Genomic DNA, 57671 nt, shown 5'->3' with positions numbered 1-57671 from the left:
TTAGGCGCCGTTTTCTGCAATAAAGAGGCCTTAACCTATGGCCACCAGCAAGGCACCGATGGCGATCATGCCCACGCCCACGCCGGCCACGAGGCTGAGGGTTTCACCAAACAGCACAAAGGCCAAAATGACTGAAAACACCACGCTGAGTTTGTCGATGGGAGCTACCTGAGACACCTGACCATTTTTAAGCGCCATGAAGTAAAACAGCCATGACAGGGCGCCAGCAATGCCGCTCATGACAATGAAGCTCAGCGCTTTTTTATCGGCCAGCACTTCCGACACCATATTGAACTTCCCTTGGGCGATGACGACGCCGACTAAGAACAACGCCATGATGACTGAGCGCACGGCGGTGGCGGTGTTGGCGTCTAAATTTTGAAGGCCAATTTTGCCAAAAATAGCCACCAATGAGGCGGTAAAGGCAGACAGTAGGGCGTAGACTAACCAGGAGCTCATACGATTGATTCTCATTAGGTAAAAGAACATGATAACCCTTATTAATCATTTTGACTAACGGTGGCGTCATGTGGCTGCATTGTGGCTTACAAAAAACAGGCCTAAAGGCCTGTTGTGTCTGAGTTTAGGCGCCTAAGGCCTGGGCGAAGGCCTGTTTGAAATCGTCGATCAAGTCGTCTGCATCTTCAACCCCAATGCTGACGCGCACTAAACCCTCGGTGACGCCGGAGGCTAAGCGATCGGCTTCACTCATGATGGCGTGGGTGGTGCTGGCTGGGTGGCAGATCAAGCTTTCTAGGTCGCCTAGGCTTACGGCCTGGGTGAAGAGCTTAAGCTGATCCAACAGCTTGGCTACGGCCACAAAGCCACCCTCTAGCTCGAAGCTGATCATGGCGCCATAGTGGCCGACGGTGTCGCTGACCACGGCATGGCCTGGGTGATCGCTTAGGCCAGGAAAATAGACTGTCTTAATGCCAGCTTGCTGGCTTAAATAGTCGGCGACCTTGGCGGCGCCTGCGATGTGGGCATCCATTCGTAGCGGCAGCGTTTTTAGGCCGCGCAGCAGTAAATAAGCATCGCTAGGGCTGATGGTGGAGCCAATGTGTTTGGCCGCCACCGTGCGGATTTTTTGCATTAAGGTCTCACCACCGGCGATGACCCCAGCGATCACGTCACCGTGGCCGCATAGATACTTGGTTGCACTGTGCACCACCACGTCTACGCCTAAAGCCAATGGGCGGAAAAGGTAGGGGGTATAAAAGGTGTTGTCGCAAACGGTGAGGGCACCGACTTTCTTGGCCGCGGCCACGACTTTGCGCGTGTCCACCACTTTGAGAGTGGGATTCGTCAACGGTTCGAACAGAATGACTTTGGTATTGGGCTTGATGTTGGCCAATAAGTCATCGTCGCTGGCGTAGCTGGTGAGGGTGACGCCGGCGCGGGTCAGGGTTTGCTGTAAAAAAGCATCGGTGCCGCCGTATAGCGGTGCCACAAAAGCGACCTCATCACCGTGGTTGGTGAGGGCGTATAGCGTGCTGCTGGTGGCGGCCATGCCGCTGGAAACGGCCATGGCGCTGTCGGCGCCCTCTAGGGCGGCCAGCTTCACTTCAAGGTCGGTCACGGTGGGATTGCCCATGCGGCTGTAAAAATAGCCAGGCTCTTGACCAGAGAAGCGGGCTTTGCCGGCTTCAGTGCTGGGATAGCTAAAAGTGCTGCTTAAATACAAGGGCGTGTTTAACGGCGTGTTGGTCGTGTCGGCCACGCGCCCCGCGTGGATGACCATGGTTCTGAATTTCATTGGGAAGCTTTCTGTCGGGTTTGGTGTTGTTTTATTTTTACTTAAATCTCTTTGAATCTATCACATCGACAAGACGTGTGCATAATGTTTTTGCGCGACGTCGGGATGAGAGCGTAGGCGGCCTTTTAAGGTGTTTTGGCCAACTTGGTAGAACAGCGGATTATTGGGGTCGCTGCTGGGGCCCGTGGCGGCTGCGGCTAAATGCTGTGGCAGCTTCAATAGCGGCACGGTAGCGTCAAGACGGGCGCTCATAAAATAGGCTGAGGAAAAGCGATTGCGGCCCGGTTCGGGGCTGACCACGCGGTGCATGGTGGCCTTTAAGTAACCATTCGAGGCTAATTCTAATAGTTCACCAATGTTGACGACGAAGGTGTTAGGAATGGGTTTGGCCAACACCCACTCATCGCCCATCAAGACTTCTAGGCCGGCTTGATCGTATTGCTGCACAAAGGTCAGATAGCCTGCGTCTTTGTGGGCGCCTACGCCTTGTTCGCTATTGGCCATACCCGGATAGTGAATGATTTTAGAATGCACAAAAGGCTGTGGCGCCACGGTGTCTTGAAACACGTCTTTGGGCTGGGCTAAAGCCAGTGCAAACGCTTGCAGCAATTCTAAAGACAGCTCGGTTTGGCGGCGTTGCCAAGTCAGTAAGATATCGGCCATGTCGGGCAACTGGCTAGGCCACTGGTTTGGCCCCTGTAGCTGTAGCCACGGGGTTTGGGGCGACAGCGTGTTGAGGGCAATGTCTTCAGACATGATGTCAAATTGTTCGCGACTGTCAGGTTTACCGCGGGTCAGCTCGCCTTGCAGATTAGTGTAGCCGCGAAAGTGAGGCGAGTACACCATACGCACGGCCAAGCGGTCAGCTAAAGGCAGGTTGAAAAAGGCTTGGGTCATGTCGTAGACTTGCTGCACCAGCTGTGGTGCTATGCCGTGGCCGCTGAGGTAAAAAAAGCCTACTTCGTGGGCGGCGGTGCGTAAGTCGGTTAAAAAGCGTTCGCGTTCGCTGCCGCCGGCGCGGTATTGGCTGAAATCTAATAGGGGGAGGGTGGCTAAGCTCATGATGGGTCCTTATTGACTAAAAAATTCACAGATGTGCTGAATGGTTTAGCGCGGGCAACAGACGTGATGGGTGTGGGTCACCATGGATTGGTTTCCTTATGTTTTATGGGATCATTGATGGGGATGACTCTAAGGGATAAGCGCTTGGTTTGTAAAAGATTGATTAGGCTTATCTACAGGCCTTTTAGTTATATACGCCAAAGTTTTGGTTATTATGGACGTAAAGACGTCTATAATTAAGGCGTGTTGAGGCTTGTATCTAAGGATGGTTTATTGACCGTCGCGTAGGGTGGGTAAAGCGTAGCGTGTCCACCGTTTTGAATCATTTGTTTCATAATGCTTCGGCTATTTCGCTATTGATTAGTCGTTTTGTTTCGCCCCTTGGGCGACGTCATTTCTTTTGGATGTCCAAAAGAAACGAAGCAAAGAAAAAACACCCCACTTTATCCGCCCGCTACGCGGGTGCCCTCGTTGGCCCGCGCATTGCCGGCGGCAAGAACTCATATTTGAGCCTTCGGCCAAATACTCAAACATGCTTGCCTTAACCGCCCCGGCCCTGCACGAACCGCCTCGGCGGCTAAAAAGGGGACGGTACTTCACTTAAAAGGATACGCGGTGAGCTTAGAGTTAGGTGAGTGATGTTTCAGCTTTCACAAAGAAAAAGATAAAAAATGTCATGTTTAATTATCTAAAAATAACCCTTTAGGTTTGAGTTTAAAGTGTGTGGATTTACTAATATTAATTTCATCTCACCACCTCAGCCCCTCAGTGAAGTACCCGTCCCCTTTTAGTCGCCGAGACGGGTTCTATTGGACCAGATGAAGCGGGCAAGACGCTTGTGGCGGCCGACCGCGCTTTTATAGGAGGGCGCCACTTTTGCACGCGCTGGGCCAATAGGTTCCGCCGAGGGAACCCCCTTCAAAGAAGGGGGCGAATAAGCAGGGGTGGCCTTTTCTTTGCGTACTTTCTTTTGGCCACGCAAAAGAAAGTATGTCGCCTACAGGCGAAAGGCAACCTTTAATCAATAGCGATATAACCGAAGCATTAGCGTCGTTCCAACATTGGAAGGAATACCTTATTGGCCAATAAACCATGATTTATTGTGCCGTTGTTCAACCTATTTTACGGCTACCGTGTTGGCCCTTAGGCGTAGGGTGGGTCGCGACTCACGCGGGATTGGGTTTTAGCGGACGATCACGTTGACGGCGGTGGGCACGCTGCGCTTTGGCCACCCTACACGATGGCGATAAACCATGCGAAAAAGTGAAAAGCCCCTAGTCATCCAAAATGACTAGGGGCTTAAACATTGCTTTATTGAGGTTATTTGAGCCAGCGGTCGCTGGTTTCTTTTAAGGTGCCTTGGCTGTCTAACAGCGACCAAATGAAGGTCATGGTGCGTACAAAATCAGCATCGTCTTTTTGCAGCATAAAGCCCAGCGTGTTGACCTTGGTAAGGGGCTGGTCGACGAAGGCGGCGTATAGGCGCGGCTCTTTCTTGGCGTACAGCAGCGCTTCATAGGTTTCGGTAATCATCACGTCGCCCACGCCAGTGGCGATTAGGTTGGGGATTTCGGCGTTTAAGGCGTGGGTGCTGATGCGTGCTTTGTCCAAATGAGCCAAGACAAACTGTTCGTTGGTGCCGCCTGGGTTTTTAATCACGCGCACATCGGGCTGGTTGAGGCGTTCGACGCTGGTGTATTTGGCCTTGTCGGCGGCGCGAATCAGCGCCACTTTGCCAAAGGGGGCATAGCCTGGTAAAAACGCACTTTTGGTGACGCGGTGGACGTTGCGGCTGATGCCGCCGACGGCAACGTCAAATTGATCGGCCTCAAAATCGGCCATCAGCTTAGGCCAGCTGGTCGGCACAAATTCAACCTTAACGCCAAGTTCGGCCGCCATGAGCTGAATTAAATCAATGTCTAGGCCGCTGTATTGGCCGTCTTGCAGTATGGCAAAAGGCCGGTAGTCGCCAGGCGTGCCCACGCGTAGGGTTTTTTGCGCCAAGATGGTGTCTAGGCGGGCGCCGGCATACGCCGTGCTGGAGAGGCCGCTCAGCAGCAGAATCAGCAGGCATAGCCAGGTGCGCAGGATGGAGTAAGGAGTCATGTGGTTGCCTTTAGAGTGTTCAGTAAACCACTATGGTAAAGCTTTTAGGCCGGTATGCCGCATGGGGGTGGATGCAGAAAACGGCTGAAGACAAAAACTTCTACTGTGGGCTTTGCCGTTTTGGCCCAGATCTGGCTGCTCGTAGGCAGATCGGCTCAGGATGCTGCCAATGGCCAGAGTAAACGGCATGATTCTTGTCTAATGCTTAGGCGCTTAGAAAGGCTGCCTAAGTGTGGCTTTCTGGCCGCATTCGGCGACAGGCTGCCACAGCCACCCACATTAATAGGCAGCGGGTGGCTGTGGCTAACTCATTAGCTTAACGTTTTGCCAGCTGGTTAAGCTTTTCAGAGCTCCATGCGGCGGCTGAGCGCCAAAAGCCCAAAACCGTCATTTGGTGCAGGCGATAGAGGCCAATGTGGGCAATGCTGGCCGCGAGGCCTTTAAATGAGCGGCCTTTGAGGCGGCTGGTGCCGCCAAACACGCCAAATGAAGCGTAGCGCCCGATGGTGACTAAGGAGCCATTGTCATGGTAGACAAATGGTTTTTTCGGCGTTTGGCCGAGGATGATGTCCAAGAAATAGGTGCTGAGGTAAATGGCCTGCTGGCGAGCGACCTGAGCCGTAGGCGGCAAAGGATTGCTTTTGATGCTGCTGCAGTCGCCGATGGCAAACAAGGTTGGGTCGGTGGTGGCTTGAAAGTGGTCGGTCACCACCAGCTGCTGCGTGCGGGTCAGCTCGACGCCTTCTAAGCTGTGCATTAGAGCAGGGGCCTTCACGCCGGCGGTCCAAACGGTTTGGTGGGCGTCAATGCGCTCACCGTTGGACAAGGTGAGGCTGTCGGCGGCCACCGACGTGACGTTTTGGTTGAGGATGACGCGCACGCCGACTTTTTCCAGCGCTAACTGGGCGTGATGGCTGACGTCTTCGGTAAACGTCGGCAGGATGCGGCTGTCGCCCTGAATCAAGGTGATGTCAATGTAGCGGGTGAGCGGTTCGTCGGTGTAGGCCGAAGCATTTTCTAAAAAACGCATCATTTCGCCGCACAGCTCGACGCCGGTCGGGCCTGCACCGACCACCACGATGGGGTATTTTTGCTTATTAGTGGCGGCTTTAATGGTGATGGCGGTGAGTTTTTCAAAAAAATCGGTGGCCTGCTTTAAGTCGTCTATGGTGTGGGCGTGTTCTTTGATGCCGGGGGTGCCGTAGTCATTGGCACAGCTGCCCAAACACAAAATCAAATAATCGTAGGTGAGGGTACGTTCGGGTAAGATTCTCATCCCCAGCGGGCTGTCATAAGGGCTGAGGGTGAGGGTTTTATTGGGCCGATCAATGTGGCTGACTTCGCCTGGATGATATTGGAGGCGATGGCTTTTAGCGTGATTAACAAAGGAGATGCCTTGCTCTTGCGGCGTGGTTGAGCCGGCGGCAAACATGTGCAGCATAGGCTTCCACGTGTGCAGCTGGCTTTTATCGATCAGGTGGATCTGATGGGCGCTGCGGTGTAGGGTTTTGCTCAGCCGAGTGGCCAGCTCTATGCCAGCAATGCCGCCGCCGGCGATGACGATGTTTTTTTGAGTCATGCATGCCTCCTGCCTAAGTGATGAATCTTAAATGATGGATCTTAAATAATGAATTTGATGACTTAATGATATCAGACGCTTAGGCTAAGCGTGAGGGGGATTTTTTGGCGGCGCGAGATGTGGCCGTAGGGTAGGTCGCAACCCACGGGGTTTTGGTTTTAGAGATCGATTACCATCAAAACGGTGGGCACGCTGCGCTTTACACCACCCTATAAATGGCCAACAAACCATGGATTATTGACCGTCGCGTAGGGTGGGTAAAGCGTAGCCTACCCACCACTCCTAACGTGCTCACGTGCCCACATTTAAAACCCGCGTGGGTCACGACCCACCCTACGCTTAAGGGCCTACGCCGTAGGCGTAAAAAAGAGAATAGAGAATAGGGAGCGATACGATAAACCATTATCTTTATCGGTTCAATTTTCTGTGGCGCTGAGTGAATACTTATGCCAAAACTAAGGCTGAATCAGATGGATTCGGCTAATGCTTTGCGTTTCTGTGGGTTATTTTTAAGGCTTAAGTTGTCCACAATATCTGTGGATAAGTTTGTGTGTAAAGTGGGTATAGCCCTGAAAAAGACAATGAAACCAAGCAATATTCTAATATTGCTTAAAAAATGAACTTTTTTAAAATACGTTTTAAAACATAAGGTTATGGTGTTTTTGGGGTTTTGGGTAGTTTTGTAGCGCCTTACTTTGCCTGATTTATAAGCAATGCTTAGTCCATGTGTATAAAGCCCATTTGTCAAGCCCCTGTTGGTTAAAATATTGCTTGATTTAAAAATAGGCTGCAAACAGGGGTAGGCTGGTAGGTAATGGAGCCTGATTACGGTACAATTGGGCATACTTGTTTATATTTCGAAATGAACCTCATGAAATCCAGTCAATTTTTTATTTCTACTTTGAAAAATGCACCCGCAGAAGCGGAGTTGCCTAGCCATCAGTTGATGTTGCGCGCAGGGTTTGTCAAACGTATTGCGTCAGGTTTGTATTCTTGGATGCCGATGGGCCTACGCGTGATGCGTAAGGTTGAGGCCGTGGTGCGTGAAGAAATGAACCGTGCCGGTGCTGTCGAGCTATTGATGCCGGCGGTACAGCCTGCTGAGCTGTGGCAAGAGTCTGGACGCTGGGATTTTTACGGCAAAGAACTGCTGCGCGTGAAAGATCGTCACGAGCGCGATTTTTGTGTGGGCCCAACCCATGAGGAAGTGATTACCGACATCGCTCGTAAAGAAATCAACAGCTATAAGCAAATGCCGTTGAATTTTTATCAGGTACAAACTAAATTTCGCGATGAAGTGCGCCCGCGTTTTGGCGTGATGCGCGCCCGTGAGTTTGTGATGAAAGACGCCTATTCTTTTGACGTGGATGAAGCCGCTATGGCGGTGTCTTATCAAAAGATGTACGACGCTTATTGCCGCATCTTTGATCGCCTAGGCTTGGTGTACCGTCCCGTGGCCGCCGACGGCGGCACCATTGGCGGCAGCCACTCGCATGAATTCCAAGTTTTGGCTGAAAGCGGCGAAGACTTAATTGCGTACAGCACCGAATCAGATTACGCGGCCAACTTAGAAATGGCTGCGACCTTGATGCCTCAGGGCGAACGTGCGCCGGCTGCGGCGGCGTTGACTAAAGTACACACGCCAGGCGTACGCACCATTGCTGACCTAGTGGCGTTTTTGAACGTGGCCATTGAGGCGACGGTTAAGGCCGTGGTGGTTGAGGCAGAAGAAGGCGATGAGCCAGTGCTGCTGTTGCTGCGCGGGGACCATCAGCTCAATGAAGTGAAGGCCGAAAAATTGGCCGGCGTGAAAAGCCCGCTGACTTTTGCCAACGATGCCGCTATTCAGGCTGCCTTTGGTGCTTCAGGTGGCTCTTTGGGCCCTGTAGGCTTTAAGGGTAAGGTGTACGCTGATTTTGCCGTGGCCTTAAGTGCCGACACCGTGGTGGGCGCCAATGAAAACGACCAGCATTACACCGGCTTTAACTTTGGCCGCGATGCGGCTGAGCCTGAGTTTGCTGATTTGCGTAACGTGATTGACGGCGACCCTAGCCCTTGTGGTCAAGGCGTATTGAAGCTAGTGCGTGGGGTTGAAGTCGGCCACGTGTTCCAATTAGGCACCAAATATTCTGAATCCATGAACGCGACGTTCTTGGATCAAAACGGTAAAAGCCAATACATGCAAATGGGCTGTTACGGCATTGGCGTAACGCGTATTGTGGCGGCGGCGATTGAGCAAGGCTTTGACGATAAGGGCATGATTTTTACCGACACCATGGCACCGTTCAGCACCGTGATTGTGCCAATGAACTACCGTAAGAGCGAAACCGTGAAGGCTGCAGCCGATGCGCTGTATGCCGAGCTTGTGGCGGCTGGTGTGGATGTGTTGCTGGACGATAGAGATGAACGTGCCGGCGTGTTGCTGGCCGATTCTGAGCTGTTGGGGATTCCCCATCGCGTGGTGATTGGCGATCGCGCCTTAGCCAATGGCGAAGTGGAATACAAGCAGCGCCGTGCTGAGGCTTCTGAGAACGTGGCCGTGACCGCAGTGGCGGCCCGCATTGTTGAGGCCTTAAACGCTAAGTAAACCATGAGGAGGCTGAGTGACCCAAACGACTGACGCGACCCGTATGCGTTGGGCGCAATTATTAAGCGCCCAGCGTTATAAAACCTCGCCACAAGGGCAGATTGTGCCGACCAGTACGCCGTCTACGCTGGAAGGCGTGGACGCCTTACGCACTGATTTTCACATCGATTACGACCGCGTGGTGTTTTCGGGGGCGTTTCGCCGGCTGGGGCGTAAGACTCAGGTGCATCCGTTTGCTAAACATGATCACACCCATAACCGTTTGACCCACAGCGTTGAGGTGGCCAGCGTAGGCCGCAGCTTGGGGAATCGGGTTGGGGTGATGATGCGCTCCGGCGGCTTTTTGCCTGAGGCCAATCGAGCTTCAGACATTGGGGCGATTGTGCAAGTGGCCTGTTTGGCCCACGATTTGGGCAATCCACCTTTTGGCCACACGGGCGAAGAGGCTCTGCGGGCTTGGTTTCGAGACCCGGCGCAGCGACATTATTTAACTGGCTTGACCGACGATCAGTGTGCCGACGTCAGTACCTATGAAGGCAACGCCAACAGCTTACGGCTGGTAGCGAGTACCGAAATGTACCGTAACCGTGGCGGCATGCGCTTGAGCGCGGCCACGATAGGGGCATTGTTGAAATACCCCTGGACCAGTGCCGACCCACACGGACGTGGCCAGAAATTTAATATTTACCAAACCGAATTAAGCTTTATTCGGACCGTGGCCGCCGACTTGGGGCTGCCTGAGCTGGCAGCGAACCGCTGGGCGCGCCATCCGCTATCGTATTTGATGGAGGCGGCCGACGATATTTGCTATGCGTTGTTGGATTTAGAGGATGCAGTTGAAATTGGTTTGATTGAAGACCTCGAGTTTGAAAAGATTTTGGCCAGAGTGACGTCTACTGAGCGCACGTGGCAGGCGCAAAGCTCGCGTCAGCGCTGCGCCATGCTGCGCGGCATTGCCATCGGCAAGGCGATTGACGACGTGGCGCAAAAATTTATGCTGCATCAGCAAGAGTTGCTGAACGGGACGTTTGTGCCCAAAGATTTACTCAGCATCAGCAGTGAGCCCATCCAAGAGGCCTTATTTCAGGCCAAGGAGTTGGCTCGTCAAAAAATCTATCGTCACCGCACCAAGCTGATGACGGAGATTGCCTCTTTCCCCTGTATTGGGGCTATTTTAGGCGCCCTGGTGCCGGCCGCGTTTGCCTACGTCAACGGCGGTGAGCTGGGGGTGCGTAACGGCATGATTCTGGATTTATTAGAGGATGAGCCTTTGGCGCCTGATGATGATTTATACACGGCATACATGAAGATTCTGGACTTTGTTGGCGGCATGACCGACAACAGTGCCGCACAAATGGCACGAGACCTTTCTGGTTTTGGTTTGGGCTTGGATTGATGCCTTCACTTTTCTATAGAAATACACTATGACAGATTTATTAGACGTAAACGAACCGATGCGCCTGTCCAAACGCATGGCGCAGCTAGGCCTGTGTTCGCGCCGTGAGGCTGATGGCTATATTGAACAAGGCTGGGTTAAGGTAAACGGCGCGGTAGCGGTGCTGGGGCAGAAAGTGACTGTGGCTGATCGCATCGATCTGGATCGCCAAGTGCACCAAAAACAGGCGTCGCGCGTCACCATCTTGCTGAATAAGCCCGTGGGCTACGTCAGTGCTCAGGCTGAACATGGCTACGATACGGCCGCTAGCTTGATCACCGCCGCGAATCATTGGGCGGATGATCCAAGCCGAATCAAGTTTGACAAGTATCACGCCTATTCTTTGGCCCCGGCTGGGCGCCTAGACATCGATTCAACCGGGCTCTTAGTGCTGACTCAGGATGGCCGTGTGGCCAAGCGCATCATTGGTGAGACCTCAGACATTGATAAAGAATATTTGGTGCGTGTTGAAGGTGCATTAAGCGAGGAGGGCTTGAAAAAGCTCAATCATGGCTTAAGCTTAGATGGGAAGCCTTTGCAACCGGCTAAGGTGACTTGGCAAAATGAAGACCAGCTGCGCTTTGTGCTGCGAGAAGGTAAAAAACGCCAAATTCGCCGTATGTGTGAGCTGGTTGGCCTGCACGTGGTGGGGCTGAAGCGCATCCGCATCGGTAAGATTAAGCTGGGCCAGCTGCCGCAAGGGCAGTGGCGCTATTTACATGAAGATGAATCATTTTAAAAGATAAAACAATGTCCTACGTATTGGTTAAAGATTATGTCGAAACCCAAGGGTTTAACCTGCCTTTGGAAGAAGTACAAGTGGCCCACATGACTTTAAACGCCATTTTGGCGATGCAGCACACCCATGTGGCGACGGCAGATTTGCTGTCGCTGCCGCTGATTTTGCAGGGCAGCGATGGCGTGTATGACGCCGCTGGTCGCTTAGACAGCGAGCGCTTAAATCTATTGCCCTATTTCAAAAACGATGCGGTTGAGATCCGTGCCGGCTTGGCTGGGCTGAACGCCTGTTTGGATTCCATTACCGATCGACACCCTTTGCTGCGCGTGAGCGTGTACGCTTTACTGCCAGACATGGCAGAGCCAGGAGAGATGGAGTTGGTGTGTATGGCCAATATGGGGCGCGCCAGCGAAGGGGTGCTGCTGGTGAATGAGCAAGAAAGCATGCGTCATCACGCCAGTCGTGTGGCCAAAACGGCCTGGGGTGTGGTGGTGGATGATGTGCCTTATTGGGTGTCATTGGGCGAATTAAGCCAGGTGCGCGATCCCAATACCCAAAGCGAAATGTGCTTGCCCATCTGTACCGAAACCGGTGCCGTTGTGGGCGTGGTGCATGCCGAGAGTGAGCGTAAGCACGCCTTTGATGAGGCCACGCAATCATGGTTGGTGGCCTTGGCCTTGGCGGCCGAGCCCGTGATCACTGCCATGCCGTGGTTGCATGTAGAAGATCATGATCAAGACGATGAGCAAGGCTAGGGGATAAGGCATGGAACACACAGAACACAATCAGCACAATCAACCGGTGCATTTGAACTTCATTGCGGCCTGTCGGCTGCCGACTGAGTGGGGTGACTTCACCATGCATGGCTTTGAAGAATTGGCTACGGGGCAGGAGCATGTGGCCTTGAGCATGGGCACACTAGATGCTGCTGAGCCGGTGTTGATGCGCCTGCATTCGGAGTGCTTGACCGGTGACGCCTTGTTTTCAAAGCGCTGTGACTGTGGCCCGCAGCTACAGGCGGCCATGCAGGCCGTTGGTGAGCTAGGCCGTGGGGTGATTTTGTATTTACGCCAAGAAGGTCGTGGCATTGGCTTAATCAATAAGATTCGCGCCTATCAGCTGCAAGATCAGGGTATGGATACGGTTGAGGCCAACGTGGCTTTAGGCCTGCCGGTGGATGCGCGTAATTTTGCTTTAGCCAAAGACATGCTACACGTTTTGGGCGTGGATTCGGTGCGTTTGATGACCAATAACCCCGATAAGGTGAAGACCCTGCAAGAGTTGGGGATTAATGTAGTGGATCGAGTGCCGCTTGAAGTGGGGCGTAATCCTGCCAATGCATTTTATTTGGACACTAAGGCTGATAAATTAGGCCATATATTGGCTAAGTAATGGCTCAAAGAGGCCCGTATTATCTGGGCTGGCGGTCAGTTGAGCAAGGTTTTTTTGATTTATATTCGCTGTCGGATCAATTGATTAATGATTTGTGATTAAAAAAAACCAGCGAACGCTTGCCAAGGGGTGGGGGATGTGGTTTAATACGCTCCTCTTGGCGACAAGGGGTGATTAGCTCAGTTGGTAGAGCGCCTGCCTTACAAGCAGGATGTCGGCGGTTCGACTCCGTCATCACCCACCAAAATGGAGTGGTAGTTCAGTTGGTTAGAATACCGGCCTGTCACGCCGGGGGTCGCGGGTTCGAGTCCCGTCCACTCCGCCAAGAATTAAAAAAACCTTTGTTGAAAAACAAAGGTTTTTTTGCGTTCGCGCTGGCTGGCTATTGGCCCTATGGGTGGACAGGGCCGTCTTTTTAGCGCATCATCTAGCCATCTGCCGCCTTTGGGCAGCCTTCTTGGTGGGCTTGATGTATCTGTTTTAAGCCCACGCCTTAGCGCGGCAACCTCATAAATCCAGTGGTGCTCGAACGCCACGTCGTCCTTTAAGTGCACAGCTACCGTCAAGGTGGCTTTTTGTTGTGTTTGATAAAGGACACCCCACACCGACACACATTGATTAGGTATATATGATTTCCTCTTCCTCGCCTCATCCCTTACTCAGCAGCGTGAATCAAAAGCGACTGATTTTCATTTTAGGCTGCATCTCGATGCTGATGCCGCTGTCGATTGATCTGTACTTACCCAGTTTTACCGAGATTGCGCATACCTACGGCACCACTGATGGCATGGTGTCGCTGACCATTGGCAGCTATCTGGCCGGTTTTGGTCTAGGACAATTGGTCTACGGCCCCATTTCGGACAGCTTTGGCCGCAAGCCCATCATTATTTTTGGCCTTTTGGCATTTATGGCGGCCACCATTGGCTGTGCCTATGCGCCGACGATTGATGCCTTGATTGGCATGCGCTTTGTGCACGGCTTTGCAGCCGCATCGTGCGTGGTGGTGATTAACGCCTTGCTGCGCGACCTGTTTGATAAGGAAGACTTCTCACGCACGCTGTCGTTTGTGACCCTAGTGTCGAACGTGGCGCCCCTATTGGCGCCGATTATTGGCGGTTGGATCATCATTTGGTATCCGTGGCAGGTGATGTTTGGGGTGTTGGCGGCCTGTGCTTTGGTGGTGTTGGGCTTAGTGGCAGCCTACATTCCGGAGACGCTGCGCAAAGAGTACCGAGTGCCCTTTAGTTTGGCCAAAACCTTTGGCCATTTTATTGCGCTGTTTGGGCACAAGAAAATGCTGTGCTATATGTTGGCCGGCGCATTTTCGAGCATGGGTTTATTTAGCTTCTTGAGCTTTGGTACCGTGGTCTACATTAAGCTGTATGGCGTATCGGTGCAGAACTTTGGCTATTTCTTTGCCTTTAATATTGTCACAATGATGAGTTTGACCACGATGAATACGCGCTTGGTGCACCGTTTGGGCACCATGAATATGCTCAAGCTGGGCTTGAGCATTCAGGGCACGATGGGGGTGTTGATGCTGCTGGTGACGGTGTTTGATTTAGGCTTCATTCCCTTGGTGTTGTGCGTGGCGGGTTATATTGGCTGTGTGTCGATGATTGGCTCGAATTTGATGGCGACCACGCTGTCTCAGTTCCCGCACATGTCGGGAACGGTGTCGTCTTTGGCGGGCACGCTGCGCTTCTTTATTTCATCGGTGGCGGTGATGCTGCTGTCGATGTTTTTACAAAACCAGCAGGCGCGTGAGGCAGCGCTGGGCGTGGTCGATTCGCATTCGCCGCAGTGGGTGATGGTGGGGGCGATGAGCGCCAGCGTCTTCTTGGCTATTTTATTTTTATGGGTCGGGGCTAAGGCTGCGGATAAAGACATTGCCTAAGGTTTGATATGGGCGATGCCCTTAATGAACAAAAAAAAGCTGCCCTAGGGCAGCTTTTTTTATGAGCGCTTAATGGAACAGCGCTGGATCGATGTCGTAGATATTCTCTTCAGCTGGGGTGACCGTCCAGGTTGGGCGGCCAAAGTTGCTGTTTTTCATGCTGGTGCCAATGGTGAATTGGATGTCTTCGTCGGTGATCGTCATTTCCAAATACATGCCTAAGAAGCGATCGCCGCTGCCTAAATAGTATTGAGTCACGATTTGGCCGCTATCGGCTTTGTCTAGGTCTAAGCCCATCATCATCATCTCAGGCATGACTTCTAACTGGTCCAAGAAGCTTTGCACCGGCTCTGGCAATGGCTTGCCTTCATAGCTTTCTAGGAAGGCGTCAACGTTGGTTTTAAAGTGGCCAATGGTGTTGGCAGAAAAGGCCATCATTTCTGGCAAGGTTTGGCTCATGGTGATTTGCTGGCGGGCGCCTAATTTCTTACCGAAGGCGTCGACCGGAGCAAACTTAAGCTGTTCTGGCTTGACTTCAGCTAAGGCTTTTTTCATGGCGTCTAAATACGCCTTGCCCAACTCTTTGACCGGGATGTCTTTGAGTAAGTCTTTATCAAATTTATAGCGTAAGAATCGACCGTTGGCGTCGGCAATGCCGTATTCGTCTAAGCCAAAGGCCCAGCCAAAGGTCGACGTGATGGCTGAAGGATCGGCCAATACTTCACCCTTGCTTAGGTTCAGCGCCATGGGTACAGAGGCTTTGGCTTCAATATTGTTACCGTAATATTGGATGCTGGGGGTCATCTCCAGACGGCCATTGGGTAAATCCATGGCGCCCTTGGCCACGAAGCTGAAGTTTTTTAAGGTGTTGAAGATGCCATCTTGACGCGCTTGGCTACGTTTTTGATAGGCTGAGTCGCTGTAATAGTCATCGTCGTTGCCGCGTTGTTCGGCGCTGATGAGGGCATCAATATTGGCTACGTCATAGGCGTCGTCTAGTTGAATTTCAATGTCGGCGGCCTCTTGGGTGGCATCGATGCCAGCATAGGCTTTGGCGTCAGCGGCAGCTGCATCGGCAGCCATGGCATAGGCGCTGGCTTCTTCAGCGGCCTCAGCGGCCGCCTCCGCTGCATCAGCGGCTTCGGTTGCTGCGGCTACGGGTACTTGGCCCGCAGGCGTAAACGCGGTGAGCTTGCCTTCAATTTCAAAGTTGTAGCGGTTGTCTACGGTGAATGAGCGCTCGTAGGCGCGGCTGAGGTGATCAGCCGCGGTGGCGTCTTGGGGGAGTGAAGACATGTTGGCACAGCCAATAAGGCTGAGGCTGAGCGCCAGCGCGCTGACTGTCTTTAATGAAAAAGTCATGTTAGGCCTTTTATTCTAAAGTTGGATGGGCATGCACGGAGGCAAACACGGTTGTCAGACAGAACAATAAGGGATTTCAGCCATTTAGACAACCTTAAATATGGCTTTAGCTTGATTAGATGAGGCTTAATGGGGCTAAGTGGGTGGGTTTAAGATTTTGTTTTTTGACGTGATTTTATGGGTTAAAAAAGCCACCGAGGCGCTTGGCGCTCGGTGGCTTTTTTGGGGTGCTTAGAGGGTGCTGGTGCTTATTCGATGACGGCTACAGCAGGTTCGGCCCAGGCGGCGGCGTCTACGCTGTCGGTGTCAATGAGGGATTCCTCTTCATCGTCAGCCGATGATGCCTCTGCACCAGCGCTGATTAAGGTCGCCCAGGCTTGATCGGTGAGGAGGGTGACGTCGGCGTCGATCACTTTGGCTTTTTTGGTGTTGATCTGCCAGGTTGGGCGGCCAAAATTGCTTAAGTGGGTACGGCTATTGATGTCGAGTTTAAAGGCATCAAGGTTCAGCTTGGCACCATCGCTTTGGCCAACGAGGCGATTATTGCCGTCTAGATAAAGCGACTGTTTGATGGCCAGCTGCTGAGTGTCGGTGCTGAGCTGGCTGTCTTTGGGTAAGAGCTCGGTGAGTAGGCTCGTTGCCAGAGCGCGTGACACTTGCTGGGCGTCTAAATCAATGTCCTGAATGGCCTTGACCAGATGTGCTGGTAAGGCTTTACCTTGATATTTTTTAAAGTAGGCGATGCTGCCTTCCAGCAGGTGTTGTTCTAATACGCTCGTATAGTCTAGGTATTCCTCTAGGCTTAAGATGGCGTTGATTTGCTGAGTGGCGTGAATGCTTTTACCCCAATCGTCGACGGCCACCATTTGAATGCGCTCAGGCGGCATATTGGCGACGGCTTTGGCATAGCTGTCGACGTAGATTTGTAAGAAGTGCTGGATTGGGATTTCTTTACCAATTGCTTTTAGATCGGCCAGGGCCTTAGGTTCGGCCAAGTTGATGCGATAAAAGGTGCCGGCAGGCTGTTGATAGGGTTGTAGCCAGCTGAGCTCGGGCAATGAGTTGGTGATGGCGGCTGGGTCAATATAAAAGCTGTTTTGGCTCAGATCAAGGAGCATGGGCAGCTTTGCCTTGGCGCTGGCGTTGGGAATTTCAAAACGCACCGCCGGAATGACCTCTAGCTTGCCGCGGCGCATGTCTACGGCGCCGCTGGCATCGATGTTGAGGCCCATGATGATTTTTTTACCGCTCATCAGTTTTTGGCTTAGGCTGTTGCTGAGTTCGGCCAGTTCAGGGTATTGGGCATCGGCCTCGGCATCGTGCACATGGGCGCTTTTCTCGGCGTCGACTAAGGTCAATTCGTCGACTTTTAGGTTGATGTCAAAGTTGTAGCTGTGCTCGTGCAGCAAATGGTTGCTGGTGGCGTAGGTCATGCGTTCGGCTGGGCTCGCGTCTGGGGCCAGCGGCGTTAGTTGGGCGCAGCCAATCAGGCTGGTGCAAAGGGTCAGCGCCGTTAAGTGGCGAAAAGAAACACGCATAAGAAGCTTTCTGGATTAACCTTGAGAGTGAATGAATTCGGTCAGCTGCGCGGCACTGGGCATGCCGGCTTGGGCGCCTAGCTGGGTGACTGCAAGGGCGCCAGCTGCGCAGGCTTTGGCCACGGCCTGTTCTAGGCCCTGGTTGAGATAAACGGCCAGCGCGGCGTTAAAGGTGTCGCCAGCACCGGTGCTGTCGACGGCCTGGATCGTAAAGCTGGGCTGATGCCGTAGGCCGTGCTGTGTGGGGTCTAAATAATAAGCGCCATCTTGGCCGTGGGTCATGACGACGGTGCAGGGTAAAGCAGCCAGCTGGCTGGTTAAGTCTGCGTGGTTAGGGCTGAGTATCGCCAGTTCGTGTTCGTTGGGCGTGAGGTAGTCAATCAGTGGCCATAAATCGGTCGGCAAGGTTTGTGCGGGTGCGGGGTTCAGTAGGAAGGGCACTTGAGCCTGTCGACACAGTTCGGCGGCCCGCTGTACACAGCTTAAGGGAATCTCCAGCTGGCACAGCACCACGTCGGCGCTGTGAATCAGCTCGATCTGGGCCTCGATGTGGGCGGGCGTCAGCGCATGATTGGCACCGGCCACCACGATGATGTGGTTGTCGGCTTCAGCTACGGTGATGCTGGCAATGCCGGTGCGTTGGTGCGCCAAGATGGCGACGGCATCGGTGTTGACGCCTTCGGCTCTGAGACCTTGGCACAGTTCTTGGCCAAAGGCGTCATCGCCCACGGCGCCGATGAGGCTGACCTGAGCGCCTAGGCGCGCTGCCGCTACGGCCTGATTAGCGCCTTTGCCGCCCATAAACGTGTTGAATTGCTGGCCTAAAATGGTTTCACCCGGCGCGGCAAAGCGCTCGGCCTGGGTGACTAAGTCCATATTGAGGCTGCCAATGACCAAGATGTGTCGCATAGGGTGAGTCATCCTAACGGGCAAAGAAGGTACGCGCACCGGTGAAGCGTGGTGCGAAGTAGGGGTTGTCTAGGCTGGCGGTGCGAATGGTGCCGTTGCTTGAGGGGGCGTGCACAAATTGATTGTTGCCGATGTAAATGCCCACGTGTGAGAACGGGTTGTTGCCAGAAGTGTTAAAAAACACTAAATCGCCGGCTTTGAGCTGGCTTTTTTTGATGCTGCGGCTAGAAAAAGCCAAGTCTTTAGCCGTGCGCGGCAGTGGCACGGTGAGGGCCTGGTTGTAGACATAGGTGACCAAGCCTGAGCAGTCAAAGCCGGTGCTGGTGCTGTTGCCGCCGTACTGATAGGGCGTGCCGATTAGGCCCATGGCGTACATGGCGATTTCTGGGCCACCTTGGCTTGAGGAAATATGGCTGATTTGAATCGGCTTTTTGCTTTGTGCGACCATGCCAGGACGGGGCTTAGGCGGTTTTTTGCTGCCGCAGGCGGCTACAGACAAAGCCAGCAAAACAAGGCTCAGCAGCAAAAGCGTGCGCTGCCAAGGGCGCCGAAGGTCGGCGTAGCGAGAGGTGCTGGCTGTGTGCATATTTGTCTCCTTAGGGGTTTAGCCCTGCTCTTTTTCTTCCAAGAGGGCCCAACGTTCCAGTTTTTCAAGCAACAATAGTTCGATGGCTTCGATGCGGTTTTGCCACACGGTGGCCGCTTCGTGGTCTTTCTTAAACGCTTCTGGATCCAGCAGCTTCTCGGTGAGGTCGGCCTGTTCGGCTTCGAGCTGGTTGATCTCTTCCGGCAGCGCCTTTAATTCACGCTGTTCGTTAAAGCTGAGTTTAGCGGCACGGTTACGGTTATTGGCCTTTTTCGGGGCTTCCTCTTCAGCATCTTTGCTCGGGCGTTGCTGAGCTTTAGCGAGGGCCTGTTCCCGTTTGGCAGCATCCTCATAGTCTTGATAGCCGCCGATGTATTCTTTTAACACGCCTTCGCCTTTAAAGACAATGCTTTGAGTGATGACGTTGTCGAGGAAGGCACGGTCATGGCTCACCAAAAAGACGGTGCCGGCAAAGTCGCGTAACAGTTCTTCTAGTAGCTCTTGGGTGTCGATGTCTAAGTCGTTGGTCGGTTCGTCCAAGACCAAAATATTGGCCGGGCGAGTAAACAGTTTAGCCAGTAATAAGCGGTTGCGCTCGCCGCCAGAGAGTGAAGACACGGGGCTGTTAGCGCGGGCGGGGCTAAACAAGAAATCTTCTAAATAGCTCATTACGTGTTTGCGCTTGCCGCCGACTTCTACGTAGTCGTTGCCTTGGCCTAGGGTTTCAAAGACGGTGTCGGTGTCGTTGAGGGCGCTGCGGAACTGGTCAAAATAGGCCACTTCTTGTTTGCTGCCCAGGCGAATCTTGCCGAAGGTGGGGTTTAACTCGCCCAAAATCAGCTTTAAAAAAGTGGTTTTACCAATGCCGTTGGCGCCGATGAGGCCGATTTTATCGCCCCGTTGGATGATGGCGCTGAAGCGATCCATGATGTTTTTATCTGGATAGGCAAAGCTGGCGTCTTCAAGTTCGGCAATGATTTTGCCGCTTTTTTCGCCGGTGTTGAGGTTGAAGTTCACCTGGCCCTGTACATCACGTCGAGCTGAGCGCTCTTTACGTAAGGATTCTAAGCGGCGTACGCGGCCCATATTGCGGGTGCGGCGCGCCTCAATGCCTTTGCGAATCCACACCTCTTCTTGGGCGTGAAACTTATCGAAGAGGCGATTATGTTCTTCTTCGACGGCTAATTCTTGCGCCTTTTTTTCTTCATAGGCGCTGAAGTTGCCCGGATAGCTGCGTAAAATACCGCGGTCAAGCTCGACGATGCGGGTGGCGGTGTGGTCCAAAAAGCGGCGGTCATGGGTAATCAAGATCACGCTGCCGTGGAAGTTTTGGATTAAGCCTTCCAGCCAAATGATGGCGTCGATGTCTAAATGGTTGGTTGGTTCGTCTAGCAGCAATACGTCGGGCTTAGTCACCAGGGCTTGGGCGAGGGCCACGCGCTTTTTTTGGCCGCCGGAAAGATTGCTGATTTTGTCGTGTTCAGACAGGTCTAGATGGGTCATCGTGGTTTGGATGAGGGCGTCGATTTGCCAGCCGTCTTGCGCTTCTAATGCGTTTTGTAAGGTTTGCAGCTGATGTAAATTGGCTTCGCTGGCGTCTTCGGCAATGAGGGCGCTGAGCTGGTGGTATTGGGTGAGTAGTTCGGTGAGTTCACCCAAGCCTTCGGCAACCGCTTCGAAAACGGTGTGTTCAGGGTTCAGTAATGGCTCTTGCGCCACGTAGGCGATTTTGAGGCCGCTGTTCATGCTGATTTTACCGTCGTCAAGTTTATTGACGCCGGCCAAGATTTTTAAAAAAGATGATTTGCCTGCGCCGTTGCGGCCAATCAGGCCGACAGTTTCACCTTCTTGCAAGGTAAAGTGGGCGTTGTCTAACAGCGGCAGGTGGCCTGAGGCCAGTGCGGCATTTTCTACAATTAAAATACTCATGTTTTATACCTTAGAATGATGGCGTTGATTTTACCTGAAATTCTGCTGCTGTGCCTGCTTGTTGCCGCGTCATCGGGCTTGTTGCTGGCGCTTAGCGGATATTTTTTCATCAGAATGTTCTGATGAAAATCAAGCAAACTGATACAATGATTCTTTTTTGGCGATGCGGCTTGGCCAGTCTGGTCAGCGTCTTGTGAAAGGGTGAATCAATGTATTTTGTGGATCGTGCAGCCGTGGTGATTAAACCCACGGAATTGTTTTTAACTTGGCTTAAGTCGGTTGAAAAAGAAGGTTTAGACCTGACCTTGGCTCAGTTGCGCAGCGATTGCACCGTCTTGATGGTGCCCGAATGTGATGAGCCAGAAGACGTCATTGCCTTTGTGGACGAGCATTACGAAGCTATATTTAAGGCCGAATTGGCCGCTTGGTATGAAAGCCCTAAGGATTGGCCTGAAGACATGAGCTTAAAAGCGTTCTGGGCCTTTTTTGACGTTGAAATCAACAGTACGGTGTTGGACTTGGTAGACGAGCCCATGCACAACATCCCCGTTGTGGACAATATGATGTAATGAAGCCGATTCACGTTCACCTTGCCCCGTCAAAATGGGCCTTAGCGATTAATATCCTGGTGCATTTTGCACTGGTGGCGCTGATTTGGCTGTATTTTGAGCAACCTTGGTTGTGGAGTGCCTTGGCCTTGGCCAGCGTGGTGCACACCCATTATCGGATGACGCGTGCGTCTGGCCGGCTCACCGAACTGAACATTAATCCGCAGGGGCTGCTGTCGGTGGCCAAGGCTAGCGATAAAGCCTTGAGTCCGGCCACGCTGTTAGACGGCAGCGTGTTTGCCCGTTGGGTGATGGTGCTGTACATACAAAATCAAGGTAAAAAACAGGTGCTGTGGCTTTTGCCCGACAGCATTGAGGCCGATGCCTATCAGCAGCTGCTGGTGTGGGGCCGCTGGCACAGCATGAATGAAGAGGCATAAACCAATGCCCGTTGTAGGAGTATGAAAAACATGTCTCAAAAAACCTTGGCCGAATGGTTGGCCTATTTTGAAAGCGTGCACCCTAGCACCATCGATATGGGCTTAAGCCGCGTTGAAGCGGTACGCCAAAGCATGCAGTTGGTGCCCAAATGTCCCGTGATCACGGTTTCAGGCACCAATGGTAAAGGATCTGTTTGTGCTTTTTTAAGTAAAATATACGCATCGGCTGGTTTTAAGGTAGGCACCTTAACCAGCCCTCATTTATTGCGCTTTAACGAACGCATTGCCTTGAATGCTGAACCCGTGAGCGACGAAGAAATCGTCATCAGCTTGGAGCGTATTGAAGCCGCGCGTGGCGATGTGTCGCTGACTTATTTTGAAATGAATGCCTTGGCGGCGGTGGATGTGTTTGATCGCGCCCAAGTAGACGTCATGATCTTAGAGGTTGGTTTAGGCGGGCGCCTAGATGCCGTCAATGTGTTTGACGCGGACTGCGCCGTAGTGACCAGCGTGGATTTGGATCACCAAGCGTATTTAGGCGATACCATTGAAGCCGTGGCGTTTGAAAAAGCCGGTATTTTCCGCGCCGGTAAACCAGCCGTGTGTGGCCAAAACCCAGTGCCTGAATCAATGGCTAAGCACGCGGCCTCGCTGGGCGTGCCATTGTCGGTGTATCAACAGGATTTTGGCTACACCAAAATGGAGCAGCAGTGGCGTTTCAGCATGGGCGAGCGCCATCGCCATGCCTTACCGCTGCCGGCTTTACGTGGGCAATATCAATTGGCGAATGCCAGCTGTGCTTTAGCGGCGATTGAATTAATGCATCCTCAGCTGCCCATCGACATTGGCGCCATCAAGCGGGGCTTGGTGGAAGTGACCAACCCTGGTCGCTTCCAAGTTTTGCCTGGTCGGCCGACCGTGGTGTTGGACGTGGGCCACAATCCGCATGCCGCCCGCGCTTTGGTGACCAGCTTGCGCTTATTGCCTTATGCTGAAAAGCGCATTGCCGTGTTTGCCATGTTGGCAGACAAAGACATCGACAGCGTGATTGAACTATGTAAGGGTGAATTTGACGAATGGTATGTCGCGTCTTTGACCGAAGAGCCCAGAGGTGCCAGCGCCGAGGTTTTGGTGCAAAAATTGCATGACCATGGCGTGACTGAGCTCAAAACGTTTGCCAACGTGGGGCAGGCTTATCAAGCTGCTTTATCAAATGTCTCTGAAAATGATAGAATTACCGTGTTTGGCTCATTTTTTACCGTAGCAAAAGTTTTATCAATTAAAGGTTGATGTCAATATGGCTAAAAATAATGCGACTGAAGAATACGAAGCGTTAAAGCGCAAAAACCGCCGTCGTTTGATCGGTGCTTTGGTGATGGTAGTGGTGGCCGGCGTCATTTTCTGGCGTGTTTTGGCCAGTGCGCCGACGAGCGGCGTCGATACGGAAGTGATTGCGATTCAAACCCCAGAGGGCCCCGCAACGGAGACCACGCCGGTGGCGCCGATCGTGGACGATGAGGCCTTGGTGGATGAAGAGGGCGTGGCCCATCCTGATGATGCTGGCCTAGGCGTGGCTTTGCCTGATGCGGGCGAAGACGGCCAAACCGGCCAGGTGATTGAGCGGCCGCTGCCGAATGACGGCAGCGTCACGCCCCCTGCCACGGTTCAACCGCAGCCGAGCGTGACGCCGGTGCAGCCTGAACCCACTACGCCTGCGGCGCCTAAGCCGGTAGAGCAACCTAAACCTGCGCCTAAACCGGTTGAAAAACCTAAGCCGGTTGAGCAGCCTAAGACAATTGAAAAGCCAAAACCGGTTGAAAAACCTAAACCAGTGGAGAAACCTAAGCCAGTTGAGCAGCCTAAACCGGTGGAAAAGCCCAAGCCGGTTGAAAAGCCCAAACCCGTAGAACAGCCTAAGCCAGCGGGATCGGCTAAGCCTAGTCCACAAGACATTTTGGACGGTAAGGTTGATTTTGGTGAGGTGAATATGGTGGTTCAAGTGGTGGCTTTGTCTGATGCCGCGCGCGCCAATGAAGTAAAGCAGCGCCTTAGTGCAGCAGGCTTACCAGCTTATGTGAGCAGCGGCGGCAATAATATTTCTCGCGTTCGCCTTGGCCCCTACAAAAGCCGTGCTGATGCTGATCGAGCCGTGAATGAATTAAAAAAACATGGCTTTAATGGCCTTGTGGTGAGCCAATAATCCATGACCTTATTTGACTATTTTGCCTTGATCATCATCGGCTTGAGCACCATGGTGGCCCTGATGCGAGGCGTAGTCGCCGAGTTGGCTTCTTTGGTAACTTGGGTGGTGTCGTTTTTGGTGGGGAAGGTGTTTGCCGTCCCGTTTGCTGAAATCGCTCTGCCCAATATTGATCCACCCAACTTACGCATAGCCTTGTCTTTTATCCTTTTGTTTTTTGTGGCTTGGATTGCCCAGTATTTTCTACGTTCCTTTTTGACTTCGGCCATCAGTGCCCTCGGCCTTGGAGCCATTAACCGCCTGTTGGGTTTGGTTTTTGGCTTTGCGCGTGGGGTGCTGGTGATGGTGGTGATTGTAGGCGTGTGTGCCTTTACTGAGTTACCCAAGCAACCAGAATGGCAGGCGTCGTTGACGGCCCCGACATTCGAACTTCTGGTGAAACAAACCCTACCGTATTTGCCAGAATCCCTAGCAGCAGAAGTCCCTTATTGACCTTTAATTCTTCAATTTAAGCGAACAGGAATCAACCAATGTGCGGTATATTAGGTGTTGTCAGTCATAGTCCCGTCAATCAAACCCTGTATGATGGTTTGCAATTATTACAGCATCGTGGCCAAGACGCTGCTGGTATTGTGACCACTCACAACAATACGTTCCACATGCACAAAGGCAGCGGCATGGTGCAAGATGTTTTTCGCACCCGCAATATGCGTAACCTAGTGGGTAACTCGGGCATTGCCCACGTGCGCTACCCCACCGCCGGCAGCGCCCAAAGCAGCGCCGAAGCACAGCCGTTTTACGTCAACTCTCCGTTTGGCATTGTGTTGGCCCATAACGGCAACCTCACCAATACTGAAGAGCTATACGAAAACATCTGTCACCGTGACCTTCGTCACATCAACACCCACTCTGATTCTGAAGTTTTACTCAATGTCTTTGCTCATGAGCTTGAGCAACAGGCCAGCGGCAAACACCTGACCATCGACAATATTTTCGACGCGGTTTCTGAGCTACACAAGCGCGTGCGCGGCGCCTACGCCGTGGTGGCGATGATTGCCGGCTACGGCATTTTGGCGTTTCGCGACCCGAACGGGATTCGCCCGCTGATCTTAGGCCATCAGCAAATTGACGGCAAAGACAGCTATGTGGTCAGCTCTGAATCGGTGGCGCTAGACTGCTCAGGCTACAGCATTTTGCGCGACGTTGACGCGGGCGAAGCGGTATTCATTTCTTTTGAGGGTGAGCTACACGCCAAACAGTGTGCCGAACACCACAAAATGGCGCCTTGCCTGTTTGAATACGTTTATTTTGCTCGCCCAGACTCGGTGCTTGACGGCATTTCTGTGTATCAAGCGCGTTTGAACATGGGCGTGACCTTGGCCGAGAAAGTGAAGCAAGAGCTGCCCATAGCTGAAATCGATGTGGTGATGCCGATTCCCGACACCAGTCGCGCCAGTGCTTTACAGCTAGCTGCGGCGCTGAACCTACCGTATCGTGAAGGCTTCATTAAAAACCGCTACATTGGCCGTACCTTCATCATGCCCGGTCAAGCCGTGCGTCGTAAATCGGTGCGCCAAAAGCTAAACCCTGTGGCGTGTGAATTTGCGGGTAAGAACGTGCTGTTGGTCGATGATTCGATTGTGCGCGGCACCACCAGTCAAGAGATCGTGGAAATGGCCCGTATGGCGGGCGCGAAGAAGGTGTATTTTGCCTCTGCTGCGCCGGAAGTGCGTTATCCTAACGTGTATGGCATCGACATGCCGACCCGCCAAGAGCTATTGGCCACCGGTCGTGACGTGGCACAAATTGCCGCCAATATTTCGGCCGACGGCGTGGTGTTCCAAGATTTGGGCGCCTTGATTAAAGCCGTACAGTTGGTGAATCCTGAAATTAAAGAGTTTGATACCTCTTGCTTTGATGGTCACTACGTGACGGGCGATATTGACGAAGCCTATTTGCAAAAGCTTGAAGCCCAGCAGTTGAAGCTAAAAGCCAGCAAAGAACCTGTTGAGGTGGGCATGGTGGATCATAATCTAAACGTAGGTTAATCAGCTTAGAAACAGTCAAAAGCCACGGCATGCCGTGGCTTTTTTAATGGTTAATGCTTATTGTTTTAAGGGCATGGCGATGGGCCGTAAGGGTGCTGCATCGCCGCCACGGATTTTCAGTGGACCACCGACGAAGGCGAATTCGTACACGCCATCTTTGGCCAGTTCGTCTAGGTCAACCAGCTCGATGATGGGTACGCCTTGCTGAGCCAGTAGATAAGTATGCAGCGGCACATAGTCATCCGCCATCTCCGAGGGAAAGGCTTCAAAGCTTAAGTTGTCTGCCCCTAAAATCATGGCACCGCCTTCCTCAACCAGATAGCGCGCTGCATCTAATCCCATGCCCGGAGGCTTGTTCATATAGGCCTGAGGGTTGTCGTAGAGGCTCATGCGGCCGGTGCGAATCAACACGATGTCGCCGGTTTTGAGGCTAACCCCCTGTTTTTTTAGCGCCGCCTGTATGTCTTTACGGGTGATGCGGTATTCGTCGGGCAGCATCTTTAACCCCTTGCTGGCGGCCACGTCAATCAACACACCACGCGCCACCAAGGGCGGGAATTTTTCAATGCCGGTGACCTTCCAGCCGCGGTCGCCTAAATGCTCATCAGCACTGAAGCCATTGTAAATCTTACCGCCGATGCCAAAGTGGTTGAGGGCATCGATGTGGGTGCCGGTGTGGCTGTACATGGAAAAAGCCGTACCGGTGTAGCTACGGGTTTGGTTCATGTCGCTACCGACACCCATCGGGTCATCTACCACGGTGCCGCGTGGCGTGTGCGTCATCCAAAACTGGTAGTGAGGGTCGCCCGCAGCCTGCCAGCTAGGCATGCCTAAATAATAATCGGTGGCTAAGTCATAGACTTTTCTGGCGTCGACTTGGCTCATGATGCGGGCCCGCGACTCGGCGGTGATCAGGTTGAGTCGACCCAGCTCATCCTGAGGCCCCCAGGGGCTGACCCCAACCTGTTGAGCGCCAGCGCTGGCGTGCGTGGGGCTAGGGGGGTGGGCGTAAGCGTTGAGGCTGCCGGCGAGGCAGAGGGCTAAAAGGGTACGATTTAAAATGCGCTGCATGGATGCTGCTTTCTTCAATGTGGGTGGGGAAAAAGCGCTTCGGGCTCTGTGGCCGCTTAGTTGAAGCGCCCGGCTTGAAAATCTTCAAATGCTTGATAAATCTCGGCTTCGGTATTCATCACAAATGGGCCGTATTGCACCATGGGTTCATCAATGCGCGCACCGTGAAACACCATGACTTCGGCATTTGGGCTGGCTTCTAGGGTGAGCTCGGTACCGCTACTGAGTACGCCCAGGCGCTGAGCCTTGAGGGTGTGCTCACCGATGCGTACTTCGCCACTCAAGACATAAACCAAGGCCGTGTCGTGTTCGGGCAGGGTAAAACGCTCAGTGGTGGCGTGGTCGAATTGAACAAAATACATGCCTGGCCGTGTGTGGGTGGGCGTAAACGGGGTTTTTTGGCCGGCGAATTCACCGGCGATGACGCGTACGCTGTTGCCAGCTGTGGTTTGGGTGTGTTCTGTGGTGTAGCCCACATAGTCAGGTGCTAACGTTTTATCCACTTTAGGCACGTTGAGCCAAAACTGCATGCCGCGCATTTGGCCTTCGGTTTGGGCCGGCATTTTGCTGTGGACGATGCCGCGCCCGGTGCGCATCCACTGTACGCCATGGTCGGTGATCACGCCCTTATTGCCGGTGCTGTCTTCATGAGTCATGCTGCCGTTGAGCATAAAGGTGATGGTGTCGAAGCCACGGTGAGGGTGGGCGGGAAAACCAGCGATGTAGTCGTTGGCCACGTCTGAGCCAAACTCGTCTAGCATGACGAAGGGGTTGGTGTGGACATAGGCTTGGCTGGAGAACACGCGCTGTAGTTTGACGCCTGCGCCATCTTCGGCAGGCTGGGCGGTCAAAACGGTACGGATGTGACGGTTCATGTTCATGCTGGGCTCCTGATGAATTAATAGTCTGAGTTTATTGTAAATGTATTTTCGATTGTTATGCTTGAAATGATTCGATGAGATAGATGCAAGATTTTCATGTAATGCCATTGGCTTGAAGACAAGAGGGGCATAAAAAAACACCCCGCCAAAGAGGGCGGGGTGTTTTAAGCGTGAGCTTACACAGGCCTAGAGGCTTTTTTGTTGGCTGACCCAAGACTGAATGGCTTTGGCGTCGGTGACGCGGGTGGCCGAAGTGGACGAGTTCAGCAATACAATGATCAATGGCTGATTGGAGACATTGGCGTGCAACACCATGCCTCGGCCAGACTCACGGATGTAGCCGGTTTTTTGCAGATCGATTTTCCACACCCCTTCGCGCACTAGGGCGTTGCTGTTGGCGTAGTTCAGCGTGCGGCCATTGGCGGCTTGAACCACGCCTTTGGTGTCGGTGCTGTTAAAGCGAATGGCGGGGTAGTTATAGGCGTGCTTGACCAGTAGGGCTAAATCGGCTGCCGTAGACACGTTGCGTTTATCTAGGCCGGTTGGATCATAGAAAACGGTGTTGTACATACCTAAAGAGCGGACTTTTTGATTCATTTTTTGGATGAACTCAGGCAGGCCGCCGTCAAAGGTGGTGCGGGCTAGGGCGTGTGAGGCGCGGTTTTCACTGCTCATCAAGGCCAAATGCAAGAGTTCAGAGCGCGGTAAGGTGGTGCCAATGGCCAAGCGGCTAGAGGTGCCTTTGACGCGGTCAATTTCGGCGTCGGTAATGGTGATGGGGGTGTTCATGTCGACTTTGGCGTCCAGAAACACTAAAGACGTCACCAGCTTGGAGATCGACGCAATCGGCATCACCTGAGTGGCGTTTTTTTCATACAGCACTTCGCCAGTTTTGCTGTTCATTACCAAGGCCGCACGTGAATGCAGGGCTAGGTTAGAAATGGCGCTGTTGCTGCTGTAATTGGGATCGAGGAGCTCCGCAATCCGATCGGTTGATGGATTGGCCTCAAAGTTTTTTTCAAGAAATTGACCCAAAAGGTCTAAGTCATCATCGGTGGTGTCGGCCAAGGCCGGCACGCTTAAAGATAGGCTTAGTCCCAGTAATAAGGTCGAGCACACTTTGGTGCTGTACTGCAAAAGTGATCGAGTCATTGGTATGCCCATAGTTAGAGGAGGGATCCACACACACGTTTGCTCAGCGTTAAAAGGCAGCAGGAGCAGGCGGTGGTGGTCATCACCTGGGTTGGTTGTTAAGCGCATTGACGCGGCGCTTAACCATGACGGCCCGATTGGTGTCAGGCCCTGCGTTATTTTTAAGATGCCGAAAAAGGATCACCATCTTAAAAATAACCGGCATAACATCATCATACTAATAGGTTGAAAAGCGATTGGCTAGAATAATCCTATTATTTTACCGTTTTTTACACCCCTAGCCCAGAGAAAAGGGGGACAACTTATTAAGGACGCCCGTTTGGGGAATTGGTTCCTTAGTGTGTTTTTTTTGTGGAACACACACAAGATGCGAAGGATTACGCTTATTCTTAGCCGATATAGGAGATTATGCAAGAATAAAAAGCATAAAGTGTGATTTGTGTGGCTTTATGATCGTTTTTGTGCTGATTTTCTTGTATGATTTAAGGTTCTGATTCGCGCCTTCATCTGACGAGGACAGCCGCCAGCGGCGTTGTGGTATGGACATTTTGACTAATATAACCGTATAGACTAAAGAGAACAGCATGAATAATTATTTGACCCCGAATTTTTCTTTTGCCCCCATGGTGCCTGATCGCGGCGTGGGCAGTCGAGTTTGGGACACCGAAGGTCGAGAATATCTTGATTTGGCCGGTGGCATTGCGGTGAACGCCCTAGGTCATGCTCACCCAGCTTTGATTGAAGCCTTAACCACTCAGGCACACAAGCTTTGGCACGTGTCGAATATTTATACCACAGAACCGGCTCAGGCTTTGGCCCAAGCCTTGGTCGAGCACACGTTTGCAGACAAGGTGTTTTTTGCCAACTCTGGTGCTGAAGCCAACGAAGCGGCCTTTAAGCTGGCGCGTAAATACGCGTTTGATCATTTTGGTCCGGAAAAGAACGAGATCATTGCCTGCGTGAATGGCTTTCATGGCCGCACCCTATTCACCGTGAGCGTGGGCGGTCAGCCTAAGTATCAAGAAGGTTTTGCGCCCTTGCCTGGCGGCATTAAGCACATTGATTTTAACGATGTGGCCGCACTTAAGGCTGCCGTCAGCAGCAAAACCTGCGCCATCGTGATTGAGCCGATTCAGGGCGAAAGTGGCGTATTGCCTGCATCACAAGCATTTATGCAGGCGGCACGTGACCTGTGCGATGAGCACAATGCCTTATTGGTGCTGGATGAAGTACAAACCGGTATGGGCCGTACCGGCGCACTTTATGCCTATGAAGCATATGGCATCATGCCGGATATTTTAAGCACGGCTAAAGCGCTGGGCTCAGGTTTTCCGTTGGCGGCGATGTTGACCACCGATAAAGTCGCGCCTAGCCTGAGCGCCGGCTCTCACGGCACGACGTTTGGCGGCAATCCTTTGGCCTGTGCCGTGGGCTTGGCTGCCTTTCACATCATCAATAGTCAAGCAACCATGGCCAATGTGGCCAAGCAAAGCGAGGCTTTGATGGCTGATTTACGCGCCATCGGCAGCGATACCGGCGTGTTTTCTGAAGTGCGTGGCCAAGGCCTTTTGATTGGCTGTGTGTTGAGTGAGGCTTACGCGGCGCGCTTGGGCGACATCAGCCAGGCCGCTTTGGCTCAAGGCTTGATGGTGTTAAAAGCCGGCAGCAACGTGCTGCGCTTGGCGCCTAGCCTATTGTTAACCGATGAAGACCGTATTGAGGCGATGAAGCGCCTGCGTGCGGCGATTCAACAACTATTGGCGGTATAAGCATGCATCAATTACCCCTGCGCCGATGGCGTCACAACTCATAATAAAGATAAAGGAATAGGCTATGTCAGTGGATGAACAATTAGCGCCCCATCGCGCGGCGATTGATCAAATCGATCAGACCATTGTGAAATTATTGAACGAACGTGCTGGGCACGCCCAAGCCATCGGTGTGTTAAAAGGCAGCGGCGTGGTGTATCGTCCCGAACGTGAGGCAGAAGTATTGCGCCGCATTAAGGCCATTAACCCAGGGCCTTTACCGGATGAGGCCGTGGCGCGATTGTTCCGCGAAATCATGAGCGAATGCTTGGCCATTGAGCGGCCATTGACGATTACCTATTTAGGCCCCGAGGGCACCTTTAGCCAATTGGCTGCGACCAAGCATTTTGGCCACGCAGCCCATACCCAGGCCTGTGCCACTATTGACGAGTGTTTCCGCTTGGTAGAGGCGCGTCAGGCCGACTATGTGGTGGCGCCGATTGAAAACTCAACCGAAGGTGCCGTAGGGCGTACGCTAGATCTATTGGTGTCTTCGCCGCTACAGGCCTGCGGTGAAGTTGTTTTGCGCATTCATCATCAGTTATTGCGCCAAACCGAGGGTTTAGTAGGGGTGACTAAAGTGTATGCCCACGCCCAAGCCTTGGCACAGTGCCATGACTGGCTGAGCAAAAACCTGCCCGATACGGTGGAACGTATTTCCGTGTCCAGTAATGCTGAAGCCGCGCGCTTGGCCGCGCAAGAAAGCAGTGCGGTAGCGATTGCCTCTCAGGCAGCAGCCGAACGCTACGACTTATTAAAAGTGGCGACCAATATTGAAGACGAGCCCAATAACACCACCCGTTTCTTGGTGTTGGGCCATCAGCTTACCAACAGCACGGGCTTAGACAAAACCTCGTTGATCGTGTCGGCGCCGAACCAGCCTGGCGCCGTCCACACCATGCTACAGCCGTTTGCTGATTTTGGTGTATCGATGACTAAGTTGGAAAGCCGTCCTTCGCGCGCTGGCCTATGGGAATACGTGTTCTTTATCGACATTGAGGGCCATCAGGAAGACAATGGCGTGCGCGCTGCTTTAGCCGAGTTGGCGAATCGAGCAGCCTTTATCAAACAAATTGGGTCTTACCCCGTGGCGGTTTTATAATGAAAAGTTTAGCAGTTTATTGTGGTTCGAATTACGGTGATAATCCTTTGTTTAAACAAGGTGCAGAAGCCTTAGGTACGGCGATGGCCAAGCAGGGCATTACTTTGGTGTATGGCGGCGGCTCCATTGGCCTAATGGGCACGGTGGCTGATGCGGTATTGGCCGCGGGTGGCCAAGCCATCGGCGTGATCCCCACATTTTTGAAAAATAAAGAAATGGGGCATCCAGGCTTAACCGAGTTGATTGAAACGCCGGATATGGCCAGCCGTAAAGTCAAAATGATGGAATTGGCCGATGGCTACATTGCCATGCCCGGTGGTTTAGGGACGTTTGAAGAGCTGTTTGAAGTGCTGTCGGCGGCGCAGCTACGCTTACACAGTAAGCCTACAGGCTTATTGAACGTAGCTGGTTTTTTTGAGCCGATGCTACAGTGTATTCAAACCGCCGTGGCCGAGCGTTTTATGCCAGAAGCCAACCTAAGTTTGATGTGCGTGTCCGATCAGGCCGATGAGCTGCTGCGTCAGATGGCGGCCTATGCGCCGGTGTATGCGCCCAAATGGGTAAACCCACCGACCGAACACGCCAACGTGTAAGGCTGAAGCGTTCAACAGGCTGTCTGCATTACGTCAGACAGCCTTTTTTTGGGAGTATTAAAGGTATGGCAGCAGCGGTTTTTGTTCTTGGGCTAGGCTTTTTGGGCCAGCCGTTAGCGCACGCTTTACGCCAGCAGGGCTGGTCGGTGGCCGGCAGCCGTCGGCGAGCGCCGAGTGAGGCTGAAGAAGGCTTTTATTCTTTCGATGTGACAGCAGATGTGCCCAATGCGGCGGCGCAGCCCGCGCTGTTGATGGCAGAATCGCTGGTGTGTTTGCTGCCGCCTTCGAGCAGCGCCAACTATGCGGCCGATGTGATGCGGCTGATTGGCTGGATGCAGGCTAACCGTCGGCTGCGTCAGGTGGTCTTGGCCAGCAGTACGTCTGTTTATGGTGATGAGGCCAGAGTGTGTACCGAGGCCACGCCCACTGCGGCCAGTACCGCCTCGGCTCAGGCCATTGTGGCGTTGGAGACTGCTGTAAATCAAAGCACGGTGGCGCAGGTGAGCGTGCTGCGTTTTGGTGGCCTCTTTGGCCCCAGCCGCCACCCGGTGACGGCATTGGCCACCAAGCAACAGATTAAGGGCGCGCAGCAGCCGGTGAATGTGGTGAGCCAGAGCGATGCGGTGGCGGCCATCATGCAGGTGCTGGCCAAGCCACTGTCGGCGCGGCAGCTTTACAATGTGTGCCATCCGCAACATCCCAGCAAACAGGCGTTTTATCAGCGCGAAGCGGATCGACGTGGCTTGGGGGTTTTGGCTTTTGAGGCGGGTGCATGCAGCGAAGGTAAAATCATTGATGGCGGGGCCTACTTAAAAGATTATGGGGTAGTCATGGATGATTTGATTTAAAGAAGTAGGGCGTAGGGTCTTAATGGTACAATTGAGCCCTGACTAATCTGAGGTAAGCGTATGTTCTCTGCCTTATTGAATCATTTATTACAGCAAAATCCAGAACTCAAGCAGGCCATGAGCGTGCATCACGGCCGTGTTTTTGCCCTCAATACGCCGCTTTTGGGCGCCACGCTTGTGATTGCCCACGATGGCTTTGTGGATGCGGCCACGACTGAGCCAGAAGTGACGGTCCAGTTTTTAGACAGTGCCTTAATCAAAGTGGCCCAGCAGCAAAGCCCGAGCGTGGGCGATGTGGTGATCACGGGCGATCATGGTTTGGGCATGGCGCTGTTGCCGATTTTAGGTGAAGTGCGTTATTACCCTGGGCAAGATTTAGCCCGCGTGGTGGGCGATGGCTTGGCCGGCAGCATCATGAGCCGCGTAGATGGCCTCAAGCAGCAACTGCTACAGGGAAAATCACGTTTTGTCGGTCAAGTACAAGACTATGCCCATGAGGCCAATGCGCCCATGGTGGCGAAGGCCGACTTCGACCTGTGGTCTACTGCCGTTGATGAACTCAAAGATGACGTGGCTAGATTGGACGCCCGCTTAGCCAAACTCACCGCGACGGCGTCGCCAACCAAATAAAAAGAACAGCTCATGAAATGGATCAGTCGGTTTTACACCATCAGCCGCACCGTGTATCGGTTTGGCCTGATTGAATTATTATTACCCCAGTTAAAAAATCGTTTTTGGCTACGTACGCTGTGCCGTTGCGTGCCTATTCCGCGTAAGGCCATGCCGCTGCCGCAACGGCTGCATCTGGCGCTGGAGAGCCTAGGGCCCATCTTTGTGAAGTTTGGCCAAGTGCTGTCGACTCGGCGCGACCTCTTACCGCCAGACTATGCCGATCAGCTGGCGCTGCTGCAGGATAAAGTCCCCCCGTTTGCCGGGGCCGAAGCGCAGGCCATTGTAGAAGCGGCCTTTGGCCGCCCTGTGTCTGAGCTATATGCCGAGTTTACGGTTGAGCCTGTGGCCAGTGCTTCAGTGGCGCAGGTGCATCAAGCTTATCTATATGATGAGGACGGTGGCAAAGGGCAAAAAGTGGCGGTGAAGGTCTTGCGCCCTAAAATCAAGCCGATTATTGAGCAGGATTTGGCGCTTTTGGGCGTATTCGCACGCTTGGCCGAGCGCTTTTTACCCGACGGCAAGCGTTTGCGCCCGCGCGAAGTGGTGGCCGAGTTCGATAAATACCTGCATGACGAATTAGACCTAATGAACGAGGCGGCCAACGCCAGCCTATTGGGGCGTCAGTTTAAAGACAGCGACATGCTGATCGTGCCCGACGTGTATTTTGACTATTGCGCGCGCAATGTGTTGACCATCGAGTGGATGGACGGCACGCCGATTTCTGATGTGGAGACCCTCAGAGCCAAAAACATCGATTTCAAGCAGTTGGCGCGCTTTGGGGTGGAGATCTTCTTTACCCAAGTCTTTAAAAATGGATTTTTTCATGCCGATATGCATCCAGGCAACATCATGGTGGCCGACGATGGCCGTTACATTGCCATCGATTTTGGCATTGTCGGCACCTTGACCGAATACGACAAGCGCTATTTGGCGATTAACTTTTTGGCCTTCTTTAACCGCGATTACCATCGCGTGGCCACGGCCCACATTGAGTCGGGCTGGGTACCTAAAGACACGCACCCAGAAGAATTGGCCGCAGCGGTGCGTACCGTGTGTGAGCCGATTTTTAACAAGCCTTTGGCGCAAATATCGTTTGGCTTGGTGTTGATGCGCTTATTTGAAACCAGCCGCCGTTTCGACGTTGAGATTCAACCACAGCTGGTGTTGCTGCAAAAAACTTTGTTGAACATTGAGGGGCTAGGGCGCGAGCTAGATCCTGAGCTGGATTTATGGGCTACGGCTAAGCCGTTCCTAACCCGTTGGATGTCAGGGCAGGTAGGGCCTAAAGCACTGTGGCGAACGCTCAAGCATGAGGCGCCAGAATGGGCGACGATTTTGCCCACGTTGCCGCGGCGAATCTCGGAATTGGTCAATGATGACAAGCAAGCACTGCTGATTAACGGCTATATTGAGCTGATGCGCACCCAAAAGAAACAAAATTTTTATTTGGGTGTGATTAGCTGTTTGTTGCTGGCTTTATTGCTTTGGCAATTATTTCGCTAGCATGAAGCGCTAAAAGGAAAGGCATGGCCGTTTAGGTCGTGCCTTTTTTTATGTTTTGACGATGTGGTTAATATGTTGTTTTTTGAACATAAATTTTGGCTTAAAATTATTTTTTATAGAGTTTGTGCTCTGAAGTGCTAAGATAAGATTTTGGTGAATGGATTTTGCCATGCGCATCAAAACGCCAAAACCCCAGTCTGAATTGGCTAGGGAATACAGCGTGTTGCAGCGCAATATGTCGCCAAAGTGACGACAAATGAAGGCAAATACTTACCCATAATCAAAAAAACGGTTAGAATGAGCGTAAGAATGCGTTTGTTTTCGAATTCGAAAAAATAATTTTCATAGACGTTCATATTAAAACATGAGTGTTTGTTTTGGCCCCCTAAAGCGTACAGGTTAATCATAATAATTCAGGAGATAGCCTGTTTTATGGGGTACATCAGCATGATAAGGACAAAGTTATGGCAACGAACATCACCAACGACATCGATCCGATTGAAACTCAAGAATGGTTAGATTCAATTGCTTCAGTTTTAGAGGCCGAAGGCCCAGAGCGGGCACACTACCTGTTGGAGAACCTGGTTAAGTACACCCGTCGCCGAGGCGTCCACCTGCCTTTTGATGCGACCACCGCTTACTTGAACACCATTCCGGTGGGCAAAGAGCAAAAATCACCGGGAGACCATGAATTAGAGCACCGCTTGCGCTCTTTCATTCGTTGGAATGCCATTGCTATGGTTTTACGTGCTGGTGAAAAAGACTTAGAGCTAGGTGGCCATATTGCCTCCTTCCAGTCTGCCGCCACCCTATACGACGTAGGCTTTAACCACTTCTGGCGCGCGAAGAGCGATGACCATGAAGGCGATCTAGTATTCATCCAAGGCCATTCTTCGCCTGGTATTTACGCCCGTGCGTTCTTAGAAGGCCGCCTAGAAGAGAAGCAGTTGGACAACTTCCGTCAAGAAGTTGACGGCGAAGGCATTCCTTCTTATCCACACCCATGGTTGATGCCGGACTTCTGGCAGTTCCCAACCGTGTCTATGGGCTTGGGCCCATTGATGGCGATCTATCAAGCCCGCTTCTTGAAATACTTAGAGTCTCGTGGCCTAGCCAAGACCAAAGGCCGTAAGGTTTGGGTATTCTGTGGCGATGGCGAAATGGATGAGCCTGAAAGTAAAGGCGCGATTTCATTGGCTTCTCGCGAAGGCCTAGACAACTTGATTTTTGTGGTTAACTGTAACCTACAGCGCCTTGACGGCCCTGTACGCGGTAACGGCAAAATCATTCAAGAGCTAGAAGGCAACTTCCGCGGCGCCGGCTGGAACGTATTAAAAGTGATCTGGGGCAGCCGTTGGGATGCGTTGTTGGCGCAAGACCACGATAATCTATTGAAACAGCGCATGGAAGAGTGCGTTGACGGTGACTACCAAACCTTTAAATCTCGCGACGGTGCTTATGTACGCGAAGAGTTCTTTGGTAAATACCCTGAACTAAAAGCCATGGTGGCAAACATGTCAGACGAAGAAGTTTGGCACTTGAACCGCGGTGGTCATGACCCACATAAAGTGTACGCGGCCTACCATGAAGCCACCCGTAACGCCAACGGTCGTCCGACCGTGATTTTGGCCAAAACCATTAAAGGTTACGGCATGGGCGCTTCTGGTGAAGCACAAAATACCGCTCACCAAGCCAAGAAAATGGACATTGAATCGCTGCGTCGCTTCCGTGACCGCTTCAATATCCCGGTTACCGACGAACAGTTGGAAACCAACCCTCCTTACTACCGTCCAGACGAAGACAGCCCAGAAATGAAGTATTTGCGCGAACGCCGCGCTGCTTTAGGTGGCTATTTACCTCGTCGCGTGCCGAGCACGGAAGCCCTGCCGATTCCTGCGCTGTCTGCCTTTGACGCCCAGCTTAAATCCAGCGGTGAGCGTGAGTTCTCGACCACGATGGCCTTTGTTCGTATTTTGAACACCTTGCTGAAAGACAAACAGGTTGGCAAGCGCATCGTGCCCATCGTACCGGACGAAAGCCGTACCTTTGGTATGGAAGGCATGTTCCGTCAGTACGGCATTTGGAACACCAAAGGCCAAAACTACGTGCCACAAGACCACGATCAACTGATGTTCTATAAAGAATCTAAAGACGGTCAAGTGTTCCAAGAGGGCATTAACGAGCCAGGCGCCATGAGTTCATGGATTGCTGCGGCCACCAGCTATGCCAACAACGACACCCCGATGATTCCGTTCTACATCTACTACTCAATGTTTGGCTTCCAACGCGTGGGCGACTTAGCCTGGGCAGCGGGCGACATGCGTGCCCGTGGCTTCTTGCTCGGCGGCACCGCTGGTCGGACCACCTTGAACGGTGAAGGCTTACAGCACGAAGATGGCCACAGCTTGATTCAAGCGGCGCTGATTCCGAACTGCGTGAGCTACGACCCAACGTTTGCCTATGAGTTAGCCGTGATCATTCAAGATGGCTTGCGTCGTATGTACGTAGAACAAGAAGACGTGTTCTACTACTTGACCTTGATGAATGAAAACTACGCTCACCCAGCCATGCCTGAAAAAGAAGGCATTAAAGAAGAAATCATTAAGGGTATGTACTGCTTGAAAGAAGGCGAACAAGGCAAGCTGAAAGTACAATTAATGGGTTCTGGCGTGATCTTGAATGAAGCGATTGCCGCTGCCGACCTATTGAAGGCCGATTTCGGTGTGGATGCCGACATTTGGAGCGTGACTTCATTTAATGAGTTGCAACGTGAAGCCATGGCCATTGAGCGCCACAACCGCTTACACCCATTAGACGAAGAAAAAGTACCGTTTGTGGTACAGCAGCTTGAAGGCCGTGAAGGTCCTGTTGTGGCGACCACGGACTACATCCGCGCCCAAGCCGAAAGCATCCGTGCCTACTTAAAACACGACTATGTGGTGTTGGGTACCGATGGCTTTGGCCGCAGTGATTCACGCGCCAACTTGCGTGAATTCTTTGAGGTGAACCGCTACCACGTTGTGATTGCCGCCTTACATGCTTTAGCAAAACAAGGCAAAGTTGATAAGAAAGTGGTGGCTGAGGCCATTGCGAAATACGAAATCAACGCAGACAAAACTGCTAGCTGGTTGTGCTAAGCCCTATTCAATAGGGTGTGCCCTGAGCCATTAAACACGGTGCAGGGCACGTAAAAGCATAGCGTTAAAGTATGTCAACTGAGGCTGAGTAACAGCCTGTAAAAGGAAAGACAATGAGCCAAACAATTGAATTAGTGGTCCCAGACATTGGCGGTGCAGAAAATGTAGACGTGATTGATGTGGCGGTGAGCGTGGGTGATACCGTTGCCGTAGATGACACCTTAGTGACGTTGGAAACCGACAAAGCCACCATGGACGTGCCAGCCGAACAGGCCGGCGTGGTGAAAGAAATCAAAATCGCCGTAGGCGGTAAAGTGAGCCAAGGCGACGTCTTGGTGGTGGTTGAGGCCGCTGGCGCTCAAGCGGCTGCTGAGTCCGCACCGGCAGCCGAAACTGCTGAACCCGCTGCAGCGCCTGCTGCCGCAACCGCAGCAACCGAGGTCGTGAACGAAGTCGTGCCAGACATCGGCGGCTCTGAAAATGTAGACGTGATTGATGTGGCGGTTAAAGTGGGCGACACCATTGCCGTGGACGACACTTTGATTACCCTAGAAACCGACAAAGCCACCATGGACGTACCCAGCACTAAGGCGGGCGTGGTGAAAAGCGTGAAGGTCAGCGTGGGTGATAAAGTCAGCCAAGGCAGCGTGATCCTTACCGTTGAAAGCAGCGGCTCAGCCCCAGCGGCCGCGCCAGCAAAGGCCGTGGACACCAGTACCGCTGAAACCCGAGCCAAGTCTGATGAAAACAGCGTGAAGGCGAAGCCTGCTGCAGCAGTGGACGCGCCGCGCCCAATCGAAAGCTATGGCCACAGCCCTATTAACGAAGAAGCGTTTGCTAAAGCGCATGCCGGTCCATCGGTGCGTAAACTAGCGCGTGAATTAGGCGTTGATCTAGGCCGTGTGCAGGGCACTGGCCATAAAAAGCGCGTGATCGCCGAAGACGTTAAAGGCTTTGTGAAAGGCGTGATGCAAGCCACCGACTCTGGCAGCAAAGCCAGCAGCGTCGGCAGCCTAGGCGGCGGTCTTGATCTATTGCCATGGCCAAAAGTTGACTTCAGTAAGTTCGGTGAAGTCGAAGTACAGCCATTGAGCAAAATTCAGCGCATTTCAGGTCAGAACCTGTCTCGTAACTGGGCCATGATCCCTCATGTGACCTTTAACGACGAAGCGGACATGACCGAGCTAGAAGCCTTCCGTCAGCAAATGAATCAAGAGTGGGCGCGCGAAGGCACCAAGATGTCGCCTTTGGCCTTCATCATTAAAGCGTCGGTTGAAGCTTTAAAAGCCTTCCCAGAGTTTAATTCTTCTCTAGACGGCGACGATTTGATCTTGAAGAAATACTTCAATATCGGCTTTGCGGCCGACACGCCTAACGGTTTGGTTGTGCCCGTGATCAAAAACGTGGACAAAAAAGGCCTGAAAGAAATTTCGCAAGAGTTAACCGAGCTGTCGTTGAAAGCCCGCGAAGGCAAATTAGGCATCACCGACATGCAAGGCGCTGGCTTTACCATTTCTAGCTTGGGCGGCATTGGCGGCACCAGCTTTACACCTATCATTAATGCGCCAGAAGTGGCCATTTTGGGCGTGTGTAAGTCACAAATGAAACCCGTATGGAATGGCAAAGAATTTGAGCCACGCTTGATGTGCCCACTGTCGTTGTCGTTTGATCACCGCGTGATCGATGGCGCAGCAGCAGCGCGCTTTACCGTGTACTTGGCCAAACTATTAGGTGACATTCGTCGCTTGGTTCTGTAATGCCGCTTAACGACTCAGCCCGTGATGGTGCTGGGTCGTTTGCCTTTTGTGGTAAGTAAAGGAAAACTTATGAGCGTAATTGAATTAAAAGTCCCTGATATTGGCGGCAGTGCCAACGTGGACGTGATTGACGTGATGATTCAGGTTGGCGACACCGTTGCCCTAGAAGATGGCTTGATCACCTTAGAAACCGATAAAGCCACCATGGACGTGCCTGCTGATCAGGCTGGCGTGGTGACGGCGGTGAAGATTAAAGTCGGCGATAAGGTCAGCGAAGGCGATGTGATCGCCCTGATCGAAGCCGCTGGTGCGGCTCAGGCCGAAACCAAAACGGTCGAAGCGCCTGCGGCGGCTGCACCTGCTGCAGCTAAGGCCGCGCCTGCCGCTGCTGAATTTGCCGGTAGTGCTGATGCTGATTACGATTTAGTGGTGTTGGGCGCAGGCCCTGGTGGTTACTCTGCCGCCTTTAGAGCCGCCGACTTAGGCTTGAAAGTGGCCTTGGTTGAGCGTTACGCCACTTTAGGCGGCGTGTGTTTGAACGTGGGGTGTATTCCCTCTAAAGCCTTGCTGCACAATGCTGCGGTGATTGATGAAGTCAAACATTTGGCCAAAAACGGGATTAAATATCCTGAGCCAGAAATTGATTTAGACGCATTACGCGCGTACAAAAGCAGCGTAACCGGTAAATTGACCACTGGTTTGGCCGGCATGGCCAAGGCCCGTAAAGTCGACGTGATTCGTGGTTTGGCACAGTTTGCAGGCGCACATCATTTAGAAGTGGCCTTGACCAGCGGTGAGGGCCAAGCGCAAACGGGTGAAAAACAGGTAGTGCGCTTTAAACAAGCCATCATTGCGGCCGGTAGCCGCGTGGTGAATCTGCCGTTTATCCCGCAAGACCCACGCATTGTGGATTCAACCGGTGCTCTTGAGTTGGCCAGCATTCCTGAAAAAATGTTGATCATTGGTGGCGGCATCATCGGCCTAGAAATGGGCACCGTATACTCTACCCTAGGCGCACGCCTAGACGTGGTGGAAATGCAAGATGGCTTGATGCAAGGCGCCGACCGCGACTTGGTTAAAGTGTGGCAAAAAATGAATGCGCCTCGCTTTGACAACATCATGCTGAACACCAAGACCACGGCAGTAGAGGCCAAAGAAGACGGCATTTATGTGACCTTCGAAGGCGCTAAAGCACCAGCTGAACCACAGCGCTATGATTTGGTTCTAGTGGCCGCCGGCCGTGCGCCTAATGGCTTACTCATCGGTGCCGATAAGGCGGGCGTGGCCGTGACTGATCGCGGCTTCATCGAGGTCGACAAGCAAATGCGCACCAATGTGCCGCACATCTTTGCCATTGGCGACATTGTAGGCCAGCCTATGTTGGCGCATAAGGCCGTACATGAAGGTCATGTAGCCGCTGAGAACGCTGCCGGCCATAAAGCCTATTTCGACGCCCGCGTGATTCCTGGCGTGGCCTACACCGACCCTGAAGTGGCATGGGTGGGTATGACCGAAGATTTGGCCAAGGAAAAAGGCATCGCCATCACCAAAGCCGTCTTCCCTTGGGCTGCTTCTGGTCGCGCCATTGCCAACGGCCGTGACGAAGGCATGACGAAGCTGATTTTTGACGCTGAAAGTGGCCTCATCATCGGGGGCAGCATCGTGGGCACCAACGCCGGCGACATGATTGGCGAGCTGTGCTTGGCGATTGAAATGGGCTGTGATGCAGAAGACATTGGTAAAACCATTCACCCCCACCCAACCTTGGGTGAGAGCATCGGCATGGCGGCCGAAGTAGCCTTAGGCGTGTGCACCGACTTACCACCGATGCGTAAGCGCTAGTTTTAGTCCCTAATTGTGAGATCACCCCATCCTGTTTTAAAACAGGGTGGGGTTTTTTATGGGCATAAGCAATGGGGTAGCTTAGGCGTATAGCCGGCTACTTTGGTCTGCGTTGTGCAAAATAAGGTAAAGATTGCGGGGTGTTGTCACGATTTTGCCTAGAATCTAGGATAAGCTGAGCATGAATTCAGGTCTTCTGTTTTATTTAAGTGGTTGTTTATATTGAAATCATTTTTTTGCAGAAGATTTAACGAATAAAGACTTGGCCCCCGTGGCTTATTTAACAAACAACGAAAAGACCGAATAATGAATCTTAAAAAGAAAACGGTCCTGCCCACTGCTGGTGGGCTGAGAGGGTCGACTCAGGGGCGGCGGCAGGCAGCCAAAATCAATCAGGTTGCTGCGGCTGAAGCACAGTTTCAGCAGGCCATTCGGGAGGGGCAAAGAGGGTGTGTTAAAACCAAGCTGGCGCTTTTACAGCAGCTTTTACAGAGGTTTCAAGACAGCGATGATGTCGCGGTACAGTATTTTGTGGCCTACGCCATGCTGCATCAGGGCATGACGCTGGGCGATATGGGGCAGACGGCGGCAGAGCTTTGTCTGTACGACGATCTTGTCCAGCATCTAGCCCGCTTTGAGCCTCAGCCCGTACTGCAATCGTTGGGCATGCAGGCCTTGATGAATAAGGCAGCAACGCTGGCTGAGCTGACTCAGGCTGGGGCGGCCTTAAGGCTCTACGATGAGATTATTCAGCAATTCTATGCGGTAGAAGCGCACGATATGGTGATTCAGCTGGCCCACGTGATGGTGAATAAAATCACTCTGCTGGGGGACTTAGGCCAGTGGACGGCGCAGCTCTTGGCCTACGATCAAATGATTCAGCGTTTTTTGCACACCGATCACGCGCCTTTACAGCAATACGTTGCCAAACTGATGCTGAATAAAGGACTGGCTTTGGCCGCTTTGGGCCAGCACGAAGCCGAGTTGGCCAGCTATCAGGCGTTGATCGATTGGCTCACGCCGTTGCCGAACGAGGAAATGCGTGTGTATTTGGTCAAGGCCTTGATGAATCAGGGCGCTACCTATGGCGTGCTACAGCAGCCGCAGGCGCAGATGGCCATTTACCACAGCTTGATCCAGCGTTTTCAGGGGCAAGAAGAGGGAGAGGTCGCCGTTTGTGTGGCCCAAACGTGGCTGAATCTAGCGTTGACTTATACAGGCTTACAGCAGCCTAAAGAGGCGTTGCGGACCTATGATCAGATGATTGCACGCTTTGACGACAGCCTTGGTGTAGAGCTACAGGGCTATTTGGCTCAGGCCATGCTGAACCGGCTGTTGCTGCGGCATGATGTTCATCAGGATAAAGTCGATGGCTTTTGTGCCTTCATTGAACGTTTTGGTGACGAATCGCATGAACGAGTGATGGCCTGTGTGGCCTGCGCAATGCTGAATAAAGGCATTGTGTTGGGCCAGCTTGGGCGGATTGAGGCAGCCAGTGCCACATACGATCGGCTCATTGCGCTGTATCAGCATAGCCTGGTGCCCGATGTGCAAAGCTGTCTTACCCAGGCGATGATGTTTAAAGAACGCCGCTATGGGGCGAGCGTGAAGCAGTAAACGCTGTTGAAAAAGAGCCGTATGCTGGAACATACTGCACAAACTCAATGCTCATCAGTCACGATAAAAAAGGCCGTCCTGCTTGTACATAAGCAGGACGGCCTTTTTGTGGGTGTTTATTCGATGTTTTGAACCTGCTCGCGCATTTGTTCAATCAACACCTTAAGTTCAACCGAAGCTTGGGTACATTCGGTGGCAATCGCCTTACTGCCTAGGGTATTGGCTTCGCGATTCAATTCTTGCATCAGAAAATCGAGGCGTTTGCCGACCGAGCCTTTACCCGAAACCGTGCGGCGCACTTCTTTAATGTGGCTTTTTAAGCGCGACAGCTCTTCGTCAACGTCGGCTTTTTGCATGAAAATGGCGAACTCTTGTTTGAGTCTGTCGTCCTCAATATTGGCCACGGCTTCGCGTAGGCGCTCTTCTGCTTTTTGGATGTGCTGGGCCACCAGGCTGGGGAATAGGCCTTCGATATTGCTCATCACTGCTTCCATTTGCTCTAGGCGGCTCAGAATGTGCTGTTGCAGGCCTTCTCCCTCGCGTGCGCGGCTTTGGGCGAAGTCGGTGAGGGCTTGGCTAAGCAAGCCCAATACGGCCTGATTAATGGCCTCTTGGTCAATGCTGCTTTCGCTCAGTACGCCTGGGAAGCGCAAAATATCGGACACGCTTAAGGCCTGTAGCTGAGGATGTTCGGCTAAAAGGGTTTGATTCAGCTGGCTGAGGTTGTTGATTAATTCATGGTTGTAGCGCAGTTCGGTTTGCTGGTCGTGTAATACATTGATGTGGATGCGGCATTCGATTTTACCGCGAAAGGCGTGCTGGCTGATGGCCTCGCGCATGGTGCCTTCAAGCACACGGACTTCTTCAGGCGCTTTGAATTGAATGTCGAGGTAGCGATGGTTGACGGCGCGTAGTTCGAGATTGATGCGGGTTTGGGCAAATTCACCGCTGGCGCTGGCAAAGCCTGTCATGCTATGGATCATGGGGAAACCTTTGTACGATTGAAAGGGCGCTTAAACGCTTCATGCTTTAAACGCAGGCCTTCAATATACAATAAAGGGCTCTGCCTAGGCCAGTGTCGTTGGCTCTTTGCGGTGGGGTGCGGGCATTTATCTTTGAGCTTTATGTCAATCAACGGTATCATTTTGACTTTAAAGTGGCGCTGAGCCACTGAATGCTTATTTAAGGAATGTACATGACGCCCTACCAACGCAGCAATCGCCAGCCTGATGAATTACGTGCTTTGACCCTGACCCCGCATTTTTTACCGCAGGCCGAAGGCTCGGTGCTGATTGAGTGTGGCCAAACCAAGGTGATTTGTACGGCGTCGGTGGAAGAAAGCGTGCCGCCTTTTTTACGGGGCCAAGGTAAGGGTTGGGTGACGGCCGAATACGGCATGTTGCCGCGTTCTACCAATAGCCGTATGCGGCGTGAAGCCGCAGCGGGCAAGCAAAGTGGCCGCACCCAAGAGATCCAACGCCTGATCGGCCGCTCTTTGCGCGCGGTGGTGGACATGGACAAGCTGGGCGAGCGCCAAATTTTGATCGATTGTGATGTGATTCAGGCCGATGGGGGAACCCGTACCGCCAGCATCACCGGCGCCTTTGTGGCCTTGCAATTGGCAGTAAACCAGCTTTTGGCTAAAGGCTTATTGACTGAAAACCCGATTAAAGAGGCGGTGGCGGCGATTTCGGTGGGCGTGTTTCAGGGTCAGGCGCTGTTGGATTTAGACTATGTTGAAGATTCTGGCTGCGACACCGACATGAACATCGTCATGACGGCCTCTGGGCGTATGGTTGAAGTTCAAGGTACGGCAGAGGGCGAAGCGTTTAGCCGCGCTGAGCTGAATCAGCTGTTGGATTTAGGCGAAGCGGGCATTCGCAGTCTATTGGTTCTACAGCAGCAGGCTCTTGCCGCCGCTTAAGGTATTCAGCAGCCCTCGTGGCTGCTTTTTTATTGCGTTTAAGCCAGCGTCTGGATCACTTTGCCGCCGAATGTTGCGTAATGAGCGTGATTTTTTGGCGTAATCGTCATATATGCTGACAAAGCGGCGGTTCTTAAGGCTTGCTTCTTGTCAGTGTGCTTAAAAAGTGGTACTAATTCTAGCTCAACATTTTTGTTAACAAACATTCTGCAAAGAAGAAAAGAAAATGGCACTAATTGTCCAAAAGTATGGTGGTACTTCTGTAGGTTCTACTGATCGTATTAAAAATGTGGCCAGACGTGTCGCAAAATTTAAAGCCGAAGGTCACGATGTGGTGGTGGTGCTGTCTGCCATGAGTGGTGAAACCAACCGTTTGATCGCATTGGCCAACGAAATTCAGCCTTATCCAGACCCGCGTGAATTAGACGTAGTGGTGGCAACCGGTGAGCAAGTGACCATTGGTCTATTGTGTATGGCTTTACAAAGCATCGGCGTCGACGCTAAAAGCTACTGTGGTTGGCAGGTGGCGATGCACACCGATTCAGCCCACGGTAAAGCCCGAATTGAGAGCATTGACGACGAAAAAATTCGCGCTGATTTAAATGCGGGACGTGTGGTGGTAGTGGCTGGCTTCCAAGGGGTCGACAGCCAGGGTGAGATCACGACCTTAGGGCGCGGTGGTTCAGATACGTCAGCGGTGGCGATTGCGGCCGCCTTGAAGGCGGACGAGTGCCAAATTTATACCGACGTGGATGGGGTGTACACCACCGATCCACGCGTGGTGCCAGAAGCGCGCCGCTTAAAAACGATTACGTTTGAAGAAATGTTGGAATTGGCCAGCTTAGGCTCTAAGGTTTTGCAAATTCGCGCGGTCGAGTTTGCGGGTAAATATAAAGTTAGATTGCGTGTGCTCAGCAGCCTTCAAGATGAAGGTGAAGGCACGTTGATCACATTTGAGGAAGATGGCGACATGGAAAAAGCAGTAGTGGCAGGCATTGCGTTTGATAAAAACGAGGCAAGAATTAACGTGAAGGGCGTGCCAGATAAGCCAGGCATCGCGTTTCAAATTTTAGGCGCCGTGTCGGACGCCAATATTGAAGTGGACATGATCATCCAAAACGTGGGTGAACATGGCACCACCGACTTCTCCTTTACCGTGCCCAAAGGCGAATACAATCGTGCGATGCGCATCTTGAGCGAAGTGCAAAAGAACATCGGCGCGGCCAAAGTCGACGGTGACGACACCGTGGCCAAAATTTCCATCGTCGGCGTGGGCATGCGCTCACACTGCGGCGTGGCCTCGACCATGTTCCGCACCTTAGCGGAAGAAGGCATCAACATTCAAATGATCAGTACGTCTGAAATTAAGGTTTCTGTTTTGATCGACGAAAAATACTTAGAGTTGGCAACGCGGGTGCTGCATAAAGCCTTTGGCTTAGAAAACGCCCCTTCTTAAGCCGATCATACTTAAGCCAAAATCAATAAACACGGATCTGAGCACCCTTGCAAAAGGGTGCTTTTTTTTGTGTCAAAGAATCTGGCCTTCTAAGATTTTTGGGCTCAGAAGCTTTTATTTTTAATGATTCTTACTATTAAATTAATATTTACGCTATTTTGTATTTTAATACCTTAATCTTTTATTTTGTCGCCATAATGAGACTAAACTAGCTTATTTGAATAATATATGTGGCGTTTTTTATAATAATAAGTATTATTCTCATTCTTGTTTCATTTTTGAATCATTTAACTATAGGGACGTCATGGAGATGAAAAATATACGCATTGGGGCGTTAACGGTTTTGGCTGCGAGCCTATTGCCGATGGCTGCTTGGGCACAAACGGACGGTGAAGCAAAGATTGGCGACGTGGTGGTGACGGCGACAGGCTTTGAGCAAAAAGTAAAAAATGCACCCGCCAGCATTACGGTGGTGACGGAAGAAGAATTAAAACAAAAAAACGCCACCAGCTTAGCTGAAGTGTTAAAAGACATCCCTGGGGTGGATGTGCGCAACGGGACGGATAAAACCGGCAACCTTAGCGTGGAAATTCGAGGCATGCCATCAGAATACACTTTGATCATGATCGACGGACGGCGTCAAAACACGTCTGGAGAGGTTACGCCAAATGGCTTTAGCGGCACCAGTTTTGGTTTTATGCCACCAATGTCGGCCATTAAACGCATTGAGGTGATTCGTGGGCCCATGTCGACGCTATACGGCTCTGACGCCATGGGCGGTGTCATCAACATTATCACTAAGCCCGTGTCCACGCGCGAGTGGGGCGGTAATGTAACGGTACAGACCGAGCTGCAGCAAGACAGTAAGGCCGCGAACACCCAATCGATTAATATTCAAACCAGCGGCCCCTTGGTACAGGACAAATTGGGCTTAGAGCTGCGCGGCCGTTTCTTTAATCGGGAGTCCTCTGAGCGCCTCAATCCAAATGCTTCTGGCCGTGATCCGCGTCCAGGACGGGGTGAAAACTATGATTTTGGCGCCAAACTGTCGTGGAACGTGAATGACACTCACACCGTTTGGGCCGACGTTGGTACCGCCAAACAGTGGTACGACAACCGCGACAGCCGTTTGGGTAGCTTAGACACTTATCATGACGATGGTAGGCCTAATAATATTTCTGGCTATGAAGATCGCCTAGAGTTTTTACGTGAACAGTACGCCATTGGCCATAAGGCTGAGTTTGAGATTGGGGATTGGGAAAGCTATGTCAGCCAAGTGCGTACCGAAACCAAAGGCCGTACGCTCCCTGGCGGCAATAATCCGCAGTGGGGCTATGTCTATAAGGGCGGTGAGTCACGCTTACTGAAAAATACCGATACCCTGTTTCAAACCAAGTTTCGAACTCAGCTTGGCGCGCATAGCCTCACAGCCGGCCTTGAGTATCAAGACAATAAAACCGAAGATGCGGCAGCCGGCCGTGGCAATACCTTTAAACAGGACTCATGGGCCGTATTTGCCGAAGACAGCTGGCAATTCTTGCCGAAGTTTAACCTGACCTTGGGCGGGCGTTATGAAGACCATAAGGCCTTTGGCGGTGAGTTTACGCCGCGTGCTTATTTGACCTGGAACGCGACCGAACAATGGACGCTTAAAGGGGGCGTGAGCACGGGCTATAGAGTGCCGACCTTGAATGATTTACACGATGGCATTAATGGCTTTACCTCTCAAGGTAAAAAAATCACCTTGGGTAGCCCAGACTTAAAGCCTGAAAAAACCACCAATTACGAGTTAAGCGCTAACTTTACAGAAGGCAGCTTTGACACCACGGCGACGATATTCTTGAATAAGTTTAAGGATAAAATCGGCAGCGGCAACAGCATCGCTAACTGTGATTACGCTAACAATCCTAATTTACCAGGCTGTATGAGCATCGGCGGTTTCCCTGATCAAGAAGACATTGGGACCAAAGTCAATCTTGATAAGGCCGAGACTAAGGGCCTGGAGTTGGCGAGTAAGTTCAACATTACGCCCGACTGGTCCATCAAAGGAACTTATACGTGGTTAAAAACCGAAACCAAATCTGGCGCCAATGAAGGCAATTACTTGGTGAGCAACCCGCGCCATGCTTTGAACTTGTCGACCAATTACCACTTCAATGACCGCTTGAGCGGTTGGCTAGAGGCGGAGTATAAGTCATCGCGCGAACGCTATCAGGGCGCGGTAAAGGATAATGACGCCATTATTAAAGATTTAACCGGCAATAAGTTTAAAGGCTACACCATTGTGAACTTGGGCGTGAATTACCAGATGAATAAGCAGCTGCGCCTCACCGCCGGTGTGCACAATCTATTGGATAAGAAGTTTGATAAGAGCCGCACCTTTATCAACAGTAAAGGTAAAGAAGAAGTCTTGTATGAATATTCTATGGCCAGCCGCAGCAACAGCGGAACCTACATCGACCGTCGTAAGCTGTGGGTGTCGTTGGGCTATGATTTTTAAGCCTAGAGCTTAAGTATTCTTAAGCCAAAACGCCATCGGTCAGTGGACCAATGGCGTTTTTTTAGGCGTGCTAAATGAGGCTACTGGCTGGGCGCCTGGCTCAGGCCTAGCCGTTGTGTCAGGCTGGTGCCGCCTTGATCGCAAGCCCAGCCAAGGAAGGTGCCGGCAATCAAAGATGCGATCAGTAAGGGCCACTGGCCGTCAATGGCGAAATAGCTGTAGCAGCCGACAAAAATCCCCGGGACAAAAGCCACAAAATCCAGTGCGCCGCACAGCACGATCAGGCCGACGATGATGCCTACGGCAATGCCGGTGGCCATATTAGGTGACAGGAACGAGAGGATGTTGTCGCCGCTCCAGATCATGGCAAAGGCAGTAAATGACCCCAGTAACGTGGTGTACAGCGTCATTTTAATGCCTTCTAGCTGGTGTTTGCCGCTGGCGAAGTAGGCGGTGCAGCCGGCGAAGCCGGCCCAAATCGACAGATTTAGGCGTGGCGCCACGCCTGCCCAGAGTCCACATAAAAAACCGGTCACGAGTGCCGAAATCATGAGGGGCCAATTGATTTTCATGGTACATCCTTTGCTAAAGTAAACAATAAGAGGGTGTCGAGTACGCCGTAGGCGATGTCGGTGCCTGAGGTGGATCCTGTCTGTAACAGCTGGCTTAAGTGCTGAACCGCTGCCGGCGTTTGCCCTTGAGCGAGGCTGTGAATGAGATCGATCAGGCTGGATTTAAAATAGTATTGGCTAGCGCAGCTTAAGGCCTGCACGCTGATGGCGTTGGTTTGTCGTTCGGCGTGGCGGCTGATGCTGGCGCTTAAGGCTGCGGCCGCTGGCGCAGCGCTCTGGTTAAGGCGTAGGGCGGCTAAAACGCCAACTAAATAGTCATCACCCGAAGGGGTGAGGCCCACGCCGAGGCCGAGTAAGCCCAAGACGGCGGCATCGATCGGCGCCGCTTGCGCCGTTCGTAATGTCTGCTGTAGGGCTTGGGCCTGCTGGTGTAGGCAGCGGCTAAGGCCGAGCTCAAAGGCTGAGGCGCCGACGCTGGGCACGAAGCTGCCGGGGCTAGCCTGTTGCTTGAGCGTGGCGCGCAGCGTCGCCAGCGCTGAGGACAGCGCTGCGACATCGAGCGCATCGGTCGCCACGGCTAAAGAATGGGATTGTGGTTTCGCCGTTAGGGCAAAAGCATCGTGATGGGGTAGGTACAGTGCGTGCTCATCATGGTGAACGGCTTGGCCGATCTGGATGCTGAGGCTGCTGAAGTTGACGTTCTGAGTCATCAGGCTTAAGGGGAGGCTGTCGGTTTTTTGATTGCTGAGGGTCAGCAAGGGTAGGTTAGGTGCCGTCAAGTTGACGGTATTGTCGAAGGCGCTGTGAATGTGCCAGCGCGCGCTTTGGCGTAAGGTCGATAGGAATCGATCATCTAGGCTCAATGGCTGAATCAGCCGTGTGGCAGAGGTAAGCAGCATGATCGATTCCTTGTCTGACGGTTAGTTAAAGTCGTTGGCCAGCGCGATTAAGGCCTGTTCGAAAACTTCAAACGGAGGGTTGGTTAGGCCGGTGCCAATCATGCCCACGCCGGCGTCTTTGTGGGCGATGGCGGTGTTGATGATGGGCAAAATACCGGTGTCTAAAACCTTACGGGCATCAATACCAGAAGCAATACCGCGGAAATTCAACAACGGAATGGTGATGTTGGGGTTGGTGGCGGTGGTGATGTCCATCATGGTTTTCGAATAGTTGATGGCGTCCTCAACCGTGCCGCCGACTAAAGGCACGATGGCGGGGGCGGCGGCCATGGCAAAGGCGCCGATGCCGTAGGTTTCGGTGATGGCGCTGTCGCCGATGTCTAGGCCAGCGTCTTCGGGCTTAAAGCTTGCCATCATTGGGCCAATCACTTTTTGAGCGGGGCCGATAAACCAGTTAAAGCCTTCGAAGTGGCTCAGACGGATGCCAAATTCCACGCCGTTACGGCACATGGTGGTGACGATGGAGCTGTGCTTGACGCCGTGAGCGGCATCCATGGCGGCTTTACACACGGCCATCCAGGTGGGGCCGGTAAAGTAGTCGCTGCTTTCAATAAACTCAAATACGGCAATCTTGTCTTCATTGCTGAAGTCGGTACGCAAGATATAAGGGGTGAGCTTTTGCGTCAGCAGCAAGGTGCCGGCGTTATTGCGGTTATGGTCTTCATCGCCCATGTGAATGGCTTGAGCCAGCAACATGCGTAAGTCGATCTCGCCGGCGAGCTTCATAGCGGCGCTGAGCATGGGGCCGAATACGTCGCGCATCCAGATCAGGCGATCAATCACCGATTGGTCGTTGGCGCCCATGCGTAAAATTTTGGCCAGCTGTTCGGAAAGGTTGGTGTAGGCCACATTGCCGTGGGTTTTGTTTTTGACAATGTGCACATACATCGATGCCGAGGTCACGCCGGCCATCGAGCCAACCGAATCGTGTTCATGACAAGGCGAGAAGATGATTTGGCCTGAAGCCGCTACCTGTTCTGCTTCGGCGATGTCTTTGGCCAAGCCTTCAAACACGATGGCGCCCGTGATGGCCCCCTTCATGGCGCCACACATATCGGCCCAGGCAATCGGTGGGCCTGCGTGGATGATGGTGTTTTTAGTCATGCCGGGCACCACGTCTAGCGCACGCTCGTAGCCAATGAGGACGGGGTGGGCGGTGATGATGCGCTCAACCGCTTCTTGGTTGGCGGCGTCAATTTTGGCGGCAACCTCTGGGCGCTGGAGCGTCTCTAAGGCGGCGGCCAGTTCTGCGCTGATTGGGCGCGGTGGCGTCCAGTTCACTTGGCTGGCGCTGACGGCCTGAGTATTTAAATCGTCTAGAAATAATTTGGGGCCAACGTTGACCACGTTGAGGGTGTGTTGAAATAGTCCTTGAGCCATGATGAATTACTCCTTATTTCGTTGAATCAGTTGGGCAGCGGCGACGCCTAGGTGAACGGCGCTGTCGACTAAAAACACGCCTGCTTCTGTGAGACGCTGCTGTTGGCGCTGCTTATTTTGAACGTCGGCATCGGTGCCCAAAACATAGGCAATGACATTGAGCGGACGGTTGTCGGCCTTGGCCAAGCGCTGTGCTTCTTCAATGGCGGGCAGCATGGCGCCGATGGGGTCGGCGTTGGCGCCGTAGCCCAGCTCAAAGTCCAGTAAGATGGTGCCGACGTCGGCGTCTTTAGCCGTTTCGATGAGGGCTTGGGCGCGGAAGGTGGCGTCGATCATGGGATGAGGCCGGCCTTGAGTGTAGTCGTCGTCGCCAAAATCGATCATGGCGTGATGGTGGGGGGCTTGGCCAAAGCGAATGCGTTCGGCTTCTGGGCCAGCGACGTTAGAGTAGACGTCTGAGCTGACGGCTTTTACGGTGTAGAATACCTCGTCACAGATGGTGCCACCGGCAAATAGGCCGCGTACCCAGGGGGCAGCCTTCGGACTGGCCTGGGCCAAAATGGCGTCTAGGCGTGCTTGTCCTTGGTCTTTGGGCGCTTGGCCGGTGGCCAGCTGAACGGCCAGCTGCGCGGCCTCTTGGCTGTGGCGCGCATAGGTGATGTTGCCTTCGCTGCCGCTGAGGTTGGCGCCGATAAAGCACAGCACCACAGGTTTATGCGCCGCCTTGGCCAGCGCGATCATTTTGTCTTGCACGCTTTGTGCTGGGGGTTTAGACAATAAAATAATGACTTGGGTGGCGTCATCGGCCAGCAGCATATTAAAGCCATCGGTCATCATGATGCCGCCGACGGCTTCGCTTAGGTCGCGCCCGCCCACGCCGATCAACTGGCTGATGCCTTGGCCCATGGCGTCGACCTGCACGCTGAGCTCTTGGCTACCGGTGCCTGAAGCCGCAACCACGCCAATGTTGCCGCGACGCACTTGGTTGGCAAAGCAAAGGCCGGCGCCGTTGATGATGGCGGTGCCGCAGTCGGGGCCCATGACCAAGAGGCCGCGTTCGTGGGCCAGCTGTTTGAGGGCGATTTCTTCTTCGACGCTGACGTTGTCGCTGAAGATCATCACGTGTTTGTCTTGCTGTAAGGCCAATTTGGCTTCTGCCGCCACGTATTCACCCGGAATGGAGAACAGAACGAGATTGGCGTCGGTTTGCTGTTTAAGAGCTTGCTTTAAAGTATTGAAGGTATTGCTCTGGCCTGAATCACCTTGGGCGCTTTGCGCCTGTAGTTCGGCGATTTGGGCAAAAACGGTCTCTGCATCGGCTTCGTTAGCGGCCTGAACCACGATGATTAAGTCGGTTTTAGTGGCGTTGCGAATGGCGTCGGTGCCGAGGCCAACGTTGTCGATGACCTGTTTGTTCATGTCGGTGCCCATGCCAATCATGGCCTGCTGGACCAGCGGCAGCTGATTGACCTTGGTTGACAGCGCCATGAGGGACATGGAGTCAACGTAGGTATTGGATTTTATTTCTGCTTTAATATACATAATCAATCCTTTAAAGAGTAAGGTGAATGAATGTCGTCAATAAGGTTCAAACCAGAATCTACTGCGCGCCCTGAGCTTTGAAGGCTCCGGCGTGTGGATTAGGCTGAGGCAATCGGTTAGGATGCTGAATGGCTTAATCATGTGCGTGTTGTTATGGTTAGTGTGTCCGTATTTAACCTATTAGCCTAGAGGTTTGAATATAACTTGATGATTTGGGATGAGTGGATGAAAAAGATTCAAGGTATGATCTATCGCATTGAACATTAAGGAAAATCAATGAAATCTATTTTTTCAGAAGATATACTGAAGATTTTTGAACAAGTTGCTGTGACGGGTAGTTTTACCGCAGCAGCGCAGGCCTTGGGGCTGACGCCTTCTGCGGTGAGCCACAGCATCAAGCGTATTGAAACCTATTTGGATGCGCCTTTGTTTACCCGCCAAGCGCGCACCGTGACCTTAACCCATTCGGGCGAATACTTACTTAAAAAAACCACCATGCTGTTGGATGAGTTTGGAGCGATTAAACGCAGCATTGAGAGCATCGATGCCAATATTGCTTTGAAAATCCGACTGTGCCTGAATAATCTTTTGCATACGCCCCATCATACCGCCGAGCTGCTCACGCATTTGAAGCGTCGTTTTCCTTTGTGTGAGTTCAGCATCAGCACCGAAGTGTATAACGGCGTGTGGGATGCACTCTTACATCAGTCGGCCGACGTGGCCATTGGCGCCCCAGGTATTGTGATCGACGGCGGCGGCTTAAACTACACCGACATTGGCTACATTGATTGGCTGTTTGTGGTGGCGCCTGATCATCCTTTGGCCAAAGCGCCTGAGCCAATTGCGGAAAGCACGCTGCGTTCTTATCCAAATGTGTTCATTGCCGATACCGCCCAACGCGTTAATAAACGGGTGGGCTGGCTTTTATATGGGCAGGAGGTGATTAAGGTCACCGATTGGGAAACCAAAAAACGGCTACAGATGATGGGGACGGGCATCGGCTTTGTGCCGGCCAGCATGGTGCAGCAAGAGTTAGCCGATGGGCGTTTGGTGGCGAAAAAAATTAAGAATCCACGCCAGCCGTCTAAGCAGCTATTGGTCATTAAGCAGGAGTTAAAGGGTGAGTTTAGCTATTGGCTAGAGCAGGCGTTTGCGCCTGGCGGCGTTTTGGCCGATCTGTATCAAGATTTATTGCGTCCAGGCAGCGCCGATGGTGCAGACGTGACGGCGGTTTAAAGCCGCTTTATCAGCCCCGTATTTTATTGTACCCTTAAGGTTTTTACTGGTTTATTTTCCAGAAAGCTCAAAACACACATGAACGACCATACCCCTACACAAAAAAAGGCGCTGATCGGCATTCGTTGCGGTTGGATCGGTGCTTTATTAAGCGTTTTAGCCACGGTGACGATTGCGCTCCTGTATAGCCCTTATTATTGGCTTGATGTGGCCATTATTGCCCTGTTCGGCGTGGGTATATTCAATAAAAGTCGCGTGGCCGCATGGCTGCTGTTGGCTTATTTCATCGTGTCCAAAGCGATGATGTGGTTTGCCCTCGGCGATGCGCTGTTTGATGGCGTAGAAGGGTGGTCGAATTTATTTACGGGCTTTGTCTTCATCGGCCTTTATGCTGCTGCGGTTTGGGGCACCATGCTGTGGCAAAAAGAAGCTAAGGCTAAGCGGTTGGCGCACGCAGCTTGATGATCTTAAATCGCGCCGCCGGCCTTGTCTTTTCGGCGCTTAGCCCCATCTAATGTCTTGTACTGCCTTATTATTTATTTCAAGAATGGTTGCCGTTGCTTATGAATTTGATTCAATTTCCCAATAGTCCCTACCAGCTAAACCGCCCGTTTGAACCGGCGGGGGATCAGCCCACGGCAATCGCAAGCTTGGTTGAGGGCTTGGCGGATGGCCTGTCGTTTCAAACCTTATTAGGCGTGACCGGCTCGGGTAAAACCTACACCATGGCCAATGTGATTGCCCAAAGTGGCCGTCCGGCCATCATCATGGCGCACAATAAAACCTTGGCGGCGCAGCTGTATGCGGAAATGCGTGAGTTTTTTCCCAATAATGCCATTGAGTACTTTGTGTCTTATTATGATTACTATCAGCCAGAGGCCTATGTGCCTAGCCGCGACCTCTTCATTGAAAAAGATTCCAGCATCAACGAACACATTGAACAAATGCGTTTGTCGGCGACTAAAAGCCTGATGGAGCGCCAGGACGTGATCATTGTGGCGACAGTGTCGGCCATTTACGGTATTGGTGACCCTTCTGAATATCATCAGATGATTTTGCATCTGAAAGAACATGAAACCATGGACCAGCGGGCCATCATCAGCCGCTTGGTGGCGATGCAGTATGATCGCGGCGACATGGACTTTAAGCGCGGCTCGTTTCGCGTGCGCGGCGATGTGATCGACGTGTACCCAGCCGAGAGCGCCGAAACTGCCGTGCGCATCAGCCTGTTTGACGATGAAATTGAAAGCCTCACCTTGTTTGATCCGCTTACCGGCGCCACCAAACAGCGGGTGGGCCGCTTTACCGTGTTCCCGTCTAGCCATTACGTGACGCCACGCGAAACCGTGCTGCGCGCCTGTGAGACAATTAAAACTGAATTGGCCGACCGCATCGAATGGTTCACTAAGGAAGGGCGTTTGGTTGAGACCAAGCGGATCGAGCAGCGAACCCGCTTTGATTTGGAAATGCTGTACGAAATGGGTTTTTGTAAGGGCATTGAAAACTATTCTCACCACTTCAGCGGGCGCCCACGCGGCGAACCGCCCCCCACCTTGCTGGATTATTTACCTAAAAACGCCCTCATGTTCCTAGATGAGAGTCACGTCACCGTGCCGCAAATTGGCGCCATGTACAAAGGCGATGCGGCGCGTAAGGCCAACTTGGTCGATTATGGTTTTCGCTTGCCAACGGCGATGGACAATCGACCGCTTAAATTTGAAGAGTTTGAGAAAATCATTCCGCAAGCCATTTTTGTGTCGGCCACGCCGTCGAAATATGAGGGCGAACATGCTGGCCAAGTGGTGGAGCAAGTGGTGCGACCAACCGGTCTACTGGATCCAACCATCATCATCCGTCCTGTGGATACTCAGGTAGACGATTTATTAAGTGAAATTAATCTGCGCATCGACAAGGGTGAGCGGGTGTTGGTGACCACCTTGACCAAGCGCATGGCCGAGCAGCTCACCGATTACTATACCGAGTTGGGCATTAAAGTGCGTTATTTA

At 52.5% G+C, this 57671-nt stretch carries 46 protein-coding genes and 2 tRNA genes (1 of these 48 only partly in view); 30 read left to right on the top strand and 18 right to left on the bottom strand.

Going from position 1 to position 57671, the window contains the following annotated elements; translation table 11 throughout:
• Positions 1-30: 30 nt before the first annotated feature.
• The 5 genes from AB8Q18_10830 to AB8Q18_10810 form a co-directional block, all read right to left on the bottom strand.
• Positions 31-459: an EamA family transporter gene (locus tag AB8Q18_10830; protein ID XDZ50679.1), complete on the bottom strand. Its 429-nt coding sequence runs from the start codon at positions 457-459 to the stop codon at positions 31-33.
• A 124-nt stretch (positions 460-583) separates the two neighbouring features.
• On the bottom strand, positions 584-1756 hold the full coding sequence (locus AB8Q18_10825; protein XDZ50678.1) for a PLP-dependent aspartate aminotransferase family protein: 1173 nt from the start codon (positions 1754-1756) through the stop codon (positions 584-586).
• 60 nt (positions 1757-1816) lie between these two features.
• A complete protein-coding gene (locus tag AB8Q18_10820; GenBank protein XDZ50677.1) occupies positions 1817-2818 on the bottom strand; it encodes an isopenicillin N synthase family dioxygenase in 1002 nt (333 codons plus the stop codon).
• 1320 nt (positions 2819-4138) lie between these two features.
• The gene (locus AB8Q18_10815) at positions 4139-4924 is read right to left on the bottom strand and encodes a transporter substrate-binding domain-containing protein (GenBank protein XDZ50676.1); all 786 of its coding nucleotides are present in this window, start codon (positions 4922-4924) and stop codon (positions 4139-4141) included.
• 316 nt (positions 4925-5240) lie between these two features.
• Positions 5241-6503 (bottom strand): NAD(P)/FAD-dependent oxidoreductase, encoded by a 1263-nt coding sequence (locus AB8Q18_10810; protein ID XDZ50675.1) that lies wholly within the window; start codon positions 6501-6503, stop codon positions 5241-5243.
• Positions 6504-7374: 871 nt separating this feature from the next.
• On the opposite strand from AB8Q18_10810, the gene AB8Q18_10805 reads away from it, so the two are divergent.
• The 8 genes from AB8Q18_10805 to AB8Q18_10770 all read left to right on the top strand — a co-directional run bounded on the left by AB8Q18_10805 (position 7375) and on the right by AB8Q18_10770 (position 14553).
• A complete protein-coding gene (locus tag AB8Q18_10805) occupies positions 7375-9090 on the top strand; it encodes a proline--tRNA ligase (protein ID XDZ50674.1) in 1716 nt (571 codons plus the stop codon).
• Positions 9091-9133: 43 nt separating this feature from the next.
• A complete protein-coding gene (locus tag AB8Q18_10800) occupies positions 9134-10486 on the top strand; it encodes a deoxyguanosinetriphosphate triphosphohydrolase (protein XDZ52922.1) in 1353 nt (450 codons plus the stop codon).
• Positions 10487-10514: 28 nt separating this feature from the next.
• Complete coding sequence (locus AB8Q18_10795; protein XDZ50673.1) at positions 10515-11264, top strand: pseudouridine synthase; 750 nt, start codon at positions 10515-10517, stop codon at positions 11262-11264.
• 11 nt (positions 11265-11275) lie between these two features.
• On the top strand, positions 11276-12019 hold the full coding sequence (locus AB8Q18_10790; GenBank protein ID XDZ50672.1) for a hypothetical protein: 744 nt from the start codon (positions 11276-11278) through the stop codon (positions 12017-12019).
• Between the two features lie 10 nt (positions 12020-12029).
• On the top strand, positions 12030-12656 hold the full coding sequence (gene ribA / locus AB8Q18_10785; GenBank protein XDZ50671.1) for a GTP cyclohydrolase II: 627 nt from the start codon (positions 12030-12032) through the stop codon (positions 12654-12656).
• Between the two features lie 168 nt (positions 12657-12824).
• Positions 12825-12900: transfer RNA gene (locus AB8Q18_10780), tRNA-Val, on the top strand.
• A 4-nt stretch (positions 12901-12904) separates the two neighbouring features.
• Positions 12905-12981 (top strand) — tRNA-Asp (locus tag AB8Q18_10775).
• A gap of 303 nt (positions 12982-13284) precedes the next feature.
• The gene (locus AB8Q18_10770) at positions 13285-14553 is read left to right on the top strand and encodes a Bcr/CflA family multidrug efflux MFS transporter (GenBank protein XDZ50670.1); all 1269 of its coding nucleotides are present in this window, start codon (positions 13285-13287) and stop codon (positions 14551-14553) included.
• Between the two features lie 69 nt (positions 14554-14622).
• On the opposite strand, the gene AB8Q18_10765 is transcribed toward AB8Q18_10770, so the two are convergent.
• From AB8Q18_10765 to AB8Q18_10745, 5 genes are all read right to left on the bottom strand, one after another.
• Positions 14623-15915, bottom strand: coding sequence for a hypothetical protein (locus AB8Q18_10765; GenBank protein XDZ50669.1), 1293 nt, complete (start codon positions 15913-15915; stop codon positions 14623-14625).
• A 248-nt stretch (positions 15916-16163) separates the two neighbouring features.
• Positions 16164-17453 (bottom strand): hypothetical protein, encoded by a 1290-nt coding sequence (locus AB8Q18_10760; GenBank protein ID XDZ50668.1) that lies wholly within the window; start codon positions 17451-17453, stop codon positions 16164-16166.
• Between the two features lie 15 nt (positions 17454-17468).
• Entirely contained in the window at positions 17469-18362 is an 894-nt protein-coding gene (gene rbsK, locus AB8Q18_10755) for a ribokinase (GenBank protein ID XDZ50667.1), read from the bottom strand.
• A 13-nt stretch (positions 18363-18375) separates the two neighbouring features.
• Positions 18376-18948: a C40 family peptidase gene (locus AB8Q18_10750; GenBank protein XDZ50666.1), complete on the bottom strand. Its 573-nt coding sequence runs from the start codon at positions 18946-18948 to the stop codon at positions 18376-18378.
• An 18-nt stretch (positions 18949-18966) separates the two neighbouring features.
• Entirely contained in the window at positions 18967-20877 is a 1911-nt protein-coding gene (locus AB8Q18_10745; protein XDZ50665.1) for an ATP-binding cassette domain-containing protein, read from the bottom strand.
• Positions 20878-21086: 209 nt separating this feature from the next.
• On the opposite strand from AB8Q18_10745, the gene AB8Q18_10740 reads away from it, so the two are divergent.
• From AB8Q18_10740 to purF, 6 genes are read left to right on the top strand one after another with little or no spacing between them, the layout of a single operon-like run.
• Positions 21087-21446, top strand: coding sequence for a hypothetical protein (locus AB8Q18_10740; GenBank protein ID XDZ50664.1), 360 nt, complete (start codon positions 21087-21089; stop codon positions 21444-21446).
• Positions 21446-21865: a protein YgfX gene (locus tag AB8Q18_10735; protein ID XDZ50663.1), complete on the top strand. Its 420-nt coding sequence runs from the start codon at positions 21446-21448 to the stop codon at positions 21863-21865. Before AB8Q18_10740 ends, AB8Q18_10735 begins: the two co-directional genes overlap by 1 nt.
• 30 nt (positions 21866-21895) lie before the next feature.
• A complete protein-coding gene (folC, locus tag AB8Q18_10730) occupies positions 21896-23155 on the top strand; it encodes a bifunctional tetrahydrofolate synthase/dihydrofolate synthase (protein XDZ50662.1) in 1260 nt (419 codons plus the stop codon).
• Between the two features lie 7 nt (positions 23156-23162).
• Positions 23163-24065, top strand: coding sequence for an SPOR domain-containing protein (locus AB8Q18_10725; protein XDZ50661.1), 903 nt, complete (start codon positions 23163-23165; stop codon positions 24063-24065).
• A 3-nt stretch (positions 24066-24068) separates the two neighbouring features.
• Positions 24069-24557 carry a CvpA family protein gene (locus AB8Q18_10720; protein XDZ50660.1) on the top strand — a complete coding sequence of 163 codons (489 nt, stop codon included), beginning with the start codon at positions 24069-24071 and terminating at the stop codon, positions 24555-24557.
• A 38-nt stretch (positions 24558-24595) separates the two neighbouring features.
• Positions 24596-26113 (top strand): amidophosphoribosyltransferase, encoded by a 1518-nt coding sequence (gene purF / locus AB8Q18_10715; GenBank protein XDZ50659.1) that lies wholly within the window; start codon positions 24596-24598, stop codon positions 26111-26113.
• Positions 26114-26170: 57 nt separating this feature from the next.
• Here the strand turns inward: purF and AB8Q18_10710 are convergent, their stop codons facing one another.
• From AB8Q18_10710 to AB8Q18_10700, 3 genes are all read right to left on the bottom strand, one after another.
• Positions 26171-27184 (bottom strand): cyclase family protein, encoded by a 1014-nt coding sequence (locus tag AB8Q18_10710; protein XDZ50658.1) that lies wholly within the window; start codon positions 27182-27184, stop codon positions 26171-26173.
• 56 nt (positions 27185-27240) lie between these two features.
• Complete coding sequence (locus AB8Q18_10705) at positions 27241-28065, bottom strand: pirin family protein (GenBank protein ID XDZ50657.1); 825 nt, start codon at positions 28063-28065, stop codon at positions 27241-27243.
• 186 nt (positions 28066-28251) lie between these two features.
• Positions 28252-29217 carry a D-alanyl-D-alanine carboxypeptidase family protein gene (locus AB8Q18_10700; protein ID XDZ50656.1) on the bottom strand — a complete coding sequence of 322 codons (966 nt, stop codon included), beginning with the start codon at positions 29215-29217 and terminating at the stop codon, positions 28252-28254.
• A 584-nt stretch (positions 29218-29801) separates the two neighbouring features.
• Here AB8Q18_10700 and AB8Q18_10695 point away from each other — a divergent pair.
• The 10 genes from AB8Q18_10695 (at position 29802) to AB8Q18_10650 (ending at position 44096) form a co-directional block, all read left to right on the top strand.
• Positions 29802-30986 carry an acetylornithine/succinyldiaminopimelate transaminase gene (locus AB8Q18_10695; GenBank protein ID XDZ50655.1) on the top strand — a complete coding sequence of 395 codons (1185 nt, stop codon included), beginning with the start codon at positions 29802-29804 and terminating at the stop codon, positions 30984-30986.
• A 64-nt stretch (positions 30987-31050) separates the two neighbouring features.
• On the top strand, positions 31051-32127 hold the full coding sequence (gene pheA, locus AB8Q18_10690) for a prephenate dehydratase (GenBank protein ID XDZ50654.1): 1077 nt from the start codon (positions 31051-31053) through the stop codon (positions 32125-32127).
• Entirely contained in the window at positions 32127-32720 is a 594-nt protein-coding gene (locus tag AB8Q18_10685; GenBank protein ID XDZ50653.1) for a TIGR00730 family Rossman fold protein, read from the top strand. Before pheA ends, AB8Q18_10685 begins: the two co-directional genes overlap by 1 nt.
• A gap of 65 nt (positions 32721-32785) precedes the next feature.
• Complete coding sequence (locus AB8Q18_10680; GenBank protein ID XDZ50652.1) at positions 32786-33568, top strand: NAD-dependent epimerase/dehydratase family protein; 783 nt, start codon at positions 32786-32788, stop codon at positions 33566-33568.
• A gap of 60 nt (positions 33569-33628) precedes the next feature.
• A complete protein-coding gene (locus AB8Q18_10675; protein XDZ50651.1) occupies positions 33629-34198 on the top strand; it encodes an SCP2 domain-containing protein in 570 nt (189 codons plus the stop codon).
• Positions 34199-34210: 12 nt separating this feature from the next.
• The gene (gene ubiB, locus AB8Q18_10670; GenBank protein XDZ50650.1) at positions 34211-35743 is read left to right on the top strand and encodes a ubiquinone biosynthesis regulatory protein kinase UbiB; all 1533 of its coding nucleotides are present in this window, start codon (positions 34211-34213) and stop codon (positions 35741-35743) included.
• A 464-nt stretch (positions 35744-36207) separates the two neighbouring features.
• Positions 36208-38880, top strand: coding sequence for a pyruvate dehydrogenase (acetyl-transferring), homodimeric type (aceE, locus tag AB8Q18_10665; GenBank protein ID XDZ50649.1), 2673 nt, complete (start codon positions 36208-36210; stop codon positions 38878-38880).
• Positions 38881-38993: 113 nt separating this feature from the next.
• Positions 38994-40637 (top strand): dihydrolipoyllysine-residue acetyltransferase, encoded by a 1644-nt coding sequence (gene aceF / locus AB8Q18_10660; GenBank protein ID XDZ50648.1) that lies wholly within the window; start codon positions 38994-38996, stop codon positions 40635-40637.
• A gap of 69 nt (positions 40638-40706) precedes the next feature.
• The gene (gene lpdA / locus AB8Q18_10655) at positions 40707-42479 is read left to right on the top strand and encodes a dihydrolipoyl dehydrogenase (protein XDZ50647.1); all 1773 of its coding nucleotides are present in this window, start codon (positions 40707-40709) and stop codon (positions 42477-42479) included.
• A 306-nt stretch (positions 42480-42785) separates the two neighbouring features.
• Positions 42786-44096: a hypothetical protein gene (locus AB8Q18_10650; protein XDZ50646.1), complete on the top strand. Its 1311-nt coding sequence runs from the start codon at positions 42786-42788 to the stop codon at positions 44094-44096.
• A gap of 116 nt (positions 44097-44212) precedes the next feature.
• Here AB8Q18_10650 and AB8Q18_10645 read toward each other — a convergent pair whose 3' ends face one another.
• Positions 44213-45079, bottom strand: a complete 867-nt coding sequence (locus tag AB8Q18_10645; protein XDZ50645.1) for a YicC/YloC family endoribonuclease — start codon at positions 45077-45079, stop codon at positions 44213-44215.
• Between the two features lie 212 nt (positions 45080-45291).
• Here AB8Q18_10645 and rph point away from each other — a divergent pair, with 212 nt between their 5' ends.
• The 3 genes from rph (at position 45292) to AB8Q18_10630 (ending at position 49976) form a co-directional block, all read left to right on the top strand.
• Positions 45292-46020, top strand: coding sequence for a ribonuclease PH (rph, locus tag AB8Q18_10640; GenBank protein ID XDZ50644.1), 729 nt, complete (start codon positions 45292-45294; stop codon positions 46018-46020).
• A gap of 226 nt (positions 46021-46246) precedes the next feature.
• Positions 46247-47476, top strand: a complete 1230-nt coding sequence (locus AB8Q18_10635) for an aspartate kinase (protein XDZ50643.1) — start codon at positions 46247-46249, stop codon at positions 47474-47476.
• Positions 47477-47786: 310 nt separating this feature from the next.
• On the top strand, positions 47787-49976 hold the full coding sequence (locus AB8Q18_10630; GenBank protein XDZ50642.1) for a TonB-dependent receptor: 2190 nt from the start codon (positions 47787-47789) through the stop codon (positions 49974-49976).
• 80 nt (positions 49977-50056) lie between these two features.
• Here the strand turns inward: AB8Q18_10630 and AB8Q18_10625 are convergent, their stop codons facing one another.
• The 4 genes from AB8Q18_10625 to fdrA are packed head-to-tail and all read right to left on the bottom strand — an operon-like array spanning position 50057 to position 54429.
• A complete protein-coding gene (locus AB8Q18_10625) occupies positions 50057-50548 on the bottom strand; it encodes a DUF1097 domain-containing protein (protein ID XDZ50641.1) in 492 nt (163 codons plus the stop codon).
• Positions 50545-51447: a DUF2877 domain-containing protein gene (locus AB8Q18_10620; GenBank protein XDZ50640.1), complete on the bottom strand. Its 903-nt coding sequence runs from the start codon at positions 51445-51447 to the stop codon at positions 50545-50547. The genes AB8Q18_10625 and AB8Q18_10620 overlap by 4 nt, the downstream gene beginning before the upstream one ends.
• 21 nt (positions 51448-51468) lie before the next feature.
• Positions 51469-52887, bottom strand: a complete 1419-nt coding sequence (locus AB8Q18_10615) for a DUF1116 domain-containing protein (protein XDZ50639.1) — start codon at positions 52885-52887, stop codon at positions 51469-51471.
• A 6-nt stretch (positions 52888-52893) separates the two neighbouring features.
• Positions 52894-54429, bottom strand: a complete 1536-nt coding sequence (gene fdrA, locus AB8Q18_10610; GenBank protein XDZ50638.1) for an acyl-CoA synthetase FdrA — start codon at positions 54427-54429, stop codon at positions 52894-52896.
• A 276-nt stretch (positions 54430-54705) separates the two neighbouring features.
• Here fdrA and AB8Q18_10605 point away from each other — a divergent pair, with 276 nt between their 5' ends.
• From AB8Q18_10605 to uvrB, 3 genes are all read left to right on the top strand, one after another.
• On the top strand, positions 54706-55665 hold the full coding sequence (locus tag AB8Q18_10605) for a LysR substrate-binding domain-containing protein (protein XDZ50637.1): 960 nt from the start codon (positions 54706-54708) through the stop codon (positions 55663-55665).
• Between the two features lie 78 nt (positions 55666-55743).
• The gene (locus AB8Q18_10600) at positions 55744-56127 is read left to right on the top strand and encodes a hypothetical protein (protein XDZ50636.1); all 384 of its coding nucleotides are present in this window, start codon (positions 55744-55746) and stop codon (positions 56125-56127) included.
• Between the two features lie 101 nt (positions 56128-56228).
• Positions 56229-57671 carry the 5' portion of an excinuclease ABC subunit UvrB gene (gene uvrB / locus AB8Q18_10595; protein ID XDZ50635.1) on the top strand. The gene runs 576 nt beyond the window's last position, so the window shows 1443 of its 2019 coding nt (coding positions 1-1443); the start codon lies at positions 56229-56231; its stop codon lies off the right edge, out of view.

The organism is Neisseriaceae bacterium CLB008, from assembly GCA_041228285.1.
Lineage (GTDB): Bacteria > Pseudomonadota > Gammaproteobacteria > Burkholderiales > Neisseriaceae > JAGNPU01.
Note: the sequence above shows the minus strand (reverse complement) of the source record. Positions and strands in the feature narration are given on the sequence as shown.

What these genes read in the sequence shown, in the direction of transcription:
- AB8Q18_10830 (XDZ50679.1), bottom strand. Translation starts at nt 459, where the DNA reads ATGAGCTCCTGGTTAGTCTACGCCCTACTGTCTGCCTTTACCGCCTCA.
- AB8Q18_10825 (XDZ50678.1), bottom strand. Translation starts at nt 1,756, where the DNA reads ATGAAATTCAGAACCATGGTCATCCACGCGGGGCGCGTGGCCGACACG.
- AB8Q18_10820 (XDZ50677.1), bottom strand. Translation starts at nt 2,818, where the DNA reads ATGAGCTTAGCCACCCTCCCCCTATTAGATTTCAGCCAATACCGCGCC.
- AB8Q18_10815 (XDZ50676.1), bottom strand. Translation starts at nt 4,924, where the DNA reads ATGACTCCTTACTCCATCCTGCGCACCTGGCTATGCCTGCTGATTCTG.
- AB8Q18_10810 (XDZ50675.1), bottom strand. Translation starts at nt 6,503, where the DNA reads ATGACTCAAAAAAACATCGTCATCGCCGGCGGCGGCATTGCTGGCATA.
- AB8Q18_10805 (XDZ50674.1), top strand. Translation starts at nt 7,375, where the DNA reads ATGAAATCCAGTCAATTTTTTATTTCTACTTTGAAAAATGCACCCGCA.
- AB8Q18_10800 (XDZ52922.1), top strand. Translation starts at nt 9,134, where the DNA reads ATGCGTTGGGCGCAATTATTAAGCGCCCAGCGTTATAAAACCTCGCCA.
- AB8Q18_10795 (XDZ50673.1), top strand. Translation starts at nt 10,515, where the DNA reads ATGACAGATTTATTAGACGTAAACGAACCGATGCGCCTGTCCAAACGC.
- AB8Q18_10790 (XDZ50672.1), top strand. Translation starts at nt 11,276, where the DNA reads ATGTCCTACGTATTGGTTAAAGATTATGTCGAAACCCAAGGGTTTAAC.
- ribA (XDZ50671.1), top strand. Translation starts at nt 12,030, where the DNA reads ATGGAACACACAGAACACAATCAGCACAATCAACCGGTGCATTTGAAC.
- AB8Q18_10770 (XDZ50670.1), top strand. Translation starts at nt 13,285, where the DNA reads ATGATTTCCTCTTCCTCGCCTCATCCCTTACTCAGCAGCGTGAATCAA.
- AB8Q18_10765 (XDZ50669.1), bottom strand. Translation starts at nt 15,915, where the DNA reads ATGACTTTTTCATTAAAGACAGTCAGCGCGCTGGCGCTCAGCCTCAGC.
- AB8Q18_10760 (XDZ50668.1), bottom strand. Translation starts at nt 17,453, where the DNA reads ATGCGTGTTTCTTTTCGCCACTTAACGGCGCTGACCCTTTGCACCAGC.
- rbsK (XDZ50667.1), bottom strand. Translation starts at nt 18,362, where the DNA reads ATGCGACACATCTTGGTCATTGGCAGCCTCAATATGGACTTAGTCACC.
- AB8Q18_10750 (XDZ50666.1), bottom strand. Translation starts at nt 18,948, where the DNA reads ATGCACACAGCCAGCACCTCTCGCTACGCCGACCTTCGGCGCCCTTGG.
- AB8Q18_10745 (XDZ50665.1), bottom strand. Translation starts at nt 20,877, where the DNA reads ATGAGTATTTTAATTGTAGAAAATGCCGCACTGGCCTCAGGCCACCTG.
- AB8Q18_10740 (XDZ50664.1), top strand. Translation starts at nt 21,087, where the DNA reads ATGTATTTTGTGGATCGTGCAGCCGTGGTGATTAAACCCACGGAATTG.
- AB8Q18_10735 (XDZ50663.1), top strand. Translation starts at nt 21,446, where the DNA reads ATGAAGCCGATTCACGTTCACCTTGCCCCGTCAAAATGGGCCTTAGCG.
- folC (XDZ50662.1), top strand. Translation starts at nt 21,896, where the DNA reads ATGTCTCAAAAAACCTTGGCCGAATGGTTGGCCTATTTTGAAAGCGTG.
- AB8Q18_10725 (XDZ50661.1), top strand. Translation starts at nt 23,163, where the DNA reads ATGGCTAAAAATAATGCGACTGAAGAATACGAAGCGTTAAAGCGCAAA.
- AB8Q18_10720 (XDZ50660.1), top strand. Translation starts at nt 24,069, where the DNA reads ATGACCTTATTTGACTATTTTGCCTTGATCATCATCGGCTTGAGCACC.
- purF (XDZ50659.1), top strand. Translation starts at nt 24,596, where the DNA reads ATGTGCGGTATATTAGGTGTTGTCAGTCATAGTCCCGTCAATCAAACC.
- AB8Q18_10710 (XDZ50658.1), bottom strand. Translation starts at nt 27,184, where the DNA reads ATGCAGCGCATTTTAAATCGTACCCTTTTAGCCCTCTGCCTCGCCGGC.
- AB8Q18_10705 (XDZ50657.1), bottom strand. Translation starts at nt 28,065, where the DNA reads ATGAACATGAACCGTCACATCCGTACCGTTTTGACCGCCCAGCCTGCC.
- AB8Q18_10700 (XDZ50656.1), bottom strand. Translation starts at nt 29,217, where the DNA reads ATGACTCGATCACTTTTGCAGTACAGCACCAAAGTGTGCTCGACCTTA.
- AB8Q18_10695 (XDZ50655.1), top strand. Translation starts at nt 29,802, where the DNA reads ATGAATAATTATTTGACCCCGAATTTTTCTTTTGCCCCCATGGTGCCT.
- pheA (XDZ50654.1), top strand. Translation starts at nt 31,051, where the DNA reads ATGTCAGTGGATGAACAATTAGCGCCCCATCGCGCGGCGATTGATCAA.
- AB8Q18_10685 (XDZ50653.1), top strand. Translation starts at nt 32,127, where the DNA reads ATGAAAAGTTTAGCAGTTTATTGTGGTTCGAATTACGGTGATAATCCT.
- AB8Q18_10680 (XDZ50652.1), top strand. Translation starts at nt 32,786, where the DNA reads ATGGCAGCAGCGGTTTTTGTTCTTGGGCTAGGCTTTTTGGGCCAGCCG.
- AB8Q18_10675 (XDZ50651.1), top strand. Translation starts at nt 33,629, where the DNA reads ATGTTCTCTGCCTTATTGAATCATTTATTACAGCAAAATCCAGAACTC.
- ubiB (XDZ50650.1), top strand. Translation starts at nt 34,211, where the DNA reads ATGAAATGGATCAGTCGGTTTTACACCATCAGCCGCACCGTGTATCGG.
- aceE (XDZ50649.1), top strand. Translation starts at nt 36,208, where the DNA reads ATGGCAACGAACATCACCAACGACATCGATCCGATTGAAACTCAAGAA.
- aceF (XDZ50648.1), top strand. Translation starts at nt 38,994, where the DNA reads ATGAGCCAAACAATTGAATTAGTGGTCCCAGACATTGGCGGTGCAGAA.
- lpdA (XDZ50647.1), top strand. Translation starts at nt 40,707, where the DNA reads ATGAGCGTAATTGAATTAAAAGTCCCTGATATTGGCGGCAGTGCCAAC.
- AB8Q18_10650 (XDZ50646.1), top strand. Translation starts at nt 42,786, where the DNA reads ATGAATCTTAAAAAGAAAACGGTCCTGCCCACTGCTGGTGGGCTGAGA.
- AB8Q18_10645 (XDZ50645.1), bottom strand. Translation starts at nt 45,079, where the DNA reads ATGATCCATAGCATGACAGGCTTTGCCAGCGCCAGCGGTGAATTTGCC.
- rph (XDZ50644.1), top strand. Translation starts at nt 45,292, where the DNA reads ATGACGCCCTACCAACGCAGCAATCGCCAGCCTGATGAATTACGTGCT.
- AB8Q18_10635 (XDZ50643.1), top strand. Translation starts at nt 46,247, where the DNA reads ATGGCACTAATTGTCCAAAAGTATGGTGGTACTTCTGTAGGTTCTACT.
- AB8Q18_10630 (XDZ50642.1), top strand. Translation starts at nt 47,787, where the DNA reads ATGAAAAATATACGCATTGGGGCGTTAACGGTTTTGGCTGCGAGCCTA.
- AB8Q18_10625 (XDZ50641.1), bottom strand. Translation starts at nt 50,548, where the DNA reads ATGAAAATCAATTGGCCCCTCATGATTTCGGCACTCGTGACCGGTTTT.
- AB8Q18_10620 (XDZ50640.1), bottom strand. Translation starts at nt 51,447, where the DNA reads ATGCTGCTTACCTCTGCCACACGGCTGATTCAGCCATTGAGCCTAGAT.
- AB8Q18_10615 (XDZ50639.1), bottom strand. Translation starts at nt 52,887, where the DNA reads ATGGCTCAAGGACTATTTCAACACACCCTCAACGTGGTCAACGTTGGC.
- fdrA (XDZ50638.1), bottom strand. Translation starts at nt 54,429, where the DNA reads ATGTATATTAAAGCAGAAATAAAATCCAATACCTACGTTGACTCCATG.
- AB8Q18_10605 (XDZ50637.1), top strand. Translation starts at nt 54,706, where the DNA reads ATGAAATCTATTTTTTCAGAAGATATACTGAAGATTTTTGAACAAGTT.
- AB8Q18_10600 (XDZ50636.1), top strand. Translation starts at nt 55,744, where the DNA reads ATGAACGACCATACCCCTACACAAAAAAAGGCGCTGATCGGCATTCGT.